This is a genomic window from Cypionkella sp., from assembly GCF_030652235.1.
Taxonomy (GTDB): domain Bacteria; phylum Pseudomonadota; class Alphaproteobacteria; order Rhodobacterales; family Rhodobacteraceae; genus Cypionkella.
This window is the reverse complement of sequence record NZ_JAUSBA010000025.1, coordinates 1-52,081: the sequence shown is the minus strand read 5'-3', so window position 1 is coordinate 52,081 and position 52,081 is coordinate 1. Positions and strand designations below refer to the sequence as shown.

Sequence of the window (52,081 nt, the reverse complement as noted above, 5' to 3'; positions counted from 1 at the left end):
GCCAACACCGTCTTCGACAGCTACGATAAAATCCTCGACCAATGCGCCGCAGCCTGGAACTTCTTCGCGAACGAACCGGCAGCGATAACCTCGATCATGTCCAGAGACTGGGCAACGGTCAATATCTAGGGCCGTTGGTATAACTCATAGGTTTTGATGCCCAAAGGCTCCAGCGTTTCAGGCGTCACCTCGCCGCCGACCTTCATGCCATAGTCCCAGCCAGCAAAGAAGAAATCGGCATCTGCGCCCGCCAGCACCTCTTTGGTCGGGTATTTAGCGGAAAGTTCTGGCAGTTCCGCCACGCCTTCGCGCATTTCGGGATCGAGGGTCTTCCAGCCGGAAATGCCCGTGTAGCCGACCATATGATCACGCAGGCCCAGCACCAGCATCATCTCGGTCAGGTTCACATCGTTGGAAATAGCAGCGGTGGGGGCGGCGTCGAAGGTCACCTCGCGGTTGCAGCTTTTCACCGTCACGGGAAAAGCGGCGACAGAGGTGGCCGAGAGCAGCAGGGCAATCAGGGCGAGTTTCATGGAGAAATCCTAAAGATGGAAGGAAAAGCGCGGCGAAGCACCGGAACGGTCGACGCGGGCGGTGACATTGAAGGCGGTGGCGATGTGATGCACTGACAGCGCTTGGTCTGGCGGGCCGTCGGACAGCACGCGGCCATTGGCCAGCACCAACACTCGGTCGGCGAATTGCGCCGCTAAGGTGAGGTCGTGCAGGGTGCAGATCACCGTGAGGCCAAGGCCGCGCAGAAGCGCCAGAAGTTCAAGCTGGTGACGGATGTCCAGATGGTTGGTCGGCTCGTCCAAGATCAACACGCGGGGTTCTTGCGCCAAGGCGCGGGCGACCATGACGCGCTGTTTCTCACCGCCCGAAAGCGTGCCGAAGGCATGGTCAGCGAAGCGGTCAAGGTCGAGGCGGCTGAGGGCGGCGCTGATCACCTCGGCATCGCGCAGGCTGGCGGCGGCAAATCCCGCACGATGCGGCAGGCGACCCAGCGCCACGATCTGCCGCGCGGTCAGAGCGAAATCCGTGGGCTGTTCTTGCAGCACAGCGGCGACCAAGCGGGCGGTTTCGCGGGCGGAGTGCAGCCAGATATCGCGCCCCATCAGGCTGACAGTGCCCTTTCGGGGCGCGACATAGCGGTAGAGCATTCGCAGCAGAGAGGATTTGCCCGCGCCATTCGCACCGCAAATCGCCATCACGTCGCCTTCAGCCAGCGCAAAGTTGATGTCGGTCAAAATGTCAGGCCTGCGCGGAGGGGCCCAGCACAGGCCGCGCGCTTCCAATATGGGGTGGATCATTGCTTAACCCCTCTGTACAAAGGAGTTGCTCTGACGGATGTCAGCGATTTGGGCCATCAGGGGCCCGTACATAGTCATCATAGCATCCTTCCCCAGGCGCCCCGCCCGGTCGGTTGTTTCGGCTATGATGGCAGGTCTCCTGACTCGCGGGTCGTGGCTTGCCTGCGCCTTCCCACCCCGTCGGGGCAGTGGACTTTGCAGGTTCGCTCACCGCTTACAGTTGCGGGGGCAGTCACGGATTTGGCGGCTAATGCCTACACCATACCGTATTCCCTTTTGATCCGACGCAGCTTTGCACCTGCCGGAACCATCGCCGCTAAAAGAGGGCGTTTGCCTGCCGCTGTCAATCCGATCAGCGACAGGGGACGGTGGTTTTGCGCCCTAGGCGATGTCGAGCCAGCTTTGCTGTTGCGACGAGGCTTGTATGGCCTCCACCAAGGTCTGAATCCGCAGGCCCTTGCGGAAGTTGAACGGCTCGGACGCTTTGCCGGCGATGGCATTGATGTAGCCCGCGACCTCGATCGCCTTCAGGTCGTTGAAGCCGATCTGATGACCCGCGGCAACGCAGAACAACCCGTAGGGGGCATGATCCGGGCCAGCCTCGATGCGGCGGAAACCTTGGCGGCCTTTCGCATCGGCGGTAGAGAAGTAATTGAGGACGTTGAAATGTTCCTGACTGAACGCCAGCGCGCCCTTGGTGCCATAGACCTCAAAATCATGCTGCATCTTCCGGCCAGTGGCGATCCAGTTGCCTTCAATGCTGCCCGTGGCACCATTTTCAAACCGCAGGAAAGCGCGGCCCACATCGTCCACCGTCACGGCTTTGCGACCGCCTTTGCCATCGGGACGCTCGGCAATCATTGTCACAACGTCGCCCATCACGCGGGTGATAGGGCCGCAGAGGAATTCCGCGGTGGCGAGGGCATGGCTGCCGACATCGGCCAAAGCCCCGCCGCCCGCCGGGTCGTGTCGGAAGCCATAGGGGCCGTTGGCATCCGCCATGTAATCTTCGGCGTGCAGGCCACGGTAGCCACGGATTTCGCCCAACTCGCCCGCCTGAATTATCTCCCGGGCCAAGGCCAGCATCGGGTTGCACAGGTAGTTGAAACCCACTTGGGTTTTCACCCCACGGGCCTCGGCGGCGAGGGTCATTTCCAAGGCGTCAGCCGCCATCGGGGCCAACGGTTTCTCGCAATACACATGCTTGCCAGCGGCAATCGCGGCCAGCGACATTTCCTTGTGCAGGGCGTTCGGCGCGGTGATCGACACCAAATCAATCGAAGGGTCTGCCATGATGGTGCGCCAGTCGGCGGTGGCATGGGCAAAGCCCAAAGTCTGCGCCGCGCGCGCTGCCGCCTCATCCGTGATATCGGCCACCGTGTGCAATTCAAGATCACAGGGAAGCTCGAACACCCGAGGGGCCGAGGTGAAGCCAAACACATGCGCCTTGCCCATAAAGCCCGTGCCAATCAGGCCGATGCGAAGTTTTGGTTTGCTCATCTTGGGGCATCCTTATGGGGGTAAACTGCGGTTTCGGGATGAAATCCGCGATAGGGTTGGGGCTTGGTTTGGTCAAGCGTGTGATCTTTGGCAGGGCCAAAGTCTCGTCAAAAGCCATCAGCGGGCGTGGCGGTAAATTCTGTTGCAGTCGCGCGGCTTTGTCATAGGAAACAGGGGAGAGGGTGATTTCCAGATGCAAGACGCCGATGTTCCGCACAGCCATGAAACCTGATCCGTCTGATCCATGACCGCTATGAGGCCCTGAGCAAGTCCTATCGATCATCGCGCGCTATCTGACGCAGAACCCAAACGATGTGGCGGTGCTGAGCGTCACGGCGCTGGCGGTGAAATGCGACGTGCATGCGTCGAGCTTCGTGCGGTTCGCGCAGGCCTTGGGCTATTGCGGGTTCAAGGAATTGCAGGTGTTGTTTCAGCGCAGGCTGTCCGCCGCAGCCCCCGGTTTTGATGCGCGTGTGCGGGCATTGGAGGCCGAACTGCGCGGGCGGGCAGATCATTCCGAGATCGGCTTTCTGCGCGATCTGGTGGTGCGGGATCTGACCTCGTTGCAGGATTTGCTGGCCTCGATTGACGCGGCGCAAATCGCCCGTGTGGTGGATCTGATGGAGGTGGCGGATACGATCTATCTGCTGGGGCAACTTCGATCCGCCCCGGTGGTGGATTTGCTGTGCTATGTGCTGGCTATGCTGGGCAAAAGGGTGGTTTTGCTGGATCCCGGCGGCGGCTTGGCGACGCATATGGCGCGGACGATGCAGCCGGGCGATCTGCGGTTTGCGGTCAGCTTCCGGCTCTACGCGGCCGAGGTGGTGAATATCGTCGAGGATGTCGCAGCGCGGGGGTGCCGATTGTGGCGATTAGTGACAACACTCTGTCGCCGCTGACGAAGAACGCGCAGGTGTTGTTCGCGGTGCCCTAGCATGAATATACTTTCCCGCGGTCTTTGTCGGCGCCGATCTGTCTGGCGCGGGCCCTGACGGTGGCCTTGACGGCGCGGCTGCAAAACACCGCAGGCGCGCCGCGCATTCCGATTGTGACAGCGCGCTGATTACAGGGTCATCGGGCCATCCGGCACTGGCATCCCGCCCGCAACTGCGCCCCAGACCGATTGATCGAAGTTGACCACAGCCCCGGTCATCAGGCCAGCGTCGTCCGAGACAAGGAAGTTGACCGCGCGCGCAGCCTCGGCGGGGTCAACCAAGCGGCCAAACGGCAGTTTGGCGGCGGCCTCAGCCTCCCAATCCGCGCCACCCGTTGCGGCTTGCAGTTCGCGTTCGTGGTCGGATGACATCCAGCCGATGTTCAACTGATTGACCCGGATGCGGTTGGCCATCACCGAAAACGCGGTGTTGGTGGTCAGGGTGGTCAGCGCGCCTTTGCTGGCGCAATAGGCGTTGATGAAGGGTTGCCCCGCCAGCGCCGAAATGGAACCGATGTTGTAGATCGCGCCTTGGATTCCATCACGGATCATCAGCTTGATCGTGTCTTGCATCAAGAAATACGGGCCACGGACGTTGACGGCAAACATGCGGTCAAAGAGCGCGGGGGAGGTATCCAGAATGGTGCCGCGATCGGTCAAAGCCCCTGCGTTGACCAGCACATCAAGGCGGCCAAACAGGCGGTCGGTGTGGGCTATGGCAGCCCGGCAATCCTCCACCGTGCCGAAATCGGCAACGATGAAATGCGTTTTGGTGCCGTGGGTTTGGTGAAGGGCTTGCGCCACAGCCTCACCGCGCGCAGCGTTGCGCCCGGTGACGATGATGCCCGCCGCCCCCGCTGCGGCCAAGCGGTGTGCGATGGCAGCACCAAGCCCCTGCGTCGCCCCGGTGACTACGCAGATTTTACCGTCCATGCGGTTGCCGGAAAATGTCATTGCACAACCTCATATCCTGCCGCTGCCATGACGCGCAGCAGTTCTCTATGGCCCTTTTGCGCCATCTCTAACGGCGGCGAGATATTGGGGTCTTGCTCGGCCTCAACCACAAACCAGCCTTCATAGCCGTAAGAAGCACAGCGCTTGACGATGGTTTCAAAGTCAAGCGAACCATCGTTCGGCACGGTAAGCGCGCCTTTCATCACCGCATCGAGAAAACTCTCACGCGAGCGATCCAAGCCGTTTATCACCTGCATCCGCACGTCCTTTGAGTGCACATGGCTGATGCGTTTGTGATGGTTGTCCAACACCCGCAGCACATCGCCACCGGCAAAAGCCATATGGCCTGCATCGAACAGCAGCGGGATGCCCGCGCCGGAGTGTTTCATGAACAGATCGAGTTCAGCCTCGGTCTCAATCACCGCCGCCATGTGGTGATGATAGGACAAAGGCATGCCCTGCTCGGCGCACCATTCACCAAAGGTGGTCATGTCATGGGCATAGGCGCGGATTTGATCTTCGGACAGCTTGGGTTTGCTGGCGAAGGGTTTAGAGCGGTCGCCTTGGATCGAGCGGGCAACTTCGCCGTAAACGATGCAGGGCGCGCCTGCGGCGATGAAGAAATCCATTTGGGCGCGGATACGGTCTTTGTTCAGCGCAATGCCATCGTCCAGCACGGTGCCAGAAAACCAACCACCACAGACCGAAATGCCGTAGCGGTTCAGGATCGGCCCCAACTCGGCCATATCCATCGGAAAGCGGCGGCCCGTCTCCATGCCGGTGAAGCCTGCCACGGACGCCTGCCGCAGACATTCCTCTAGCGTTACATCTTCGGACAGTTCCGCCAGATCGTCGTTCCACCACGCGATAGGGGCGATGCCGAGTTTGGCTTTCAGAGGGGATTTGGTGTTCATATCAAACTCCAATGCGCTGCTTGGCGCGGATTTGTTCCTGATGGGCGCGGGCTTGGCGCACGCCCTTGCGGGTGGATACCTGAGGCACGCCGACATCCCAATTGGCATCATCGGGCACCCAAGCAAAGGCGTCGGTGGTGATCGAGATGACGGTGGTGCGGTCGGTGGTCTTGGCCCATTCAAGCGCTGTGGCAAGGTCAGAGAGGCTTTCGACCTGGCGGCTGGCGGCCCCCATCGCCGCCGCATAGGACGCGAAATCGACATGTAGTGGGGCCGAGGGCTTCTGCACAGGGCAATCTTTCAGCAAATTATTGAACCCCGGCACACTTTTGGCCTGCTGCAGGCGGCTGATTTCTGCATGGCCGCCTTTGTCGCAGACCACGATGATCATTTTGTGACCCGACAGCACCGAAGAATAGATGTCAGAATTCATCATCATATAGGTGCTATCGCCGAGCATGACGATAGGCGTCCCTCCTACTGTTCCGGGGCCGCTTTGCGCCATCGCACAGCCCCAGCCTGCGGCAATCTCGTAGCCCATGCAGGAAAACCCAAACTCCAGATCACAAGTTTGCGGGGCTTTGACTCGCCAGCTTTTGGCAACTTCGCCGGGTAGGCCGCCAGCGGCAGAAATCAGCGTGTCATGTTCGCCGGCGGCGATGTTCACTTGGTCAACGACTTGCGCATAGGTCGGAACGGGCGTGTTGGTGGAGGCCTGGTGGCTATCGAGCAGCGCATCCCAATCGGCAACCAACGCCTTGGCGCGGGGCAGGTAGGCGGGGTCGGCGTGCCACTCGCCAAGGCCCACGTTCAACTCGATGACGGTTTCCAAGGCATCCCCCACCACCGCCAAAGCCCGGTGTTTGGTGGCGTCGCAGCGGGCCGCGTTGATGCTGATAAAGCGGGCGTCTTGCGCAAAGGCGGTCCATGATTCTGTGGTGAAATCCTGCAACCTTCTGCCTATCGCCACGATAACATCCGCCCCAGCAGTCAAAGCATTGGCAGAGGTCGATCCGATAATTCCAAGCGGGCCGCAATGCACCGGATGATAATGCGTCGGGCCGCCCTTGCCTGCATTCGTCTCAACCACCGGAATCCCGCGCGCAGCGGTAAATTCGGCGACCGCCGCCTCGGCTCCGGAATAGCGCACGCCGCCGCCTGCGATGATCAGCGGCGCTTTGGCGGATTTCAGCAGATCAACCGCTTGCGCCAAAGCGCTGCGGTCGGCGCGCGGGCGAGGAATCGTCCACAGACGCTCCTCAAAGAACACTTCGGGGCAATCAAACGTCAATTCCTGCATATCTTGTGGCAAGGCAATAAAGGCCGGGCCGCAATCGGCAGGGTCCAGCATCGCCGCCACAGCTTGCGGCAAGGATGAGATAATCTGCGCCGGATGGGTGATGGGATCCCAGTACCGGGTGACCGCCTTGAAGGTATCGTTCACCGTCAGCGTCGGGTCACTGTAATGCTCCACCTGTTGCAGCACCGGATCGGGCAGGCGGTCGCTGAACGTGTCGCCCGCGATCAACAGAACCGGTAGGCGGTTGGCGTGGGCAGTGCCCGCCGCCATCACCATGTTCAGCGCCCCGGCCCAATCGAAGAGGTGGCAATCATGACCTGACGCTGCCGCTTCGCCTTGGCAAAGCCAATCGCGGCCCATGCCATCGACTGTTCATTCTGCCCGCGCCATGTCGGCAGCCGGTCTTGCACGGCCGCCAAAGCTTCGGACAGACAGGTCACGTTGCCATGACCAAAGATGCAGAACACGCCCGCAAACAGCGGCACGCACTGGCCGTCAATTTCGGTCATCTGCGCGGTCAACCAGCGCACCAGCGCTTGGCTCATCGTCAGGCGCGTTGTGCCGGTAGACATGCGGGCTCCTCCCAATCTCTTGGGCAGATCGTAGCCATTGGGATGGATTATTGACAATGTAAAATCTTCGCAACGATTGCTGCAATGTCGATTGGAGGCAAGGACATGATCGCGAACACACTGAAAGCGCTCTGGGCACAGGGTAAACCTGCGATCAACGGGTGGTGCAGCATCGGCAATCCGTTCACCGCCGAGATCATGGCGGCTCAGGGCTTTGATTCTGTGACCATTGATATATTAATATGCAGCACGGCGCTTTGGATTATTCCAACCTGCTGCCGATGTTCCAAGCGATGCGGGCGAGTGGTGCTGTGCTGATGGCGCGTGTGCCGTGGAACGAGCCGGGGATCGTGATGAAGGCGCTGGATGCCGGAGCGTATGGCATCATCGGCCCGATGGTCAACACCGCCGAGGATGCCGTGCGTTTCGTTAGCTACCTGCGCTATCCCCTTTTGGGCCAGCGCAGCTTTGTGCCGACACGGGTCTCGTTTGCGGCGGGGGCGAATTACGCGGGCGAGGCGCATGACAATATCCTTGGCTTCGCGATGATCGAGACCGCCGAAGCAATGGCAAATTTGGACGCGATTGCTACCACGCCGGCCTTGGATGGGCTGTATATCGGGCCAGCCGGTCTGACCTTGTCGCTGACGGGGGGCAAGTTGGCTCCGGGGGGTTTTGACCGCAAGGAACCCGAGATGATCGCCGCCATTCAGCAGATTCTCGCCGCGTGCAAAGCGAATGGCCTGCGCGCGGGGTTGCATTGCGGCACGCCGAGTATGCGGCCCGTGCGATTGGCTGGGGGTTTCTGACCATAGTGGGGGGGCGTTTTCTGGCGGCGGCTCTGCCGGGGCGGCGGTGACCCGGTTTCGCGTTCTGACCAACAGCGAGGCCAAGGTCGAAAAGGGGGCCTATTGATGCCGCAAATCGTGGTGGCGGGGAAGTTGCATCCGGCAGGGTTGGCGCTGCTGGGCGCCGCAGAGGGCGTGACGTTTGACCATATTGAGGAGATTTCCGAGGCCTCGCATCAGCCCTATCTGGCCCGCGCCGATGCGCTGGTGATCCGCACCCAACCGCTGGACGCCGCCAGCATCTCCCGCGCGCGCGAGTTGCAAATCGTCTCACGTCATGGCGTTGGCTATGATGCGGTCGATCTGATGGCGCTGAACGCGCGGCGGATTCCGCTGTGCATCGTGGGCGATGTGAATTCGGTCTCGGTGGCCGAACACGCGATGATGCTGTTCTTGGCTTGTGCAAAGCGCTTGATCCGGGCGGATGCCAGCACCCGGCAGGGGCCATGGGGTTGGCGCAATCGGCTAAAGGCGAGCGAGATTTCTGGCAAGCGCCTGATGATCTTGGGCTATAGCCGGATCGGGCACCATCTGGCGCGGATGGCTTCGGGGTTCGGCATGGAGATCCATGCGCATGACCCTTACCTTGCGGCGCAGGGCTGGCCGAAGGGGACGGTTGCCTCGGTGGCTGCGCTGGCTGACGGGCTGGCTTGGGCGCGGTGGAGATGGCGCAGATGAAGCCGGGGAGCATCGTGATCAACGCGGCGCGCGGCGGCATTCTCGATGAACTCGCCTTGGTGCGGGCCTTGCGCTTGGGCCATAGCGGTGCTGCGGGGTTGGATGTGTTCGAGGCCGAACCACCCTTGCCAGATCACCCGCTTCTGGGGTTTGATCAGGTGATCCTGACGCCAAACATCGCCGGGCTGACCGCGGAAAGTGCCGAGCGGATGGCGGTGGCTTCGGTGCAGGATGTGTTGGATTTCCTCAACGGCAAACTTGACCCGGCACTGATCGTCAACCGGGCTGCGCTGGTCTAAGGCTGGGCCGTTTGGCGCGATCTTCCGCTACCAGCTCCACGAAGGCGCGCAATGGGGCGGGCATGAACCGACTGGAGAAATACAGCCGGGGGCCGTCAAATTCCGGCCACCACTCGGGCAGCACCGCCACCAGCGCGCCGCTGTCCAGATGCGGTTGTAGCCAGTTCTGAAAGGCAAAGATCAGACCGCGTCCGGCGATGGCAAGGTTGATCGCGGCGGCGGACGCGGCAGTGCCAAGCACCAGCTTGGCGGTTGGATCAAGGGCTATCACCTCGGCCCCACGCTGAAACGTCCAGTCGGTCAAGGCTCCGCTGGAAAAGCGGGTGCGGATGCAGCAATGCACGGTGAGATCATTCGGGTGCAGCGGTGTTCCGTGTGCGGCCAGATAGGCGGGCGCTGCGACCAGTGCAGCATGTTGCACGACGGGGCCAATCGGCACCGCGATCATATCCTGCGCCAGATGCTCGCCATAGCGGATGCCCGCGTCGCAATCGGCGGCGGTGACATCGACAAGGCGGTCATCCACCACCACCTCGACCCGAACCTCGGGGTAACGCGCCATATAGAGGTCGAGCAGTGGCGGTAAAATATCCACCATCACGGCTCCGGGCACGTTCAGCTTCAGCCTGCCGCGCACCTGCCCTTGCACGCTTTGGGCATCGTTCAGCGCCGCTCGCGTCTCGGACAGCAGCGGCGCGATCCGGGCGGCAAGGATGCGCCCGGCCTCAGTCGGCATCACGCTGCGGGTGGTGCGGGTCAGCAAGGGCGCGCCGATGCTGGTCTCCAGCCGGGTGATGGTTTCGCTGACAGTTGAGGCCGACAGACCCAAGCGGCGCGCGGCTGTGCGAAAACCGCCTGCCTCGGTCACGGCAAGAAATACCTGTAGATCGTCAAGCGAGGCGGCATTGTTCGACATGCCGATCAACCTATTCGGATTCTGGCGGATTATCAATTTCTACCGAACGGCTATTTTTGGCGTATCAACAGGAGCAACACCATGACCAAGACAGCCGCAGCCGCCGGGCGTTTCACCTTCCCCAGCACCGAACTTTCCGTCAATCGCATGGGCTATGGCGCGATGCAACTGGCCGGGCATCATGCCTTCGGCCCGCCCGCCGACCCAGATGAGGCTCGCGCCGTGCTGCGCGAGGCTTTGGCTTTGGGGGTCGATCATATCGACACCAGCGATTTCTACGGCCCGTTTGTGACCAACGCATTGATCCGCGAGGCGTTGTTTCCTTATACCGCCAATCTGGTGTTGGTGACCAAAATCGGCGCTTGGCGCGATGACAAGGGCGGCTGGATTCTGGACCGTAGCGCCGATTTTCTGCGCCAATCGGTTGAGGACAATCTGAAACGGCTGGGCCTTGACCAAATGGCGATTGTAAACCTGCGGATGGGTGGCCCCGCCGATGACATTGCCGCGCCGATGCAGGTGATGCGGCAGATGCAAGACGAAGGGATGATCGCACATATCGGCGTCAGCACGGTGGATGCAGCTCAGCTTGCCGTCGCCCGCGACATTGCGCCGATTGTCTGTGTGCAGAATCACTACAATCTGGTCCACCGCGCCGATGACGCGATGGTTGACGCCTTGGCGGCGGATGGCATCGCCTATGTACCGTATTTCCCGCTGGGTGGCTTCACGCCACTGCAAAGCGATGGGCTGAAGCAAGTGGCGGATGATCTGGGCCAAACCGCGCAAGCTGTGGCCCTCACGTGGCTGTTGCAGCGCAGCCCGAACATTCTGCTGATCCCCGGCACGTCGCGCCGCGCCCATCTGCGCGGCAATATCGCGGCGGCGAGCCTAAGGCTAGACGAAGGCCACTTGGCTCAACTCAACGCCATCGCTGCACGGGCTTAAAACCACTGCCCAGGCTCCATCAGCCCCAGATCCATCAACTGCTGGCTGTGCCAATCAAACGGCGTCGAGTTGTGCCATTTGAAATCAAGGATATCAAAGCGCGAGCCCGCGTTCGAGCGCAGGGCTTTCGCGGTGCGAAAGCTGACGATGGCGGTGGTGATGTTGTGGTGCCACGGGCAGGCGTAGGTGTTGTATTCTTCATCCGACAAAGTAAAATCCGATCGAAGGGTTAGCCCCGGTTTGGTACGGAACAAAGCAATCCGATCAATCTTGCGGCGCGGCACTGGGATATGTTCTTCAAACCGCCAGCGCAGCCCGCCAAAGAAATCCAACTGACGCTCTTTCGGGTAGTTGTGGTTCGCCAGATCAGGCCGACCCAAGGCGTAATAGCCGGATTTGTCCAGGTGCGCATGATCCAGTGACACCGCATTGGGATAGATGTTCAGGTCATTGGCGTACAGATCGACGACATAAGACAGCACTGCATCGCGGCGTTCTTCGCTGTGGAAGGACAGCATTTCGCGGATATTGCGGGTCTCGCAGAACGGGAAGAACAGATATTCGGTGTTGTAGCAGTAATAAAGCCAAATGCCGGGGGCGGCGGCGATCACCTTGTTCACCGCCTCGACCAAAGCCTCCACCGTCGGGGCCTCATAGGGGATGCGGTGGATTTTCGCCTCTAGTTCTGCCGATACTGGAATGGCATCGGGGGCAAACAGGGCAAGCTGCACGAAGCCAGCCTCAAGATGGTGGCGGACGGTGGTATCCACCTCAACCGCGTCTTCGGCAAAGATCAAGGCAAGCGGGCCTTTCGCCAAGGCACCCTTGGCCTCGGCCAGAAACTGATTAAGCGACGTATACTTCATGCCCTGCCCAACTGCCTTTGGCTTATTTGCGGCAGAATCCGTTAACAATCCCTGCAACGCAAGCCCCGGCGTTGCGAAGGGGCGCTGTTTGGCATAGATCAACAGCCCAGACAGGGGTGCGTCATGGCCGATCCGAAGAAATTGTTCATCAAGACATACGGCTGTCAGATGAACGTCTATGATTCCGAGCGTATGGCCGAGGCTATGGGCGCGGATGGCTATGTCACGACCGACACTGCCGAAGACGCCGATATGGTACTGCTGAACACTTGCCACATTCGCGAGAAGGCGGGTGAAAAGCTGTATTCCGATCTGGGGCGGCTGAAAAAGCTGAAACTGGCGCGGCCGGATGTGAAGATCGGCGTGGCGGGCTGCGTGGCGCAGGCCGAAGGTGCCGAGATCATGCGGCGGATGCCGATTGTTGATCTGGTAGTTGGGCCACAATCCTATCACCGCTTGCCGGAAATGGCGCGGGCAGGCACGCCGCAGGTCGATACCGATTTCCCGCTGGAAGATAAGTTCGATCTTTTGCCCGAGCGGAAGGCCAGCCGTGGCCCTATGGCGTTTCTGACCGTGCAGGAAGGCTGCGACAAGTTCTGCGCCTTCTGCGTGGTGCCCTATACCCGTGGTTCCGAGGTATCGCGTGACCCGCAGCGCATCCTGACCGAAGCGCGCGGCTTGGTCGAAAAAGGCGTGCGCGATCTGACCCTGCTGGGGCAGAATGTGAATGCGTATCACGGCGGCGGCTGGACGCTGTCTCGCCTGATCCGCGAACTCGCTGAAATCGACGGGTTGCAGCGCATCCGTTACACAACCAGTCACCCCAACGATATGGATGACGACCTGATCGCAGCACATGGCGATCTGCCGAAATTGATGCCCTATCTTCACCTGCCCGTGCAGTCGGGCTCGGATCGCATCCTGAAGGCGATGAATCGCAAGCACACCGCCGAAGCCTACCTGCGCCTGATCGAACGCATCCGTGCGGCGCGGCCAGATATTTTGCTGTCATCAGATTTTATCGTCGGGTTCCCCGGCGAAACCGATCAGGATTTTGAAGACACCCTGGCACTGATCCGCACGGTTAACTATGGCATGGCCTACAGCTTCAAATACTCCGCCCGCCCCGGCACTCCGGCTGCGGAAAAGCCCGAGATCGACAGCGCCGTCGCCGATGCCCGCCTGCAAACCCTGCAAGCCCTGCTCACCGAACAACAGCGCGGCGTGCAACATTCGATGGTCGGGCGCGAAGTGAGCGTGCTTTATGAGAAGGCCGGGCGTGAGGCTGGGCAGATGATTGGCAAGTCTGATCACCTGCATGCGGTGTTCGTCAATGATCCGAATGGCAAGGTGGGAGAGATGGTGCGGGTGAGAATCTTAGCTTCGTCGTCCAACTCTTTGGCAGGCGGGCGTATTTCCTGATTGCCATGCAACCGGCATCGTTTCCATTCCGCCAGCAGTGCGTTGCGCGGGCCAAATTTATAGTCAGACACGCAACAATTAGTCTTGAAAAAGCCATAAACCCATAGATTTTGCTTTACTTCACAAGACCGCCTCGGCAAACCTTCGCTCATATCTATGTGAATTCCGAATGGTTAAAGGGGAGCTGCCACAGTGGAGCGTTTTTCCAGAGCAGTGCGAATGGCAATCGGGGGCGCAGCAATGGCTGCGGGCCTGATGATGGCAAGTGGGGCGGTGGCGCAGACAGCGCCGCAAATCGCCGGCAAGATCCAGTGGGGCGTATGGGTTGATGACGACGGCTGTATGCACTGGTGGGCAGATGGCGGTGCCGAAGGCTATATGCTCGACCGTGTTAATCCCAAGACAGGCAAGCCTGTTTGTCTGAAGCGCAACACCTGTCTGGTGCAAAACACCGACACATTGTTTGCCACCGACAGCTCTAAGCTGACCGCTTATGGCCGCCGCTACCTGACCGATTTCTTCCAGAATTCGGGCGCGTTTGGTTATGCCGTTTATGGCCACACCGACAGCCGCGCCTCGGATGAGTACAACATCAAACTGTCGCAGCGCCGTGCTGCTTCGGTTGCTGCTGTTGCCCGCTCGGTCGGCGCCATGGTGGATCGTGAGATTGGCTATGGTGAGCGTCAGCCGCGCGCCACCAACGCAACCGCCGAAGGGATGCAGCAAAACCGCCGCGTCGAAGTCGTCTGCTACAAGTGGTGATGGTGATGAACATGTCAAAACTCAAAGCTTTTCCGCTTCTGGCACTTGCCGCAATCAGCCTCAGCGCCTGCGAGGGCACTGGCCTTGTTCCGTACACAGCAAGTCCGAATACTGTGATTGCAGCCGCGCATGACACGGGCCGGGATAGCTCTGCTTTGGTCGAAGGCGAAGCCGCCATCGCCTATGACCCTGATGGTTGTCAAGGCTGGATCATTGATGACGGTATCGAAGGCTATTCTGGTCGCCGTTACGATCCGGTGTCTGGCCTGCCGGTCTGCAACAACCACTATCCGCCGGGAACGGTTTTGGGCAATTACCAGACCTCGTCGGCACCGATCAAAGACTGGGTGCCGAACGTCCGCTAATCGTCGCGCACAGGCTAAAACATAGCACAGACCACGGGATGCTTCCGTGGTCTTTTTTTATTGCCCGGTTCTTGCGCAAAGATGTCGCTGTCATCACTTTGATATCAAGACCATGCAGGTTGTTCTTGCCAGAGTCTTTGGCAGGTCTACACTACATTTAGACGTCACCTGAACCGCAAGGAGATCCCTTTGGGCATCAGCGCGCTAACGCCCCCGACCCGTTCCGAGGATATTGTCGAGACTGTCCTCGAATTTCCCGATAACCGGCTTTTGATCAGCCTTTGCGGCGAGTTTGACCGCAATTTGGCGCAGATCGAGCACCAGATGGGGGTGCATGTGCTGCGACGGGGCAACCGCTTGTCCGTCATCGGCGACAAGGGCGCGCGCGAACAGGCGGCGGCGGTGCTGCGGTCTTTGTATGCGCGGCTTGAACAGGGCCGCAGCGTAGCGGCGGGCGACATTGACGGCGCGATGCGGATGGGGCGGCCAATGCCGGATACCAAACTGGAAGCCTCTGATCAGATTGAGATGTTTACCGGCGGTGGCATCGAACTCCGCACCCGTAAAAAGCCGATTGAACCGCGGACCGAGGCGCAGAAGGAGTATGTGAAAAACCTTTTCGCCAATGAGATGGGCTTTGGCATCGGGCCTGCGGGTACGGGGAAGACCTATCTCGCGGTCGCTGTTGGCGTCACCATGCTGATCTCGGGCGCGGTCGAAAAGATCATCCTGTCGCGTCCGGCGGTCGAAGCGGGCGAGCGGTTGGGCTTTCTGCCCGGCGATATGAAGGAAAAAATCGACCCCTATATGCAGCCTTTGTACGATGCGCTGAACGATTTCTTGCCCGCAAAGCAGATCCAAAAGCTGCTGGAGGAAAAACGCATCGAAATTGCACCGCTGGCCTTTATGCGGGGCCGCACTTTGTCCAATGCTTTCGTGGTGCTGGATGAGGCACAAAACTCCACCACCATGCAGATGAAGATGTTCCTGACCCGTCTTGGGGAGGGTTCGCGCATGGTGATCACCGGTGACCGCACGCAGGTCGATTTGCCGCGTGGCACCGCGTCCGGGTTGCAAGATGCCGAGCGGATTTTGAAAGGGGTGAAGGGCGTGACTTTCAACTATTTCACCTCGAAAGACGTGGTGCGGCACCCGCTGGTGGCGCGCGTGATCGAGGCTTACGAGCGCGACGAAGCGCAAGGCTGATACGCGCGGCTCATCAAGCCTGACGGTTTTGTTCGCGGCGTGGCACGGGTGCGCCATTTGAAGCGAACAAAGCCGATAGGCTTGATGAGCGCGCCCAGTCTCTATAGCTAGGCGAGATGGAACCACTTGTTGATATCGTCTTTGAAGATGCGCGTTGGGAAGCTTTGGGGCTGCAATCCCTCGCTGAACCCGCTGTGCGCGCAAGTTTTGCAGAACTTGGGCTGGCCGAGGGAGGCTTTACCCTGTGTCTGATGGGCTGCAATGATGCGCGGATTCTAGAGCTGAACGGCGATTTTCGCGGCAAGGCCAAGCCGACCAATGTGCTGAGTTGGCCATCGGAAGAACGTGGCGCGGATGCGGGCGAAGTGCCCGATCTGCCGCAACCGGGTTCGGCGGACGATCCCGAATCCCTGGGCGACATCGCGATCTCTTATGACACTTGCGCGCTTGAGGCGACCGAAGCGGGCAAGCCCTTGGCCGAACATGTGACACATTTGATCGTGCATGGGCTGTTACATCTGCTGGGTTATGATCACATCCGTGCCGCGGACGGCGATCTGATGGAAGCCACCGAGGTGCGGATACTTGCGCGTCTAGGGCTTTCTGACCCATACTAAGAGCATTGGCCCCTCGGGGCGTTTTGGAACAAGGACCAATGGGCAGTAGCAACGACGGGTTACCCGCAGCGCCAAAGTCGCGCGCGGATGCCGATGAGGCCGAGGCCTCGACACGCGGATTCTTCGGGCGGCTGTTGTCCGCCTTCAACTCCTCTGACAGCAGCGAGGGCGACGAGGAAGCGGCGGCGCTGACGCCCGCAAAAGGCGGCCTGCTGGGGTTAAGCAACCTGCGCAGATTGCGGGTCGATGATGTCGCCATCCCCAAGGTCGAAATTGCCGCCGTGCCGCTGGACATCGGCAAGGAGGATCTGGTTGAGGCGTTTCGCCAGCATGGCTTTAGTCGCTTGCCGGTCTACAAGGGCACGTTGGATCATCCGCAGGGCTTGGTTTTACTGAAGGATCTGGCCTTGCAGCATGGTTTTGGCGCGTCTGGGCGGTTCTCGCTGAAGAAACTGCTGCGTCCGGTGTTGTTCGCGCCGCCGTCGATGCCCGCCGCGACCTTGTTGCAGAAGATGCAGCGCGACCGAGTACATATGGCTTTGGTGATCGACGAATACGGCGGCGTTGACGGTTTGGTGACCATCGAAGACCTGATCGAGACGGTGATTGGCGAGATTGAGGACGAACACGACGAGATTGAAGGCGCGCTCTGGAGCGAGGAATCGCCGGGTGTGTTCGTGGCACAGTCCACCGTGTCGCTAGATGATTTCGAGGCTGCCATCGGCATGACCCTGCGCAATGGCGAAGATGACGAGGATATCGACACTTTGGGTGGGCTGGTGTTCCTGCGCACGGGTCGGGTTCCGGTGCGGGGTGAGATCGTGCCGCATGAATCCGGGGCGGAGTTTGAGGTGTTGGATGCTGACCCGCGCCGGATCAAACGCCTGCGGGTGCGGCTGCCGGGGGCGATAGCGCCGGTGGTGGCCCAGGCTGTGGTGCCCGAGGTGGAAGGCTAAGATGCTCCGCAAGATCAGGGCGGGCTGGCCCGGTCTGTCGGGCGTTGGCTTGGCGGCTGTACTGGGGGTGCTGGCAGCCTGTGGCCAGGCACCGCTAGGGGCATGGTATCTTAGCCTCCCCGCCTTGGCAGGGTTGTGCAGGCTGATCGGGCGCAGTCCTGCGCCGATCTGGCTGGCATGGTTCGCAGGCGCCGGGTATTTCGCCGCCGCCCTCAACTGGATCGTGCAGCCCTTCATGGTCGATGCCGCGCGCGATGGCTGGATGGCCCCGTTCGCGCTGGTGATCATGGCCTTCGGAATGGCGTTGTTTTGGGCTTTGGCAGGTTTTTTAAGCCGCTACTGTCGCAACCCCACGCTCGGCTTCGCGATCGCCCTCGCTGCCACCGACCTTTTGCGCGGCTATGTGCTGACCGGATTTCCGTGGACGCTGATCGGCCATATCTGGATCGACACCCCCGTCGCGCAACTGGCGGCATATCTCGGGCCAAGCGGGCTATCGCTGCTGACAGGATTGCTTGCTGCTGGCCTTGCCTTGTGCCGCCCGCTGTCAGTGGGCTTGGCACTAGCCAGCCTCGCCGCCGCTTGGGGCTTTGGCGCATGGGCCCTCGCGCAACCGATGCCCGCTGACCGCCTCGTCACCCTGCGCCTTGTGCAGCCAAATGCCGAACAGCAGGCGAAATGGGACCCAGCGCTTGCGCAGCAGTTCTTTGACCGCCTGCTTAGCCTGACTGCGGTGAAACCCACCCCCGATTTGGTGATCTGGCCAGAAACCGCATTGCCCTATCTGCTCGACCGTCACCCCGAAATCGGCGGCATGATCGCCAGTGCGGGCGGTGGCGCCCCGGTCGCTATCGGGATGCAGCGGGTGGAGGGTGACAAGGCGTGGAACTCGCTCGCGGTGATCGCCCCGGATGGCAAGACAAGCGCCACCTATGACAAGCACCATCTTGTGCCGTTCGGTGAATACATCCCGTTGGGTGACGCGTTGTTCCAATGGGCCAATATCTCGGCTTTTGCGTCACAGGTTGGCAATGGCTATATGGCCGGGCCCGGTCCGCAACTGCTTGATCTTGGCCCGAAACTGGGGCGCGCTCTGCCGCTGATCTGCTACGAGGCGGTGTTCCCACAAGACCTGCGGGGCACCGAGCGGCCCGATTGGCTGCTGCAAATCACCAATGACGCGTGGTTTGGCCGGTGGACCGGGCCGTATCAGCACGCCGCCCAAGCCCGCCTGCGCGCGATTGAACAGGGACTGCCGCTGGTCCGCGTCGGCAATACCGGCGTTACAGCGGTCTATGATGCACGCGGCCGTATCACCGCCAGCCTGCCATTTGAAATCGCCAGCTACCTTGACGCGCCCCTTCCCGCCGCCTTGCCTGCCACCCCCTACGCGCGATTCGGCGAGATCCCGCTTCTGGTGTTGCTGGCCGGACTCGCAGCCGCCCTGATCCGGCCACGCAAACGGTCCCACCCTTGACCTTTACGCTGGATTGGGTCTAAGGCAGACCGATAAAACCCGCACAACGGCTTCCTGGCGTGCGAGGATAACCCAACGGAGCACTTCCCCATGAGCCGCCAAAACTACATTTTCACCTCGGAATCCGTGTCCGAGGGCCATCCTGACAAACTCTGCGACCGGGTGTCAGATGCCATCCTCGATGCCTTCCTGACCGAAGAGCCGAACGCGCGTGTGGCGTGTGAGACGTTCGCCACCACCAACAGGGTGGTTGTCGGCGGTGAAGTTGGCCTTTCGACCGAGAAAAAGACCGCCGAGATGGTCGAGCGTGTCGAAGACATCGTGCGGGCTTGCGTCAAGGACATCGGCTACGAGCAGAAGAAATTCCATTGGGAAAAGATCAAGGTTCACAACTACCTGCACGAACAATCCGCTCATATCGCGCAGGGCGTGGATAAAGACGGTGCGGGCGATCAGGGCATCATGTTCGGTTATGCCTGCCGCGAGACGCCGGAACTGATGCCGGCCCCGATCCAATACGCCCATGCGATCCTGAAACGCTTGGCGGAAGCGCGCAAATCCGGCGCAGAGCCGACTTTGGGGCCCGATGCCAAAAGCCAGCTGTCACTGCGCTATGTTGATGGCAAGCCGGTAGAAGTGACCTCGATCGTTCTTTCGCATCAGCACACCGGCAAAAAACAATCCTCCGCCGATATCCGTGCGATCGTGGAGCCTTACATCCGCGAAATCCTTCCGGCAGAATGGCTGACCGATGCGACCGTGTGGCACGTTAACCCGACAGGGACGTTTGTGATTGGTGGGCCAGATGGTGACGCAGGTTTGACGGGCCGCAAGATCATCGTCGATACCTACGGCGGCGCTGCACCGCATGGTGGCGGTGCGTTCTCGGGCAAAGATCCGACCAAGGTCGACCGCTCGGCGGCCTATGCCGCGCGCTACCTGTCGAAGAACATCGTCGCCGCGGGCCTTGCGGATCGCTGCACCTTGCAGGTGTCCTATGCAATTGGCGTGGCCGAGCCACAGTCGATCTACGTCAATACCCACGGCACCGGCGTTGCGCCCGATGATGTGATCGAGCGCGCCGTCGCCGCCTGTATGGATCTGACCCCGCGCGGCATCCGCGAGCATCTGCACCTGACCAAACCGATCTATGCCCGCACTTCCGCCTACGGCCATTTCGGGCGCGCCCCGGAAGCCGACGGTGGTTTCTCGTGGGAGAAGACCGATTTGATTGACGCGTTGAAAGCGGCGGTTTAATTCCGAACTTGCGGGCGGCGATGGCTTGGTTTACCCACGTCGCCGCCCGCAAGGCAATGCATCTGGCGAAATCAACGGGTTTCAAGACCAAGGCGCATCCGCGCCAACCGGACGCCAGACATCACAGCCTTGGGAATCCGCCAAATGCATAGTGACACAACGCGGTACGCCCTGATCATGCTGCTGGCGGGCATCGGCATCCCGATCCTCGCGGCACTCAATTCCCAGCTGGGCGCACGGATTGGCGCACCGGTGGCGGCATCGGTGGTGCTGTTCACAGTTGCCTTACTGGCCTGCGTCCTCGTACTGGTGTTTTCCGGTCAGGCTTCAGCCTTCGCCGCCATGCCTGCGCAGCCGAAACATCTGTTTGCAGCGGGCCTGTTCGTCGCCTTCTATGTGTTGTCGATCACCTTTGTCGCGCCGCGCTTTGGCGTCGGCAATGCGGTGTTCTGCGTGCTGCTTGGCCAAATGATCGCAGCCACCCTGATCGACCAGTTCGGCCTGTTCGGCGCGGCGGTGCACACTGTCACCGTCACCCGTGCGGCGGGGCTTTTGGCGATGGTTGGGGGCCTTGCGCTGATTCAACGCGGCTGAGCCTTTGCTTGACGGCTTACTCCAGCGGTGCTCGGTCGCCCCCTTCGTCGCGAGGATAGCAGAATGACCAGCAAAGATGTATCCGGCCTCGCCCAGTTGGGTGCGGCCACGGCTTTGCCCGCAGGCCCCGATCAAGCTGTGCTCGAAAAAGTACCCGCAGGCCATGCCGGCACACTCTTTTGCGTGCGCTTGACCGCGCCTGATTTCACCTCGATCTACCCGATGACTGGCCAACCAGATTTTGCCCATATCGTCATCGACTATGTGCCGCGCGCTGACTGGTCGAGAGCAAATCGCTGAAACTTTACCTTGGCAGTTTCCGCAACCACGGCGCGTTCCACGAGGATTGCACCTTGGACATCGGCAAGAAACTGGTCGCCCTGATTGATCCGGTCTGGCTGAGCATCGGCGCATATTGGTTTCCACGCGGTGGCATCCCGATTGATGTGTTCTGGCAGACCGGAACCCCGCCCGAAGCCGTCTGACTCCCAACCAAGGCGTTGCCCCCTATCTATCGGGGCCGGGGTTGACGCAGACCGCAAACCAAGGCTAGAGGCGACAGTCCAACCACGAGGCCAAAGCCATGTATGATCCCGTTGAACGCCGCAATTTCTACGGTCGCGTGCATGGCAAAACCCTGCGCGCCAGCCAGAAGACCTATCTGGAGGAAGACCTCGACCGCCTCAGCCTGCCGGGTGTGGCGCGGGAAGATAACCCCGAACGCCTGCCCGTCGAACTTGCGCGCTTTGAAGACAAGCCGCTCTGGCTGGAAATCGGCTTCGGCGGTGGCGAGCATTTGGTCCACATGGCCGCCACCTATCCCGATATCGCCATTATCGGCTGCGAGCCCTTTGTGAATGGCATCGCCATGCTTCTGGGCAAAATCCGCGCCGCAAACGTCACCAACCTCGCCATCCACCCCGGCGATGTACGCGAACTGTTCGACGTGTTGCCCCCGGCATCCATCGCCAAAGCCTTTCTGAACTACCCCGACCCTTGGCCGAAAGCCCGCCACCACCGCCGCCGCTTCGTCACCCAAGGCTACCTGACCGCCCTTGCGCGCACCTTGCAACCCGGTGCCGAACTCCGCGTCGCCACCGACATCCCCGATTACGTCCGCCAAACGCTGGAAGAAGTCCCACAAGCGGGATTCACCTTGCTGGATCAGGGCGAGCAGCCGTGGTTAGATTGGCTCTCGACTCGTTACGAGCAAAAAGCCCTGCGCGAAGGCCGCCCACCGCATTACCTAACCTTCCAGCGTAACGCCTGAAACACCAGTCGGATGCGCTCCGCGCGGGAGTATTTCAGAAAGAGCAAATCCTTAAGTAGTTGCTCTTTTTGAAATACTCCCGCCGGAGGCTCTACGATGTCGCCCCAACCCCACGCAACAAACCCATCCTGCGGCAGCAGTGTGCGCGTGCCCCCTCGATGGGGGCCAAGCACGCAGCCCTTGTCAGGTCAACCGTGGACCCCGGCCCTTGCTTGCGCTATCAGGCTTGCAAATTCCGCGCAGGAGAGTGCCGATGTCCGCCTATGCCACCGCCCAACCGATGACCGCCTCGAAATCTGGGCCACTGAAAGGCACCGCTTCGGTGCCGGGGGACAAGTCGATCAGCCACCGTGCGCTGATTTTTGGCGCGATGGCGGTGGGCGAGACCAAGATCACCGGGCTGCTGGAAGGCCAAGACGTGCTGGATACCGCCAAAGCAATGCGGGCGTTTGGGGCGACAGTTCTGCAGCATGGGCCGGGGGCTTGGTCGGTGCTTGGCGTCGGCGTGGGTGGCTTTCAGGAACCCAGCGATGTGATTGATTGCGGCAACTCGGGCACTGGCGTGCGCTTGATCATGGGGACGATGGCGACGACGCCAATGACCGCGACCTTCACCGGCGATGCGTCTTTGCGCAAGCGGCCAATGGGGCGGGTGACCGATCCGCTCAGCCTGTTCGGCACGCAGGCTTACGGGCGTAAAGGTGGGCGCTTGCCGATGACTGTGGTGGGTGCCGCCAATCCGGTTCCGGTGCGCTATGCGCTTCCGGTGGCTTCGGCGCAGGTGAAATCGGCGGTGCTGTTGGCGGGACTGAACGCGCCGGGGCAGACGGTGGTGATTGAACGCGAACCGACGCGGGATCATTCCGAGCGGATGCTGCTGGGCTTTGGCGCGCAACTGACCGTCGAGAAAACCACCGAGGGCAATGTCATCACTTTGACCGGACAGCCCGAACTGCGCCCGCAAACCGTGGCGGTGCCGCGTGATCCCTCTTCGGCGGCGTTTCCGGTGTGCGCGGCGTTGATCGTCGAAGGTTCGGACATTTTCGTGCCTGGCGTCAGCCAGAACCTGACCCGCAACGGCCTCTATCTGACGTTGGTCGAGATGGGTGCGCAGATTGAGTTTCAAAACCCGCGCACCGAGGGGGGCGAGCCTGTCGCTGATCTGCGGGTGCGCTTCAGTGACAACATGAAGGGCATCGAGGTGCCGCCCGAGCGCGCGCCGTCGATGATTGATGAATATCCGATCCTGTCGGTGGTGGCGGCCTGTTCGACGGGCAAAACGATCATGCGCGGGGTGAAGGAGCTTCGGGTCAAGGAATCCGACCGCATCGACGCGATGGCGCGGGGACTTGAGGCTTGCGGCGTGAAGATCGAGGAAGATGAGGATACTCTCATCGTCTACGGTTTGGGGGCTGGCGGCGTTCCGGGTGGGGCGACCTGTGCGACCCATATTGATCACAGGATTGCGATGTCTTTTCTGGTGCTGGGGATGGCTGCGAAGAACCCGGTTTCGGTTGATGATGCCTCACCCATCGTGACGTCGTTCCCGATCTTTGAGGGCTTGATGACCGGCTTGGGCGCAACTTTGAGCCAGGGCGGGCAGTAGGATTTGGGGGGTCCCAACTCGGGACCTTTTTACATCCCATAAAATCAATAGGTTAGGGTAGTCGATTTAAGGCTTTCTTAACCTTTGATGCAGCATGCTTGACCGAACCGACAGAGCATGATCGCCTTGCCGCAACAATGGCGGGGGGTGGGATGAAATATCTGTATTGGGTTCTGCCGATAGCCACCGCGCTTGCTTACGGCGTTTGGCGATCCTACGCGGCGCAGGTTTATGTCGGGGATCTGCCGCCGTTCGATCTGCATCTTTACAGCCTGGAGCAGGCGCAGACCTATCTTGCCGACCTGCCCCCGGCTGCCAAAGCCACCTACCTTGGCCGACTTCATACCGCCGACTCTGCCTTGATGATCTGCCTTGCGGCGACCTTGATCGCGGCGGTTTGGCGGCGGGGTTGGGTCTGGGCTGTACCCGCCGTGTGCTTTATTGGCTTCGATGTGATCGAGAACAGGGCCGTTGCAAGCTTGCTGGAATTTGGCATCAAAGGCGCGGGCGGCGAAACGGCGCGGCTGATGGTGGTGACGGGGCTGAAATTTGTCTGTCTGGGGCTGGCAGTGGCTTTGGCGCTGTGGAGTCTGTGGCGAAAACAGGACGTGCACGGCTGATGCACGGTGCGGTGGGGTGAAACCCCACCCTACGCCAACGATGGCCTTAGGTCTGGTGGCGCTTGGTTTCGCGGCGGAGTATAGAGGCGCAAAGGCGCGCAGGTGCGGCCTGTTCTTACGCCATAGGAAGGGCATCAGATGGGAACTTTTTATGCAGCCGTCGAGGTGTTCGACCCGGAAGGCCCGGCCAATATGCCAGATGGCGCGGATTATGGCGGCGAGGCGCGGTTTTTTGTGCTGACGGCAGAGGATCTGTCGGAAGCCTTGGCAACCTTGGCAAATTCGATTTCTGTCAATGGCTTGCGGCTGGACCGCGTGCTGCACGCCGGTGCGGTTGAGGCGTTTGAAGATGACATTCTGCCGTTTGAGGTCGACATTGATGACATGGCGGAAACCGCCCAAGGCTCGGGCGAGATTTGTGTCTCGGAAGCGCATCCGTTCGAGCCGGACGAGTCGGATGGCGTGGCCTCGGGCTGTTATGCTGTCTGCATCGACGCGTTTGATATGGAATGGGCCGATGAGGATGAAGGCGAATACGGCGGGCATTATCAGCTGGCGGTGATCAAGGCCGAAACCGCTGCCGCAGCCTTGCAGCAGTTGGTCGAGGATTTTGAGGCCGAGGGCATTGTGATTATCTCGCTGGAAGGCTTGGTGGATGCCAAGGCGTTTCCGTTTGACGCCTATGAATTCCAGTTCGAGGAAGATGATGCGGTGTCGGAAGTGTTGGAGCAGGGCGGCATGATCGTGTCGAACGCCTATGCCTATCCCCCGGAAGCGCCGCGTAAGCTGGACAGCTAGGTTAGGGCGACTTGGGGGCTAGCCCCCCGCTACGAAGTTTCTTCGCTACTTCGTAGCAAACTTCTACGCACCCTCAGGATATTTGAGCACAGAGGATGACCATGCGCTTTACAGTGGCCATTGATGGGCCTGCGGCGGCGGGCAAGGGCACGATTGGGCGGGCCCTGGCGGCGCGGTTTGGCTTTGCGCATCTGGATACCGGGCTGTTGTATCGGGCGGTTGGCGCGTTGGGCGGTGATCCGGTGGTGGCGGCGCGAGGTTTGACGGCGGCAGATTTGGCGCGGGATGATCTGCGCTCGCTTGCGGCGGGGCAGGCGGCGAGTGTGGTGGCGGTGATCCCAGAGGTGCGGGCGGCTTTGGTCGATTTTCAGCGGCGGTTTGCACGGGCGCAGGGTGGTGCCGTGCTGGATGGCCGCGACATTGGCACGGTGATTTGTCCGCAGGCCGAGGTGAAGCTGTATGTCACCGCCAGCGCGGAAGTGCGGGCGCATCGGCGCTGGCTGGAGGTCGGCGGCGATGCGGCGCGGGTGCTGGCGGAAGTGATGGAACGCGATGCGCGGGATATGGGGCGGGCGGAGGCTCCGTTACGGCCAGCCTCTGATGCAGTGGTGATTGATACGTCAGAGTTGCCGATAGAGGCCGCGATCGCGGCGGCGGTGGCGGTGGTCGAGGCGCGGCTGTGACAGCCCAGGTTGTGCTGCATCTCCCTGGCTACATGCTGGCGCGGCTAGAGGCAGGCAACGCACTGCTTTATAGCCGGATTCGCGACAGCATTGTGGCGCGGGGCGGGGTGGTTGATCTGATTGAGGGCTTCGATGGCAAGCGCTATCGCCCGGACGGCAATCTGCATATCGTCGAGAACGGCAGCGGCGAGCGCCTTGGAGTTCTGAACGCAGCGACGGCCTATCTGGAGGGGTTTTTCCACGTCGATCCGGTGGGGATTCAAGCGGCGAGCCGGATTGGCAGCTTGCACTATGATCCGGCGGCGGTTGATGGGGTGGCGGCGGTGGCCCATCTGGGCGCGTTGCAGCAGCGCTTCGCGGTGCCACGACGCTCGCGCTATAAGCAGGTGCGTGCGGTCAGCGATCTGCCGCAGGGCGCGATTGCGGTTTTCCTGCAAGGGCCAGCGCCGCAAAGGAATGGGCAGGCCTATTGCAGCTTTGCGGCGATGGTCGAGGCGGTTTGCGTGGGCGCTGGGGGCCGTCCGGTGCTGGTCAAGCCGCATCCGTTGAAGCCAGAGTTGGGCGCGGAGATCATCGCAGCGGTGCGGACGAAAGGCCATGCGCCGATCGCCACAGATGCCAATGTGCATGACATTCTGGCCGCTTGTGTCGCTACGGTGTCGATCAATTCGGCAACGGCGTTAGAGGGGTTTTTGCACGGCAAACCGGCGGTGCTGTTCGGACGATCTGATTTTGCGGCGTTTGTGCAGACCGCGCAGGCTCCTGCCGGGTTTGAGGCGGCTTTGGCGCGGGCTTTGGCCGATCCGCCCGATTATGCGCGGGCGTTGTATTGGTATTTCGGGCTGAACTGTCTGGATATGACGGCGGACAGTTTCGATGCGCGCCTGTTGGCGATCTTTGCCGAGGCTGGCTTTGATGCGGCGCGGTTGGGGTTGCGTTAGCGACGCGGCGGCGGGCCGACCGAATTGCGTACCACCAGATCAGGGCGCAGCAGGATTTCGGTTTTATCCGGTTGGGTGTCGGACAACAGTTGCAACAGCAATGTCATCGCGTGTTTGCCAATCAGTCCGCGTGGTTGGCGGATCGTGGTCAATGAGGGCTGGATGAACGAGGCCTGCGGCACATCGTCAAACCCGGTCACCGAGAAATCGCGCGGCACGTCGTAGCCGCGCGCGGTCAGGCCGAGCATCACGCCGATGGCGGTCTGGTCGTTGACGCACATGAAGGCGGTGGGCAGGGTGTCACGCAGAAACAATTGATCCACCGCCAGCCGCCCGCTTTCGATGGTGCCATCGCCTTCGATCACCATCCGGGACGCCGCCGGAATCCCTGCGGCGTCCAGACCCGCCTCGCATCCCAGGCGGCGGCGGGAATAGGCGAGGCGGCTGCGATTCTCGCCGATGAAGGCAATTTTGCGGTGGCCTTCCGAGATCAGCAATTCGACCGCCTTGCGCGCGCCTTCCAGATCATCGACGCCAACGTAAGGGATGCCGCCGTTGAACACGGGTTCAAACACGCCCACGGTGGGCGGCAGGCGGGCGGTCATTGACTGGTGGCCAAAAGGTAGAATCCCGGTGAACAGGATCATCCCAGCGGCTTGGTTCGAGCTGAAGAATTTCAGATATTCCATACCGCGCTGGGCGTCATTCTGGGTATGGCCGATCAGCACACCGTAGCCATGCGCGCGGGCTTCGTTTTCTAACCCCACGAGGATGCTGGAAAAGTTGGGATCACCGATGTCGGGGGCCACCACAAGGATCATGTTGGATTTGCCCAAGCGCAGGCTGCGCGCCATGGCGTTCGGGGTGTATCCGGTCAGCGCAATCGCTTGGTTGACCTTCAGCCGGGTCGACACCGCGACCTTTTCGGGCAGATGAATCGCGCGGGACACTGTGGCGATCGACACCTCCGCAATGCGGGCAACGTCTTCGATGGTGGCGGGGGAGTTCGACAAGGGGCGGGCCTTTGATTGCTTGCCCGGATGCTACAGGGTGGCGGGGCAAGGTGCAAAGCGGACGTGGGATTATCAAAATGTAAACCTTTACATGAAAAATGCAAAGGTTTACACCTAAGCGGCGGAGAGGAGCCGCGAGGGGGGAAGTCATGGAGTCAGAGCCTGTCGGCGGTGGCGACATTGTGCTGTCTGCACGCGATCAAAGCGTGTCAGGGGCGCAGGGCGACGTGGTTTTATCCGCGCAGCGGGTCAGCAAATCCTTTGGCGGCGTGCAGGTGCTGTTCAGCGTCGATTTCGACCTGCGGCGGGGGGAGATTCACGCACTGATGGGCGAGAATGGCGCGGGTAAGTCGACTCTGGTGAAAGTGCTATCCGGGTTTGAGCAACCCACCTCGGGCGAAATTCTCTTGGATGGCAAGCCGGTCAAGCTACCGCCGAATGGCGCGGCTGAGGCTTTGGGCATCGTGGTGATCCATCAGGAATTTAACCTTGCGGAACATCTGACTGTCACCGAAAGCCTGTTCTTGGCCCGTGAAGTTGCGCATTTTGGCTTGCTGGACCGCAAATACATGCGGCGCGAGACGCGGCGCGTGCTGGACATGCTCGGCTCGCATATCAGCGAAAACGCAGTGATCGGCTCGCTGACCGTGGCCGACAAGCAGATGGTCGAGATTGCCAAGGCGATCAGCCGCGACGCCCGCATCGTGTTCATGGACGAGCCGACCGCCGTGCTGTCGCGGGGTGAAACCGAGGCTTTGTTCAAGCAGGTGCGCAAGCTGCGTGATCTGGGCACCAGCTTTGTGTTCGTCTCGCACAAGCTGGATGAGGTGACGGAATTGTCCGACCGGGTGACGGTGCTGCGCGACGGCCAATGGGTGAAAACCGCACCGACCGCGCTGCTGGATGGCGAGTCGATTGCCCAGCTGATGGTCGGGCGGGAACTTTCCAGCCTGTATCCGCAGAAGTCAGAGCCAAACGTTGATGAGGCCCGCGTGCTGTCTGTGGTGGGTCTGAACACCGCGCATGTCCGCGATGCACATTTCGATCTGCGTAGGGGCGAGATTTTGGGGTTTTCCGGCATGATCGGCTCGGGTCGCAGCGAGTTGATGGAGGCGATTGCTGGGCTTTATCCACGGGTCTCGGGAGAGGTGCGGATTGGTGATCAACTGATGCCTCCGGGGGATATTCAGGCGACCAAGGCGGCGGGTCTGGCCTATATGACCAAGGATCGCAAATCCAAGGGTCTGCTGCTGGGGTCGGATATGACCAGCAATCTGACGCTGCAATCCTTGGATCAGCATGGCCGCTTTGGCTATCTCAGCCCTGCGAGCGAGCGTAAGGCGCTGGCCCGCGCGCGGCGGCGGTTTGACATTCGGGTGCGCGATGCTTCTGTGGTGGCGGGGCGGATGTCGGGCGGCAACCAGCAAAAGCTGCTGCTGGCCAAGGTGATGGAAATCACCCCAAAAATCCTGATCATCGACGAGCCGACGCGCGGCATCGACGTGGGCACCAAGCAACAGATTTACCATTTCATCGCGGCTTTGGCGCGCGAGGGCTGTTCGATCATCGTGGTGTCGTCGGAAATGCCTGAAATCATTGGCCTTTGCACCCGGATTGTCGTGATGCGGGCGGGGCGGATCGTTGGCGTGCTGGAAGGCGATGAGATTAATGAGCAGGAAATCATGCGCTATTCGGCAGGGTTGAAGCAGAAGGCTGTGGCTTGAGATGGGGGCGAATGTGACAACCGAAGATCAGGCAGAACCGAAGCGGCGCTGGCAGGATGTGGACCTGCGCGCGGTGGCCCCGTTTGTGGCGCTGGCCTTGCTGCTGCTGCTGGGGGCGATGGTAAACTCTAACTTCATCAGCCTGAACAACCTTGCCAATGTCGCCACCCGCAGCGCCTTTATCGCGCTGATCGCGGTGGGGGCGACCTTTGTGATTTCCTCGGGCGATCTGGATTTGTCGGTGGGCTCGATGGTGGCCTTTGTCGCCAGCCTGATGATCTTGTTCATGAATTCTAACGCCATCGCTGATCCCGGCATGATGATCGCCGCCGCGATGCTGCTCGCGCTTGTGGTGGGGGCTTTGTGCGGGCTGGCGAACGGATTGATCACCACAGTCGGCAAGATAGAACCCTTCATCGCCACGCTGGGCACCATGGGCATCTATCGCGGTTTGACCACATGGCTTTCCCAAGGCGGGGCAATCACCCTGCAATCGGCCGAGCAGCAAGACCTGTACCGCCCGGCCTATTTCGGCGTGATCTTGGGCGTGCCAGTGCCGATCATTGTCGTGCTGGCGGTGACTTCAGTGGCCGCCTTTGTGCTCTATCGGATGCGCTATGGCCGTCATGTTGTGGCGGTTGGCTCTAACCCCAATGTCGCGCGCTATTCCGGCATCAAGGTCGACCGCGTCCGCACCACGGCGTTCGTGATCCAAGGCGTCTGCGTTGCCATCGCGGTGATGCTCTATGTGCCGCGCTTGGGCTCAACCTCGGCCACCACAGGGATATTGTGGGAGTTGCAGGCGATCACCGCTGTCGTCATCGGCGGCACCGCTTTGAAAGGTGGCGCAAGCCGGGTCTGGGGCACGATCTGCGGCGCGTTCATTCTGGAACTGGTCGGCAACATCATGCTGCTGTCGAATTTCATTTCCGAATACCTGATCGGCGCGATCCAAGGCGCGATCATCATCATTGCGATGTTGGTGCAACGCTCACTGGTGCGGAAATCCTGAAATTTCGGCCGGGGTTTGGGTCGCCCGGCCGCTTACTGCCAGACCCAACCAAAGGGAGGACTAAAATGCGTAAAGGACTATTGAGCCTTGTGACCGTTGCCGCACTGGCAATGGGCAGCACGGCGGGCTTTGCCGAGGACAAAGCCTATACGATTGGCGTCTCGATCCCCGCAGCCGATCACGGCTGGACTTCGGGCGTGGTGTTCCATGCCAACCGTGTGGCCGAAGTGTTGATGGCGCAGCATCCGGGGCTGACCATCATCGTCAAAACCTCGCCCGATCCGGCATCTCAGGCCAACGCGCTGCAAGATCTTGAAACCCAAGGCATTGACGCGCTGGTCATCCTGCCAAGCGACCCTGATCCGCTGGTCAACTCGATCAAAGAGATCAAATCCTAGGGCACCTTTGTGACCATCGTTGACCGTGCGCCGTCGGTGAATGACGACTCGGTGCGCGATCTGTATATCGCCGGCAACAACTTCTCGCTTGGGGAGACCGCTGGCAACTACATCAAAGCCACCACCCCGGAGGCCGAAGTTGTGGTGATTCGTGGCCTGCCTATTCCGATTGACCAAACCCGTCAGGACGGTTTTGACAAGGCGATTGAAGGTTCGGGCGTGAAAGTGCTGGACCGTCAGTTCGGCAACTGGAACCGCGATGACGCCTTCAAAGTCATGCAGGATTACCTGACCAAATTCCCGAAAATCGACGTGGTTTGGTGCCAGGATGATGACATGGCCGTCGGCGTGTTGCAGGCGATCGAGCAATCGGGCCGCACCGATATTCAATATGTCGTGGCAGGGGCTGGGTCGAAAGACATGATCAAGAAGGTCATGGACGGCGACAAGATGATCCCGGTTGACGTGTTGTATCCGCCAGCGATGGTCGGCACCGCGTTGGAGATGACGGTGGCCAACCTCTACGGCCAAGTGCCGATGCGCGGCACCTTCACCTTGGACGCGACGCTGATCACCAAAGACAACGCCGCCGCTTACTACTTCCCCGACTCGCCGTTCTAAGGCTTGGGTTAACGATGTGCGCCTGCCCATTCGCTTGGGCAGGCGTTTTCCATTTGCACCGCATCCCCGTTCACACCTGCCAAGCAAACCACCCACCGCCCGGAATCAAGGGCGAAGCCCGCCGGGCAGCGCCTGCCGCCCCATCGGGCAGGCGCTTTTGCAGCGTCCCGCGCCGAACTTCTGGAGGGGGAGGCTGATGCATAAAGCGCCTAGAACGGATGTTGCAGCGCCCACCCGGCGGTCAGGCGCTGCCCTCATGTTGGTTCCGTTGCCGTGCATTTGTCGCAGCGCCTACTCCCGAAACTCGAAGTGCTGCGCCACGTTTTGGGGAGGGCGACACGAAAGTGTCACACACACATACTTTTATGCGTACAAGCTCAAACGCCAAAATCAACCGTCGCAAGTTTGGGGTCCCTCCAACGATCTTTTTCAGGGACTTTGGAAAGAGCGGCCTGATAGCTTTTCCAAACCTTTTTCAGATCACCCCGAATTACCTCCCTAGTGGCCTGTTTTTTTCCAGCTTTGATACATTCGACCTTTGTCTGGAGATGCGTCTCGGCCGTGCGAGCGCAAACCAACCTCCCCAACCCTTAACACCTCCCTAACGCCCATCCCTAACCTGTTGAAATCCTCAACACATCCACCCTGTCCTCACGTGGATACTCACCCTCCCTTCCGGGGATCCCGCGCCAGAAGCCGCATCGCGTTCAGGGTGACCAGCACGGTGGCCCCAGTATCGGCCAGCACCGCGATCCAAAGGCCAGTCAGGCCCAGAACCGAGGTCACCAGAAACACGGCTTTCAATCCCAAAGCCACCGCCACATTCTGCCGGATATTGGCCATCGCGGCGCGCGACAGCCGGATCATCGCGGGCAGGTCGGTCAGTTTGTTGCGCAGGATCGCGGCATCGGCGGTCTCCAGCGCCACATCGGTGCCCGCCCCCATTGCCACGCCCACGCTGGCCTGCCGCAAGGCGGGGGCGTCGTTGATGCCGTCACCGACCATCATCACGCCGCCCTCTGCCGCGAGCTTCTGAATGGCGGCGATCTTACCTTCAGGCAGCAGCCCCGCCCGCGCTTGGATGCCCAACCGGGTCGCGACTGCCGTGGCAGAGCCAAGATTATCTCCGGTCAGCATCACCACCTGCAACCCCAGCGCCTTCAACTGCTGCAACGCCTCGGCGGCTTCAGCACGCGGCTCGTCCCGCAGGGCAAGCAGTCCAAGGGCCACGCCGTCCCGGGTGACCTTGACCACCGTTTTGCCGTCCGCCTGAAGCTGGGCGACCGCCGGGTCAGCGGCATCAGCCACGCCGACATGCACCAGCGCGCCGGCGATCATCGCTTCCACCCCCTTACCGGGAAAAGCGCGGGCGTCTTGGTTGGCCAGCAGCGCCAACCCGTCAACCTTGGCTTGCGCGAGGATCGCTTTGGCGAGCGGATGGGTGGAGCCTGCCTCGACCGTGGCGGCCAATTGCAACAATGTGGCCGCAGGGATTCCCTCGGCGGGCAGGGTGTCGGTCAGTACCGGGCGGCCTTCGGTCAGGGTGCCGGTTTTGTCCAGCGCGATGGTGTGCAGATTTGCCATCGCTTCGATCACCGCACCGCCTTTGATCAGCAGGCCGTGCCGCGCCCCGGTGGACAGGGCTGCGGCGACGGCGGCGGGGACCGAGATCACCATCGCGCAGGGGCAGCCGATCAGCAACAGCGCCAGCGCGCGGTAGGTCCAAGTGCCCCAATCCGCGCCGATGGTCAGGGGCGGCAGCAAGGCGACCAACAGCGCCACGCCGACAATGGCGGGCATATACCAGCGGCTGAAACGGTCGATGAAGCGTTCGGTCGGCGCGCGGGCGGCTTCGGCATCGGCGACCATCTGGGCGATGCGGGCGAGGGTGCTGTCGGCGCTGGCCTTCGCCACGCGCACACGCAGCACGGCTTCGGTGTTGATCGTGCCCGCCAGCACGGCGGCCCCCGGCCCTTTGGTCACAGGGATGCTTTCGCCGGTTACCGCACTTTCGTCGATGCTCGAGGTGCCCTCGATGATTTCGCCATCGACCGCCATCCGGTCGCCGGGGCGCACTTGGATGATCTGGCCGGGCCTCAGGGTTTCGGCGGCAACTTCGTGGCTGTGGCCGTCATGCTCCAACAAAGCCGTGGCGGGCACCAGTTTGGCCAAGGCGCGGATGCCGTCGCGGGCCATATTGGTGGCCACACCCTCCAGCAATTCGCCCACCGCGAACAGGAAGACCACCAAGGCGGCTTCCTCGGCGGCGCCGATCAGCAAAGCCCCGGTTGCGGCGATGGTCATCAGCATTTCGATGGTAAACGGCATCCCGGCCCGCAGCGCCGCCAGCGCTTTGCGCGCCACGGACAGCAGGCCGATCAGGCAGGCCAGCGTGAACGCCCAGATGGCATGGTCTGCAAGAAAAGTCCATTTCGCGATCTGACTGGCGGCCAGCAGGATGCCGGTGAAAAACACCAAGCGCGCCTTGGCGGTGTGATACCAGCGTACATCCGTTGCCAGGTCGGCATGGTTGTGGGCGGTATGATCGGCGTGGATATCGGTGCAGTGGGCATCGGTCGGGGCTTCGGGTGCCGCTGCGGCGGGCGCGGTGATGCCATAGCCGAGTGCTTGCACGGCGCGTTCGATCTGATCGGGCGCGGTGGTTTCCGGCGCGAGATTCAGCCGCAGGCGTTCATTCATCAGGGTGATTTCAACGCCGCTGACGCCCGGCAAACGTTCAACCGCGGTCTGGATTTTGCGGGTACAGGCGGCGCAATCCATGCCAGAGATGCGCCACTCGTGTGAGTCGTTGCCGGATAGGTCAGTCATTTCAGCCTCTTGCGTTCTTGCGACATGCCACTTGCCGTCTTTGAACCCTAAAGCTAATGTCTCTAGTAACTATAGCTTCAAGAGGTTTCTTTTGCTGACCATCGGGAAATTGGCCGCGGAGACCGGGGTGAAGGTGCCGACTGTGCGGTATTATGAGCAGATTGGCCTGCTGCCGCCGCCCGAACGCAGCCGCGGCAATCAGCGGCTGTATGGCCCGCTGGCACGGCAGCGCTTGGCCTTCATCCGTCATGCCCGCGCGCTGGGCTTTCCGCTGGAGGCGATCCGCGATCTGCTCAGCCTGTCGGACCGACCTGAGCTGCCCTGTTCTGCCGCCGATGCGATTGCCAAAGCCCAGCTTGCCGCCGTGCAGGCGCGGATCACGCAGTTGAAAGCACTGGAGCAAGAGTTGCAGCGCATGGTCGTGCAATGCGCCCATGGCACCATCGCCGATTGTCGGGTGATTGAGGTTTTGGGCGATCACGGCCAATGCGCGCAGGATCATCACACCGCGCCGATTGACTAAACCTATCCCCCGCCGCCCATCGCCACCGACATAAAGGCACGAAACACGGCGGCAGTGGCGGTCAGACCCTGCGATTTGCGCCACGCGAGCCCCACATCCATGCTGGGGATCGTATCAGCCAGGGCGCGTATTTCGATCCGCTGGCCTTCCAGCGACCATGGCCGATACACCATATCGGACAGAATCGTCACCCCGACCCCATTGGCGACCATCGAGCGCACCGCCTCAACCGAACTGGTGGTAAAGCAAACCGAAGGCGCAAACCCGGTCTTCGCCCAATAGCGGCTGGCGGTATCCTTCGCCTCATCCACCGTCAGCATCACATAGGGCTGGTCCGCGACATCGCACAGGGTGATCCGCTCTTGCGACAACAACGGATGCTCGGTCGGCAACCACAGCCGCCTGCGCGAGCGCATCAGAATTTCCTGTTCAAGCCCGGCAGAGTTGGCAAGGTTCGACACCAGCATCACCGCCATATCGAGACTGCCGGTTGCCAGACCTTCCTCAACCGCAAGCCGCGGCATTTCCATCATTTCAAGCTGGATATCAGGATGGGCGCGGCGGAAGCGGGCGTAGTGGCGCGACATGAAATAGCCCGCAACGGTATAGGTGGTGCCCAAGCGCAGCCGCCCCGACACCTGCCGATCCTGCCCCAGCGGCAAACGCTCGGCATCTTCCACCGCCGCCAAGATGTTGCGCGCGTGGTTGAGGAATCGCGCGCCTTCGATCGTCGGCACGACGCCCTGTGCGGAGCGGTCAAACAGCCGTACGCCCAGTTGCGATTCCAGCCCCTGCACGGCGGTGGTGATCGCGGATTGTGAGATGTTTAGCTCCATCGCGGCATGGCTGATCTGCCCGGTTTCCGCCGCCGCCATGAAATAGCGTAACTGTTTCAAGGTTAAAGCCATCGCGTCACCTGTGCATCTGAATTTTAGATAACGAACCACAAAAAACGATATTTTACAATATAACTAACCCGTCGCAGGCTACCTTACGTCAACGCCTTGGGGGAACTATGGCTGTAACCATCAACTGCGACATGGGCGAAAGCTTTGGGCTGTATCGGATGGGCGATGATGCCGGAATGATGCCGTTTATCGACATCGCCAACGTCGCTTGCGGCTTTCACGCCAGCGATTTCGATCACATGCGCGCCACGGTGCGCTTGGCGAAACAGCATGGCGTCAAGGTTGGCGCGCATCCGTCTTTGCCCGATCTGCAAGGCTTTGGGCGGCGTGAGATGAAAATGGGCCGCGTGGAAATGGCCAACTGCATGATCTACCAGATCGGCGCGCTCTGCGGGTTTCTGCGCGCCGAAGGGGTCGAGTTGAACCATATCAAGCCGCATGGCAGCCTCTACGGTATGGCGGCGCGGCAGGAAGATATTGCCCACGCGGTCTGTGACGCCGCCGATGTGTATGGCGTGCCGCTGCTGGGCATGACGGGCACGTTGCACGAAACCATCTACCCCGCGCGCGGTCACGCTTTCATTGCCGAATTCTATGGCGATCTGGAATATCGCCCCGATGGCAGCCTGATCGTCACCCGCGAGCATGATGCCAAAGACCCCGCTTTGATGGCCGCCCGCGTGCGCCGGGCCATGCAAGAAAACCTCGGCACCGCGATAGATGGCAGCGACATATCCGTGCGTTGCGATACGGTGTGCATCCATTCTGATACGCCCAATGCCATCGACATTGCCCGCGCCGTGCGCGCTATCCTTTCTTAACGGAGGCCAAAATGCCCGTCATCCAATCCCCGCTTCCCGGCACCTTCTACCGCTCATCCTCCCCCGACACCCCACCGTTTAAGGCCGAGGGCGATGCGGTGGCGGTGGGCGATGTGATTGGACTGATCGAGGTGATGAAAAGCTTCCACGAGGTGAAATCCGAAGTCGCGGGCAGCGCCATTCATTTCGTGACCGACAACGAAGACCCGGTGATGGCGGGCACGGTTCTGGCGGAACTGTCCTGATGCTGAAAAAGCTGCTGATTGCCAACCGGGGCGAGATTGCGGTGCGGATCATCCGCGCCGCCCGCGATCTGGGGATTGCCACGGTGGCGGTGTATTCCGATGCCGACGCCACCGCTTTGCATGTGCAACTGGCGGATGAGGCGGTGAACATCGGCCCGCCAGCGGCGAAGAAAAGCTATCTGAACATCGCGGCGATTCTGAAGGCGGCAGCGGAGACGGGCTGCGATTCCGTGCATCCGGGCTATGGCTTTCTGGCCGAAAATGCGGGCTTTTCCGATGCGGTGACGGCGGCGGGTCTGATCTTTGTTGGGCCCTCCGGTGATGCAATCCGGCTGATGGGCGACAAGGTTGCCGCGCGGGGTGCGGCCCATGCGGCGGGGGTGCCGATTGTGCCCGGATCGCTCGGGCGGGTGGACAGTATCGACGCGGGGCGCGCGATTTTGGCCGATACTGGCTTTCCGGTGATGATCAAAGCCGCAGCGGGCGGTGGCGGGCGCGGCATCCGCATCGCGCAGGACTTGGCTGCGTTTGAACAAGCCTTCCCGCAAGCGCAGGCCGAGGCTTTGGCGGCCTTTGGTGACGGTGGCCTTTATATGGAAAAGGTCATCACCAAGGCGCGGCATATCGAGGTGCAGGTGCTTGCCGATGGCACCGACGCCATCCATTGCTACGAGCGCGAATGTAGCCTGCAACGTCGCCGCCAGAAGGTGTGGGAGGAAGCGCCCTCGCGCGCGCTGTCGCCGCAGTTGCGCGATGAGCTGTGCAGCAGTGCTGTGCGTCTGGCGCTTGCGGTGAACTACTCCGGCGCGGGGACAGTGGAATATCTTTATGACGAAGACGCCGACCGCTTCTATTTCATCGAGATGAACACACGGATTCAGGTCGAACATCCGGTGACCGAGATGATCACCGGCATTGATCTGGTCGCTGAAATGCTGCGCATCGCGGGGGGCGAGCCTTTGCGGCTGACCCAAGCGGATGTCACCGTCAAAGGCCATGCCATCGAAGTGCGCCTGAACGCCGAAGACCCCGCCCGCGATTTCGCACCCTTCCCCGGCACGGTGGACAGCTTGCGCATCCCCGGTGGCCCCGGCGTCCGCTTCGATTCGATGCTGTACCCCGGCTACACTGTACCGCCGTTCTACGACTCGCTTCTGGCCAAGCTGATCGTTCATGCCGAAACCCGCGAGGCGGCGATCACCCGCATGGCCCGCGCACTGTCGGAATTGCAAATCGTCGGGTTGAAAACCACCAAGCCGCTGTTTCAGGCGCTGGCCGCCGACCCTTCGGTGCAGGCAGGCGATTTTCACACCCGTTGGCTGGAAGGCTGGTTGGAACACCATGCCGCCCGCCTGACCCCCAATCTTGAACCGTAGGAGAAGCCCATGTCGATCCGTTTCAGCTTTGGTGGCGACGAACACATCTTCGCGGAGGTTTCGGAAGAAATGTCGCTTGAGGCTTTTTTTACCAGCCTGTCGATGACCAATGCGGTCAAGCAAGCAGGGATACGCGGCGTGACCGAGATTTGCCCAGCCAACGCCAGCTTTCAGGTCAAATACGACCCCGACCAGATCAAGCCCGCCGACCTGCTGCGCGAATTGCAGTCGATGGAGGGGGCGGCGAGCAAATCCGACGCCACGCTGAAAACCCGCATCATGGAAATTCCGGTCTATTATCAAGACCCGTGGACGCATGAGACTTTGATGCGGTTTCGCGAGCGTCACCAAGACCCCAAAGCCACCGATCTGGAATATGCCGCAGCGGTGAACGGTCTGGGCAGCGTTGAGGATTTCGTGCAGGCGCATTCCAGCCAGCCGTGGTTTGTCTCGATGGTGGGTTTCGTCGCTGGCCTGCCGTTCCTGTATCAGATGGTGGAGCGTAAACGGCAGTTGCAGGTGCCGAAATACCTGCGCCCGCGCACCGACACGCCAAAGCTGACCATCGGTCACGGCGGTTGCTTTAGCTGCATCTATTCGGTGCGGGGCGCGGGCGGTTATCAGATGTTCGGCGTCACGCCGATGCCGATTTATGATCCGAACCAGCAGGTGAGCTATCTGCAAGAGGAGATGTGCCTGTTCCGACCTGGTGACATCGTGAAGTGGAAGCCGATCAACCGCGATCAATATGACGCGGATATTGAGGCGGTGAATGAGAATAAATTCCTGCCCACCATCCGCGAGGCCAGCTTTTCGCTGACCGAGTTCAACAAAGACATCGATGCCACCAATGCCAAGCTGATGGAGGTTCTTCATGGCCGTTAAGATCCTTACCCCCGGCCTGTCGACCACCGTGCAAGACCTTGGCCGTCCCGGTTATTATCACCTCGGCATCCCGATTTCCGGCGGGATGGACCGCTTTGCGTTGCGCGCCGCCAATATGCTGGTCGGCAATGATGAAGGCGCCGCCGTGCTGGAAGCGGTGTTCATGGGGCCAGAGATTGAGTTCACCACAGCCGCGACGGTGGCGGTGACGGGCGGTGACCTGCCGCCCAAAGTCAACGGCGATGAACGCGCGACATGGGAGGCTTTCCCGGTGAAAGCCGGTGACAAGCTGTCGTTTGGTTTCCTGAAATCCGGCGCGCGGGCCTATATTGCCGTCTCAGGCGGCATTGATGTGCCGCTGAAACTTGGCTCACGCTCCACCTACACTTTGGGCGCGCTGGGCGGGCATGACGGCCGTGCGCTCAAGGCGGGCGATAGGTTGCCGCTGGGACAGGGCGGCTCGGGCAAAGGCTCGGTTCCCGCAAACCTGCGCCGTGGTCCGGGTAATCCGGCAGAGTTGCGGATGCTGCCGGGGCTATATTGGCACCGCGTCACGGCCGAGGCGGGCAAACAGTTCTTCGCCGACACCTGGAAAGTCGCCCCCGAGGCTGATCGCATCGGCTACCGCTTCAAAGGCGGCAAAGCGCTGGATTTCGTGCCCCGCACACCGCCGTTCGGGGCGGGGTCGGACCCGTCGAATATCGTCGATGCCTGCTATCCCTACGGCTCGGTGCAAGTGCCATCCGGCACCGAACCCATCGTGCTGCACCGCGATGCGGTGTCGGGCGGCGGCTATATGATGCTGGGCACGATCATTTCGGCGGATATGGACCTGATCGGCCAGTTGCAGCCGCACAGCCCGGCGCGGTTTGTCGAGGTGACGTTGGATCAGGCCCTTACCGCGCGCCATGATCGCCAAGCCGCGATTGCCCGCGTCCGCGCCCATCTCCAGCGCTAAGGAAAGGGGGGGACGATGCGCATCACCGTTTCCCCTTCACCCCTGCGCCCGCGCTTCCTTCGGGGTGATGCCATAGCGCTGCCGAAATGCGCGGCTGAACTGCGCCTGATCAGCAAAGCCGCGGGCATAGGCGATCTCGCCAATCGCACGCTTATCCCGCGGGTTGCCCAGATCTTCGCGCGCCGCAGCCAGACGCTGATCGCGGATCCAACTGCCCAAGGTCTGATTGGTGTCGCGCAGCAATTCGTGCAGATAGCGCACCGAGACCCCACAGCCTGCCGCCACCTCATCCGGCCCCAGATCGGGGTTGTCGATATGGCGGCGCACAAAGCTTTCGATCCGCGCCAAATGCGCCATCCGCACGGTCGATCCGCCCGAACTCAGCACGCGTTCATCCGACTGCAAAGCCATCGCCAGCAAATCCGCCAACTGCCGCCCGACCATGCTGCGGGCTTCCTCGCTCATCGCGTCATAGCGCTGCGGGATCAGATGCACCATGTCCACGAACAGCCCGTTGGCACCGTTGGTGGCATCAAACTGCAAGCTGCAAAACCGATCCGGCGCGCGCACCCGGCCGCCCAGCATGGCCAGCGACAGCTTCATCACCCACAGATCGGCGGGTTCGGCATGGCTGAACTCATAGGGTTCATGGCTGCGCTCGATGAAAAACGCGCCGGGATTGGCGCGCACCTCGCGCCCGCCTTGGGCAAACAGCAGTTCAGATTTCGCGGGCAGAGTAACCAGAAATTCCTCGGGGCCTTGGATCTGCAAATGCTTCGGCAGGCGGCGGTACATCAGGGCGTCAGAGGTCAGCCGCGACAGCGACACCTCACCCAATTGCCACATGCTCAATTCGCCATCAAACGCCTCGGGGCGGCGGAAGCTAAGGTCCAGCGGGAAATAGGCCTGCCCAATCGCCTCGTGCCAATGACGGCTGCGCGCGGCCAGATCAATGCCTTTGGTAGTGATGGTGGTCTTCATCGCAGCCTCCGCAGTTTCCACAATCTGGCCACGCAATATTCTTTCTGTAAAGCGCCGCTTTCGCGCAATTTGTCAAAATGCGCTCTGCGACAAAAACCCGTGCACTTGGGGCAAAGACGCCTGCCCCCCGCGCCGCCTAGCCTGACCGCTGCAACGGTGCAGAAGACGCCGCGCAACGGGGAGTTTTTGCGGAAGTCTCGGGCAATTTGCCCGAAAGCCCCCCTTTTGCGCCGCGCATTTGAAGGGGAATAGGCATGGCCAGCGCCACACCATCCGCCACGAAGGTTGATCCGATCACGCTATCGGTGGTTCGCGGCATTCTGGAAACCACGCAGCGCGAAATGACGCTGAGCCTTGAGAAAACCGCGCGCTCGTCGGTGTTCAATTTGGCGCATGATTATTCCACCGCGCTGTTCAATGCGCGGCCCGAGATGATCTTGCAGGGGCAGGATATTCCGATCCACCTTGGCAGTCTGATCCCGGCGATGAAGGTGGTGGCGGGCTATTTTGAGGGCGACATCTTTGAGGGCGATCTGCTGATCCACAACGATCCGGCTTGGGGTGGCAGCCACGCGATTGATACCTGCTTTTACAAGCCGGTGTTTTACAAGGGAAAGCTGAAGTATTGGACCGTCTGCAAAGGCCATCTGACTGACATTGGCGGCCCGGTGCCTGCGGGCTATAACCCCAATGCCAAGGACATTTACGCCGAATGTCTGCGCATCCCGCCGGTGAAAATCTGGGACCGTGGCGTGCCGCGTAAGGATGTGCTGAACTTCATCTTCACCAACATGCGGGCGCGGCGCGACCAAGAGGGCGACTTTAATGCGCTGATCGGGGCCTGTCAGGTCGGCGAGCGCGCCTTGATCGCGATGCTGGATAAGTATGGCGAAGACGTGGTGGATGCCTGCATCGACACGCTTTTGGACATGGCCGAAAAGCAAATGCGCAGCCTGATTTCCACCGTGCCCGACGGCACCTATGAAGGCTCGGCGATTGTTGAAGATGCGGGCCATGGCTTTGGCGATCTGACCATCACCGCGACGGTGACGATCAAGGCCGATACCTGCCACATCGCAATCTCTAGCCCGCCGCAAATCCCTTATTTCATCAACAGTTATGAGGGAAATTCCTACTCCGGCGTTTACCTTGGCTTGATGATGTTTGCGCAACTGCCGCCACCGTACAACGAAGGCCTGTATCGCTGCATCTCGGTTGATATGGGGCCGAAGGGGACGCTGTGTAACGCCCGCGAACCCGCGCCGCATATGAACTGTACCACCACGCCGATGGAGACGCTGACCGATGCGGTGCGGCTGGCGTTTGAGAAAGCCGTGCCGTCGAAGGTTTCGGCCAGCTGGGGCCATGCCAACGGGCTGAACATCGCCGGATGGGACAAGCGCCACGACGAGGAATATGTGACGATGGTGCTGGCCACCATCATCTCAGGCGCGGGGGCGACGCCTGCGCAAGACGGCTGGCACGCCTGTGGCCCGGAATGCTGCTTTGGCGCGCTGACTTCGGGTGACGTGGAGTTGCTGGAATACAGCTATCCGATCATCATCCACCGCTATTCTTTGATGACCGATAGCGGCGGTGCGGGCAAATTCCGTGGCGGTTCCGGCACCGCGTGGGAGGTGGAGCCGCTGAGCGATGACATGACCTTCATCACCTTCGGCGAAGGCCGCCGCATTCCGGCTGTGGGCGCGGCGGGGGCAGCCTCGACCATGATTGATGAGAAGGTCGGGCGGCTGGAACTGGTGGAAGGCGACCACTCTGAGACCATCCGCGAGAACGTGATCAAGGTGATCAAACCCGGTGATCGGATCACCAACATGAACCCCGGCGGTGGCGGCTATGGCAACCCGATGGATCGGGCGGTGGAAAAGGTGGTGTGGGATATCAAGAACGGCCTTGTCTCGGTGAAGGGGGCGGAAGCCGATTACGGCGTGATCGTCACCGATGCCGAAAGCCTGACCGTCGATATGGCGGCAACCGAAACCCTGCGTGCGCGTCGCCGCGCCGTGGCCGCGAACTAGGAGGGCGCTACGATGAAGACCGATTACCGTTTGGGCATTGATGCCGGTGGCACCTTCACCGATTTCGTCCTCGCCGACCAAACCGGACAAGTCCGGCTGTTCAAGGCGCTGTCCACCCCGCAAGACCCGACCTTGGCGATCAAGAACGGCCTTGCTTTGATGACCGAGGAGTTGGGGGTTTCCGCCACCGAGATCATCTCGAATTGCGATCTCTGCATCAACGGCACCACCGTGGGCCTGAATGCGCTGATCCAGCACAAGGGCGCGAAAACCGGGCTGATCTGCACGGCGGGGCATGAGGACAGCTTGGAAATCCGCCTTGGTCACAAGGAAGACGGCTACCGCTACGACCCCGATTACCCGCCCGCCACCATGTTGGTGCCGCGCTACCTGCGCCGGGGCGTGCGCGAGCGTATCCTATCCAATGGCGAAATCCGCACGCCCTTGACCGAAGCCGACGTGCGCGCCGCCTGCGAGATTTTCCTTGCAGAAGGCGTCGAAACCGTGGCGATCAGTTTCGTCTGGTCGGTACTGGACCCCAGCCATGAACGCCGCGCGGGCGAGATCGTGCGCGAGATGATGCCGGGGGTGATCCTGACGATGGGGTCCGAGCTTTACCCACAGGTCCGCGAATACACCCGCACCTCGACAGCGGTGGTCAACGCCTACCTCGCGCCCATTATGAAGCGCTATGTCACGGCGGTGGATGCCTATTTCCAACAGCTCGGCGCGAAACAACCTGTGCGCTATTACCAATCCAACGGCGGGCTTGCGATTGGGCAGGCAATGACGGATCGGTCGGTTTACGCCATCAACTCCGGCCCCGCCTCGGCCCCTGCGGCGGGCCTTTATGTCTGCGCGCCGTTCGGCAAAACTGATGTGATCACGGTGGATATGGGCGGCACCTCGTTTGACATCACGCTGACTAAAGACGGCTCGACCAATATCAACAAGAACATCGACTTCCTGCGCTACCGCATCGGTGTGCCGATGATTCAGGTCGAAACTCTTGGCGCAGGCGGCGGCTCGATCGGCTGGATCGACGAGATGGGTCTGCTGCAAATGGGTCCGCAATCGGCGGGGTCCGATCCGGGGCCTGCCTGCTACGGCCAGGGCGGGCAACTGCCGACGGTGTCGGACGCCAATATCGTGCTGGGCTATCTGAACCCGGATGGCCTTGTCGGCGGCCGTCTGCCGCTGGATGCGCAAAAGGCCTATGATGCGGTGAAAAGCATCGCTGATCCTTTGGGCCTGTCGGTGGAACGCGCCGCCTATGGCATGTTCACCATCGTCAACGCCAACATGGTCAATGGCATCCGCCGGGTTACGATTGAACGCGGCTATGACCCGCGTGATTTCGTGCTGGTGGGCGCAGGTGGAGCGACGGCGGCGCATATCACGGCCCTTGCCGCCGATATGGGCATCGACACGATTGTCTTGCCGAAACTCGCCTCGGGCTTGTGCGCCTTTGGTCAGATCATCTCGGATGTGAAGTATAACTACATGGCGACCGCCGTGCTGCGGCTGGACAATGATGCCGCCTACACCCGCATCGACCAGTTGTTCACCGAGATTGAAGCCCAAGGTATCGCCCATCTGACATCCGATGGCTTTGCCGCAGGCAACACCCTGATCAAGCGCAGTCTTGATATGCGGTATGTCGGCCAAGTCCATGAATGTACGGTGGAAATTGGCAACTTCCCGGTGAACGCGCAGACCATCGACCAGATCAAAGCCGCCTTCCACGCCCGCCACGAACAGCTTTACACTTATTCGGAACCGCATTCGACGGTCGAGGTGGTGAACATCGAAAGCACGGTTTACGGGCTGGTCGATAAACCCAAGCGGATGCACATCGCCGCCGGAAAAGCCACTGATCAGGCGATCAAGGCCTACCGCGATGCGGTGTTCTCCGCCGATGGCAGCCGCACCCGCACGCCGATATACGAGGGCGGCGCCTTGGGCGCGGGGGCCGAGATCAACGGCCCTGCGGTGATCGAAGAAGTCACCACCACCATCGTTATCGAGCCGGGGTGGAGCGCGACTTTAGACGCCTCCGGCTCTTATCTGATCACCCGCAAGGAGAAAAAATGAGCCAACTCAGCGCAGACAAGCTGTCGGTTGCCTTCGCGGGGCTGAAGGCCCTGTCGGATGTTGATCTGACGATCACGCCCGGACTGATCACCGGGCTGATCGGCCCGAATGGTGCGGGCAAAACCACGCTTGTCAACGTGCTGACCGGGTTTCAAACCCCCACGGGCGGGGCGGTGTCGCTGGACACTGCCTCGGCCAAACTGAACCTGTCTGGCCTGAAGCCGTATGAGATCAGACGCCGTGGCATCGCGCGCACCTTTCAAGGCGGGCGGTTGTTTCGCGATCTGGCGGTGATCGACAATCTGGAAGTGACGGGCGTGGGTCTGGGCCAATCGCGCAGTAAAGCGCGGGCAGAGGCCGCCGCGATGCTGGACTGGATCGGCATCGGCGCGCTGCAAAACCGCATCGCCGGAACCCTGCCCTATACCGATGAACGTCGCGTCGCCATTGGCCGCGCTTTGATCGGCAAGCCTGACTATATCCTTCTGGATGAACCCGCCGCTGGCATGTCTGGGCCAGAGGCCGCCGACCTTGCCGCCCTGATCCGGCGCATCGCTGCCGAGATCGGCTGTGGTGTGCTGCTGATCGAGCATAACGTCGGGCTGGTCCTTAGCCTGTGCGATCATATCGTTGTGCTGGACTCCGGTGTGGTGATTGAAACGGGCGTTCCCGCCAGCATCCGCGTCAGCGAGAAAGTCCGCCACGCCTATATGGGCACCGCCGCTGAGACCAACCTTCCGGTATTGGAGGTGCTGGCATGAGCCTGCTTGCGCTATCGAACCTGACCATCCGTTATGGCCGCTTATCGGCGGTGCGCAACGTCACCTTCACCCTGACCGAAGGCGAGATTCTGTTCATCACCGGGCCAAATGGTGCGGGCAAATCCAGCCTTTTGCGCGCCATCGCGGGGGTGACGCCGCCCGCGGGGGGCCGGATTGATTTCGCAGGCCAAGACATCACAGGCCGCGCGCCCGAGGATATCGCCCGCATGGGCCTGTCGATGGTGCCCGAGGGGCGCGAGGTGTTCGGCAGCCTGACTATTGAGGAAAACCTGCTGGTCGGCACGGGGATCCACGCCGCCACCCGCAACTGGCGCAGCCGTGCCGCGACCGAGTTGGAAGCGGTTTACGCCACTTTCCCGATCCTGAAAGACCGTCGCCATTCACAGGCGGGCCTGCTGTCGGGGGGCCAACAGCAAATGCTGGTGATCGGGCGGGCGCTGATGACCAACCCGCGCCTGATCGCGATTGACGAACCCAGCCTCGGCCTTGCCCCCAACATCACCGATCAGGTTTATGAACGCTTGATCGCATTGCGCAGCCATCGTGCGCTGACCTTGCTGATTGTCGAGCAATCTTCAACCCGCGCGCAACTGGTTGGCGGTCGGATGATCCTGATGCGGGGTGGTGAAATCCTGCTGGACGGCGACGCCCGTGCCATGGGCCAATCCGAAGCCATGCAAGCCGCCTATTTTGGATATGGAGAGCATTGATGCAAACCTTGTTTGACGCGCTCAGCCTTGGTTCGCTTTATGCCCTTGGGGCGCTGGGCATCGCGCTGATTTTCGGTGTGATGCGGTTGGTGAACTTCGCGCATGGCGATGTGATTTCGTTTTCCATCTTCGGGCTGCTTTGGCCTTCCGTTGATGCCGTCGCCATCGTGTTCGCGGGCGAATTGCCGTGGTTCCTGCTGATCCCGTTTGTGCTGGCGATGGGGGCGGGCCTGTCGGTGCTGTCGGAAATCATCGTGTTCCGCCGCTTTCGCCGCGCCAATCCGGCGACGATGATGATCGCCTCTTTCGCGCTGGGCTTCGTGATCCGCTATTTCCTGCTGATGCTGTTTTCCAGCCGCCCGAAGTCGATCTCGCTGCTGCCTGCCCTCAGCCAACCCGTTGAAATCCTTGGCGCGCGGATTCCGTTGCTTCAAGTCATCACCATCGCAGCCACCATCGCCATCCTGTTCGCCCTCACCGCCTTCCTGAAACGCACCCGCTTCGGGTTAGAGATGCGAGCAGCAGCGGAGAATTTCACCATGGCCCGGATGCTCGGCGTCCGCGCCAATCGGGTGATCATGGGAGCCTTCGCGCTGTCCGGCGCACTCGCCGCCGCCATCGGCCTGATCCTTGCCGCGCAAACTGGCACCGTCGACATCCAGATGGGCGCGTCGGTGATGCTGATGGCCTTCATCGCAACGGTGATCGGCGGCCTCGGCTCGCTGCCCGGAGCCGTCCTCGCGGGTTTCCTCCTCGGCGCGGCCTCGGTCGTCATGCAAACCGTTCTCCCCATAGACGCCCGCCCGTTCCGTGATGCCTTCGTCTACGGCGCGGTGATCCTCGTGTTGATTTTCCGCCCGCAAGGCCTGATCGCCGCGCGTGGCACGAAAGAGAGGGTCTGACATGTCGGTGATCCGCCGCACCATTTCCACCCCGATCCTGCTGACGCTGATCCTGATCGCCATCGCATTGATCGCGGTCGCCGCAGGCTCGCGCCCGTTTAACCAGACCGTGATCGACATCTTCCTGCGCGTTACCCTTGTCGTCGGCCTCTATATCTTCATCGGCAATTCCGGCGTGATGTCGTTCGGCCATATCGGCTTCACCTGCCTTGGCGCCTACGCCGCCGCATGGCTGACCATGCCGCCGATGATGAAGCAAACCCTGCTGCCGGGCCTGCCCGATTGGCTGATGAACACGCAATTGCCCTACTGGGCCGGGGCAATCTTTGCCGCGATCTGGGCCGCGATCTGGGCGGCGCTGTTCGGTAAAATCCTGATGCGGCTGTCCGGCATCGCGGCATCCATCGCGACCTTTGCCATGCTGGCGATGATCAACACGATCTATTCCAACTGGGAGAGCGTCACTGCCGCCACCTCCTCCGTTGTCGGTATCCCGATCATCCGCTCGATCTGGCCCTATCTGATCGCCGCCATCATCGCGGTGATCGTTGCTTGGGCACACGCGATTTCCCGCGCGGGCCTCGCCCTGCGCGCGGCCCGGGATGAACCCACCGCCGCAGCCGCCTCGGGCATCGATATTCCGAAGCAACGCCTGATCGCCTTCATCCTGTCGGGTGCCGTCATGGGCATGGGCGGCGCGCTGTTCGCCCATTCGATCGGTGTCGTCACCCCCGACACCTTCTACCTCACCCTGACCTTCACCACCCTGTCGATGTTGGTCGTCGGCGGCATCGGCAGCCTGTCGGGCGCGGTGCTGGGCGTGGTGATCTTGTCCAGCCTGATCCAAGCCCTGCGCTGGCTAGAGGCAGGCGTCACCATCGGCACCACCACCCTCGCCATCCCGAACGGGCTGCAAGAGATCGCCTTGGGCATCGTGATGATCCTGATCTTGATCCGCCGCCCCGCTGGCATCATGGCCAATTCCGAACTGCGCTGGCCGCGCTTCCGATCCGAAGCGGCCAACCTACAGAATCCGGGCGAACACCCCGGCAATAAGCCCACCCAACAAGGAGTATCCAAATGAAGACCCTTACCAAACTCAGCCTCGCGCTGCTGGGCGCAACTGCCCTTGTCACCCCGGCGCTTGCGCAAGATGACGACAAGATCATCGTCGGCTTTGCCACCGCCGAATCCGGCTTCATGCAGGGCTATGACAAGCCCGCGCAAGACGCCGCGATGATCCGCATCAAGGAGATTAACGAAGCGGGTGGTCTGCTCGGCAAGCAGATCGAAGTCGTCAATGCCGACACCAAGACCGACCGCGCTGAAGGGGCCAAAGCGGGCCTGTCGGTGATCGACGCGGGCGCTGATATGGTCGTGGTATCCTGCGATTATGACTTTGGTGCCCCGGCGGCATTGGCGGCCGAAGGCGCGGGCCTGCCCTCGTTCTTCCTCTGTGCCGAGTCGATCAAGGCCGGGATTCAGGGCGTTGGCCCGAACTCGTTCTCGGCCTCGGTGTTGGCTGCCGTGCAGGGGGCCACGATGGCCGAATGGTCCTATACCAAGAAAGAAGCCCGCACCTATTACCGCCTGCTGGATACCTGGACCGAGTATAACAAAGGCATCTGCGACGGCTTTGATTACATGCTGCCCAAACTGGAGGGCGCAACACTGGTCGGCGAAGACACCTTCAAGAACGAAGATGCCTCGATTGCCGCGCAGATCACCCGGATCAAATCTCTGCCAGAAGAACCCGATGCGATCATGCTGTGCACCATGATGCCGGGCGCTGTGTCGGCGATCAAACAGATCCGCGCCGCTGGGATCAATACGATGATCCTGAACGGCTCGGGCGTCGATGGGTCTTATTGGCAGTCGGCGGTTCCGGATCTGTCGAACTTCTACGTGCCGGTGCAAGGCTCGGTCTATGGCGACGATCCGAACCCGGAAGTCACCAAATTCAACGCCAAGTATAAAGAAGCAACCGGCGCAGACCCGTCCACCCAATACGTCTATCCCGGCTATGTGATGATCGACGTATGGGCCAAAGCGGTGGAGCGTGCCGGTACCACCGAAACCGCCGCTGTGGTGGCCGAGTTGGAGAAGATGAAGGACGAGCCGACCCTGTTCGGCCCGCGCACCTTCACGTCTGAACTGCACCACCAGAATTCGGCGAAATATCTGATTGTCGATACTGAAAAGGGCAAACCTGCTGTGGTGGATAGCTGGACGATCTCGGCCCCGATCCCGGTCGCGGACCTGATGAAGTAAGAAGTGCGGGCAGCCTTGTTGACGTTGGGCAAGGCTGCCTGTTTCCGCAAACCGTTCCAACCAAGGATCGCTGCGCAAGACCGCCGCTATGCGGCCTAAAGAACCGCAGGGTTAGTAACAATCCGTGGCAAAGCTGCTAAATCCGGCTTTAGCAGATGTCGTAGCGCCTTCTATGGCCATTCATCGGGCAGTTTGTCGGTGAAACTCGGCACAGGATCACGGGTCAAACCTTAACAGATACTTACCGCCTTCCCGTAACAAATTGAAATCGTTACATATCTCAAATGGTCCCAACTCGGGACCACACTCAACCCATATGTTTCAACGCCCTGTCACAGATGTGAGATCAGATGATTTTATCTTTTCCCAATCCTGCGTCATCTTAATCCTCAAGCTTCAGAGGAGACCCGCCATGCCCTACCGCCCCGAATACACCCCCGCCGACATCACGCCGCAGCACCTGTTCCTGAACCGCCGCGCCCTGATTGCCGGAGCCGCCGCGCTTTCCATCGCCAGCCCCGCCCTCGCCCAGATCAGCCCCTATTCCACCGATGAAGCGCCGAACACTTTCGAAGACATCACCACCTACAACAACTACTACGAATTCGGCTACGACAAAGCCGACCCCGCCGCCTACGCAGGCAAGCTGAAAACCGACCCTTGGTCTGTCACGGTGGACGGCCTCGTCGATAACCCCGGCATCTATTCGCTTGCCGACCTGATCGCAGGCCAACCCACCGAGGAACGCATCTATCGATTCCGCTGTGTGGAAGCATGGTCGATGATCGTGCCGTGGCAGGGCTTTCAACTGTCCGGCCTGCTGCAAAAGCTGGGGGTGAAACCGGAAGCGAAATATGTGTCATTCGAAACCGTGGTCCGCCCTGATGAGATGCCCGGCATCAACGGCGGCATGATCGACTGGCCGTATCGCGAGGGGCTGCGGCTGGACGAGGCGATGCACCCGCTGACCCTGATGGCGACGGGCCTGTATGGCAAGCCGATGCCCAACCAGAACGGCGCGCCGATCCGATTGGTGGTGCCATGGAAATATGGCTTCAAGTCGATCAAGTCGATTGTACGGATTAGCCTAGTGGCCGAGCAGCCGGTGACGACTTGGAACACCCTCGCCGCCAACGAATACGGCTTCTATGCTAACGTGAACCCCGAAGTCGATCACCCGCGTTGGAGCCAAGCCTCGGAACGTCGTATCGGCGGCGGCCTGTTTGCAGGCCGCGTCGATACGGTGAAGTTCAACGGCTACGGCGATCAAGTGGCGAGCCTTTATGCAGATCAAGATCTGACGCGGGATTACTGATGCTCAACGTCCTCAACCAAACGGCCCGCCGCATCCCGGCCTATACTATATATATAGCTGGCATAGCGCTGGCGGCTTGGGTGATCTATTCATCGCTCTCCACCCCCGACCCCGCCAAGGTGCTGGAGCGCGATCTGGGCACCAAGGGTCTGCAAATTCTGGTCGCCACGCTCTGCATCACGCCGCTGCGCTGGTATGGCATCAACCTGCTGAAATTCCGCCGCGCTCTGGGGCTGATGGGTTTCATGTTCATCGCCCTGCATCTGATGACATGGGTGGTGCTGGATCTCGCGCTGCGCTGGTCGGAGATTTTGACCGAGTTGACCAAGCGGCCTTTTATCATTGTGGGGATGCTGGCTTTCGTGGCGCTGATTCCTCTGGCCATGACGTCCAACAACGCGATGGTGAAACGACTCGGCGCGTTGCGCTGGAAACGCCTGCATTGGCTGGCCTATCCGGCGACTTTGGCGGGCGCGGTGCATTTTGTGATGATCGGGAAGGTCTACACGCTGGAATCAGCACTTTATTTTGCCGCTGTGGCGGGACTTTTGATCGCCCGCCGCCTCAAAGCCCGGAAAAAGGCACTGCAAACCGCCTGAGTCGCGCCGCAGCGCGGCGATCCGGGGTAAGATTGTTGCGCGAAAGGGGGTGTTCGCGGATGAAGCTTCCGCCAACCCACCGAATTTACGGATAAATTCACAAATCTGTAAAAAAGTAAGTTGAGAGGTGTTTTTTGCTATTGCGGCTTCCGGCGGCTTTCCCTAAACACCGCCTTACCGAAGCGAAATAGTGACGGTGACGAAACGAAACGAAGCGTAAGCGGTTGTTAAGGTTCGGAAAATCTGAAGATAAGGCCTTCGACGAAGCGCTAAGAGTTTAGCGCCCGTTGGAATTTTTGTCAGAGGATAGCTCTTTGAAACTGATAGTAGTTGAAGGGATATGTGGGCGGTTTGGGCGCATCGGCGTCGAAATTGTTAGCATATCTGGGCTAGTAGGGAATTTGCAGCAATGCGAGCTACCGATGATCTAGTTAAAAGCTTCACGGTTTGTGGGTTCTGGTT

Annotated in this window: 51 protein-coding genes, 2 pseudogenes and 2 riboswitches; of the genes and pseudogenes, 40 read left to right on the top strand and 13 right to left on the bottom strand. The window is 60.9% G+C overall.

The window, feature by feature from the left end; genetic code table 11:
- Nucleotides 1–140: 140 nt before the first annotated feature.
- From Q7V03_RS07770 to Q7V03_RS07760, 3 genes and pseudogenes are all read right to left on the bottom strand, one after another.
- Nucleotides 141–533 (bottom strand): annotated as a pseudogene (locus Q7V03_RS07770) (iron ABC transporter substrate-binding protein); the annotation flags it as partial.
- Nucleotides 534–542: 9 nt separating this feature from the next.
- Nucleotides 543–1,310: an ABC transporter ATP-binding protein gene (locus Q7V03_RS07765; protein WP_304925033.1), complete on the bottom strand. Its 768-nt coding sequence runs from the start codon at nt 1,308–1,310 to the stop codon at nt 543–545.
- A 111-nt stretch (nt 1,311–1,421) separates the two neighbouring features.
- A riboswitch (cobalamin riboswitch) is annotated at nt 1,422–1,637 on the bottom strand.
- A 54-nt stretch (nt 1,638–1,691) separates the two neighbouring features.
- The gene (locus Q7V03_RS07760; RefSeq protein WP_304925032.1) at nt 1,692–2,810 is read right to left on the bottom strand and encodes a Gfo/Idh/MocA family protein; all 1,119 of its coding nucleotides are present in this window, start codon (nt 2,808–2,810) and stop codon (nt 1,692–1,694) included.
- A 320-nt stretch (nt 2,811–3,130) separates the two neighbouring features.
- On the opposite strand from Q7V03_RS07760, the gene Q7V03_RS07755 reads away from it, so the two are divergent.
- Nucleotides 3,131–3,709 (top strand): MurR/RpiR family transcriptional regulator, encoded by a 579-nt coding sequence (locus tag Q7V03_RS07755; protein WP_304925031.1) that lies wholly within the window; start codon nt 3,131–3,133, stop codon nt 3,707–3,709.
- A gap of 164 nt (nt 3,710–3,873) precedes the next feature.
- Here Q7V03_RS07755 and Q7V03_RS07750 read toward each other — a convergent pair whose 3' ends face one another.
- From Q7V03_RS07750 to Q7V03_RS23825, 4 genes are read right to left on the bottom strand one after another with little or no spacing between them, the layout of a single operon-like run.
- The gene (locus Q7V03_RS07750; RefSeq protein ID WP_304925030.1) at nt 3,874–4,698 is read right to left on the bottom strand and encodes an SDR family oxidoreductase; all 825 of its coding nucleotides are present in this window, start codon (nt 4,696–4,698) and stop codon (nt 3,874–3,876) included.
- A complete protein-coding gene (gene iolE / locus Q7V03_RS07745; protein ID WP_304925029.1) occupies nt 4,695–5,612 on the bottom strand; it encodes a myo-inosose-2 dehydratase in 918 nt (305 codons plus the stop codon). The genes Q7V03_RS07750 and iolE overlap by 4 nt, the downstream gene beginning before the upstream one ends.
- Before the next feature lies 1 nt (nt 5,613).
- Complete coding sequence (locus Q7V03_RS07740; RefSeq protein WP_370651089.1) at nt 5,614–7,272, bottom strand: thiamine pyrophosphate-dependent enzyme; 1,659 nt, start codon at nt 7,270–7,272, stop codon at nt 5,614–5,616.
- Nucleotides 7,191–7,484 (bottom strand): hypothetical protein, encoded by a 294-nt coding sequence (locus tag Q7V03_RS23825; RefSeq protein WP_370651088.1) that lies wholly within the window; start codon nt 7,482–7,484, stop codon nt 7,191–7,193. The genes Q7V03_RS07740 and Q7V03_RS23825 overlap by 82 nt, the downstream gene beginning before the upstream one ends.
- A gap of 242 nt (nt 7,485–7,726) precedes the next feature.
- On the opposite strand from Q7V03_RS23825, the gene Q7V03_RS07735 reads away from it, so the two are divergent.
- The 3 genes from Q7V03_RS07735 (at nt 7,727) to Q7V03_RS07725 (ending at nt 9,309) form a co-directional block, all read left to right on the top strand.
- Complete coding sequence (locus Q7V03_RS07735) at nt 7,727–8,293, top strand: HpcH/HpaI aldolase/citrate lyase family protein (protein ID WP_304925028.1); 567 nt, start codon at nt 7,727–7,729, stop codon at nt 8,291–8,293.
- A 105-nt stretch (nt 8,294–8,398) separates the two neighbouring features.
- The gene (locus Q7V03_RS07730) at nt 8,399–9,010 is read left to right on the top strand and encodes an NAD(P)-dependent oxidoreductase (protein ID WP_304925027.1); all 612 of its coding nucleotides are present in this window, start codon (nt 8,399–8,401) and stop codon (nt 9,008–9,010) included.
- Nucleotides 9,007–9,309 carry an NAD(P)-dependent oxidoreductase gene (locus Q7V03_RS07725; protein WP_304925026.1) on the top strand — a complete coding sequence of 101 codons (303 nt, stop codon included), beginning with the start codon at nt 9,007–9,009 and terminating at the stop codon, nt 9,307–9,309. Before Q7V03_RS07730 ends, Q7V03_RS07725 begins: the two co-directional genes overlap by 4 nt.
- Here Q7V03_RS07725 and Q7V03_RS07720 read toward each other — a convergent pair.
- The gene (locus Q7V03_RS07720) at nt 9,287–10,225 is read right to left on the bottom strand and encodes a LysR family transcriptional regulator (protein ID WP_304925025.1); all 939 of its coding nucleotides are present in this window, start codon (nt 10,223–10,225) and stop codon (nt 9,287–9,289) included. The genes Q7V03_RS07725 and Q7V03_RS07720 overlap by 23 nt on opposite strands.
- A gap of 81 nt (nt 10,226–10,306) precedes the next feature.
- Between Q7V03_RS07720 and Q7V03_RS07715 the strand changes: the two genes are divergently transcribed.
- The gene (locus tag Q7V03_RS07715) at nt 10,307–11,173 is read left to right on the top strand and encodes an oxidoreductase (RefSeq protein ID WP_304925024.1); all 867 of its coding nucleotides are present in this window, start codon (nt 10,307–10,309) and stop codon (nt 11,171–11,173) included.
- On the opposite strand, the gene Q7V03_RS07710 is transcribed toward Q7V03_RS07715, so the two are convergent.
- Nucleotides 11,170–12,039 (bottom strand): hypothetical protein, encoded by an 870-nt coding sequence (locus Q7V03_RS07710; protein WP_304925023.1) that lies wholly within the window; start codon nt 12,037–12,039, stop codon nt 11,170–11,172. The genes Q7V03_RS07715 and Q7V03_RS07710 overlap by 4 nt on opposite strands.
- A gap of 123 nt (nt 12,040–12,162) precedes the next feature.
- Between Q7V03_RS07710 and miaB the strand changes: the two genes are divergently transcribed.
- The 16 genes and pseudogenes from miaB (at nt 12,163) to Q7V03_RS07630 (ending at nt 26,613) form a co-directional block, all read left to right on the top strand.
- Complete coding sequence (gene miaB / locus Q7V03_RS07705) at nt 12,163–13,461, top strand: tRNA (N6-isopentenyl adenosine(37)-C2)-methylthiotransferase MiaB (RefSeq protein WP_304925022.1); 1,299 nt, start codon at nt 12,163–12,165, stop codon at nt 13,459–13,461.
- Nucleotides 13,462–13,680: 219 nt separating this feature from the next.
- Nucleotides 13,681–14,223: an OmpA family protein gene (locus tag Q7V03_RS07700; protein WP_304925021.1), complete on the top strand. Its 543-nt coding sequence runs from the start codon at nt 13,681–13,683 to the stop codon at nt 14,221–14,223.
- Between the two features lie 11 nt (nt 14,224–14,234).
- On the top strand, nt 14,235–14,588 hold the full coding sequence (locus tag Q7V03_RS07695) for a hypothetical protein (protein ID WP_304925020.1): 354 nt from the start codon (nt 14,235–14,237) through the stop codon (nt 14,586–14,588).
- A 189-nt stretch (nt 14,589–14,777) separates the two neighbouring features.
- Nucleotides 14,778–15,794 carry a PhoH family protein gene (locus tag Q7V03_RS07690; RefSeq protein ID WP_304925019.1) on the top strand — a complete coding sequence of 339 codons (1,017 nt, stop codon included), beginning with the start codon at nt 14,778–14,780 and terminating at the stop codon, nt 15,792–15,794.
- A gap of 116 nt (nt 15,795–15,910) precedes the next feature.
- Nucleotides 15,911–16,411, top strand: coding sequence for an rRNA maturation RNase YbeY (gene ybeY / locus Q7V03_RS07685; RefSeq protein ID WP_304925018.1), 501 nt, complete (start codon nt 15,911–15,913; stop codon nt 16,409–16,411).
- Between the two features lie 38 nt (nt 16,412–16,449).
- Nucleotides 16,450–17,367, top strand: a complete 918-nt coding sequence (locus tag Q7V03_RS07680) for a transporter associated domain-containing protein (RefSeq protein ID WP_304925017.1) — start codon at nt 16,450–16,452, stop codon at nt 17,365–17,367.
- A gap of 1 nt (nt 17,368) precedes the next feature.
- Nucleotides 17,369–18,844 carry an apolipoprotein N-acyltransferase gene (gene lnt / locus Q7V03_RS07675; protein WP_304925016.1) on the top strand — a complete coding sequence of 492 codons (1,476 nt, stop codon included), beginning with the start codon at nt 17,369–17,371 and terminating at the stop codon, nt 18,842–18,844.
- A 35-nt stretch (nt 18,845–18,879) separates the two neighbouring features.
- A riboswitch (SAM-SAH riboswitch) is annotated at nt 18,880–18,927 on the top strand.
- Between the two features lie 7 nt (nt 18,928–18,934).
- Nucleotides 18,935–20,101, top strand: a complete 1,167-nt coding sequence (metK, locus tag Q7V03_RS07670; RefSeq protein ID WP_304925015.1) for a methionine adenosyltransferase — start codon at nt 18,935–18,937, stop codon at nt 20,099–20,101.
- 144 nt (nt 20,102–20,245) lie between these two features.
- Complete coding sequence (locus tag Q7V03_RS07665; protein WP_304925014.1) at nt 20,246–20,695, top strand: DMT family transporter; 450 nt, start codon at nt 20,246–20,248, stop codon at nt 20,693–20,695.
- 63 nt (nt 20,696–20,758) lie between these two features.
- A pseudogene (gene queF / locus Q7V03_RS07660) lies at nt 20,759–21,180 on the top strand (preQ(1) synthase).
- Nucleotides 21,181–21,278: 98 nt separating this feature from the next.
- Nucleotides 21,279–21,965, top strand: coding sequence for a tRNA (guanosine(46)-N(7))-methyltransferase TrmB (locus Q7V03_RS07655; protein ID WP_304925013.1), 687 nt, complete (start codon nt 21,279–21,281; stop codon nt 21,963–21,965).
- A 253-nt stretch (nt 21,966–22,218) separates the two neighbouring features.
- Entirely contained in the window at nt 22,219–23,571 is a 1,353-nt protein-coding gene (gene aroA / locus Q7V03_RS07650) for a 3-phosphoshikimate 1-carboxyvinyltransferase (protein ID WP_304925012.1), read from the top strand.
- A 98-nt stretch (nt 23,572–23,669) separates the two neighbouring features.
- Entirely contained in the window at nt 23,670–24,191 is a 522-nt protein-coding gene (locus tag Q7V03_RS07645) for a hypothetical protein (RefSeq protein WP_304925011.1), read from the top strand.
- Between the two features lie 138 nt (nt 24,192–24,329).
- Nucleotides 24,330–24,989 (top strand): hypothetical protein, encoded by a 660-nt coding sequence (locus tag Q7V03_RS07640; RefSeq protein ID WP_304925010.1) that lies wholly within the window; start codon nt 24,330–24,332, stop codon nt 24,987–24,989.
- A gap of 101 nt (nt 24,990–25,090) precedes the next feature.
- Nucleotides 25,091–25,672: a d(CMP) kinase gene (locus Q7V03_RS07635; protein ID WP_304925009.1), complete on the top strand. Its 582-nt coding sequence runs from the start codon at nt 25,091–25,093 to the stop codon at nt 25,670–25,672.
- On the top strand, nt 25,669–26,613 hold the full coding sequence (locus Q7V03_RS07630) for a hypothetical protein (RefSeq protein WP_304925008.1): 945 nt from the start codon (nt 25,669–25,671) through the stop codon (nt 26,611–26,613). Before Q7V03_RS07635 ends, Q7V03_RS07630 begins: the two co-directional genes overlap by 4 nt.
- Here Q7V03_RS07630 and Q7V03_RS07625 read toward each other — a convergent pair.
- The gene (locus Q7V03_RS07625) at nt 26,610–27,626 is read right to left on the bottom strand and encodes a LacI family DNA-binding transcriptional regulator (RefSeq protein WP_304925007.1); all 1,017 of its coding nucleotides are present in this window, start codon (nt 27,624–27,626) and stop codon (nt 26,610–26,612) included. The genes Q7V03_RS07630 and Q7V03_RS07625 overlap by 4 nt on opposite strands.
- A gap of 149 nt (nt 27,627–27,775) precedes the next feature.
- Between Q7V03_RS07625 and Q7V03_RS07620 the strand changes: the two genes are divergently transcribed.
- The 4 genes from Q7V03_RS07620 to Q7V03_RS07605 all read left to right on the top strand — a co-directional run bounded on the left by Q7V03_RS07620 (nt 27,776) and on the right by Q7V03_RS07605 (nt 31,381).
- Entirely contained in the window at nt 27,776–29,350 is a 1,575-nt protein-coding gene (locus Q7V03_RS07620; protein ID WP_304925006.1) for a sugar ABC transporter ATP-binding protein, read from the top strand.
- Between the two features lie 13 nt (nt 29,351–29,363).
- Nucleotides 29,364–30,362, top strand: coding sequence for an ABC transporter permease (locus Q7V03_RS07615; RefSeq protein ID WP_304925005.1), 999 nt, complete (start codon nt 29,364–29,366; stop codon nt 30,360–30,362).
- A gap of 65 nt (nt 30,363–30,427) precedes the next feature.
- Nucleotides 30,428–30,760 carry a hypothetical protein gene (locus Q7V03_RS07610; RefSeq protein ID WP_304925004.1) on the top strand — a complete coding sequence of 111 codons (333 nt, stop codon included), beginning with the start codon at nt 30,428–30,430 and terminating at the stop codon, nt 30,758–30,760.
- A gap of 9 nt (nt 30,761–30,769) precedes the next feature.
- Nucleotides 30,770–31,381: a substrate-binding domain-containing protein gene (locus Q7V03_RS07605; protein WP_304925003.1), complete on the top strand. Its 612-nt coding sequence runs from the start codon at nt 30,770–30,772 to the stop codon at nt 31,379–31,381.
- Between the two features lie 663 nt (nt 31,382–32,044).
- Here Q7V03_RS07605 and Q7V03_RS07600 read toward each other — a convergent pair.
- Nucleotides 32,045–34,210, bottom strand: a complete 2,166-nt coding sequence (locus tag Q7V03_RS07600; RefSeq protein ID WP_304925002.1) for a heavy metal translocating P-type ATPase — start codon at nt 34,208–34,210, stop codon at nt 32,045–32,047.
- A gap of 91 nt (nt 34,211–34,301) precedes the next feature.
- Here Q7V03_RS07600 and Q7V03_RS07595 point away from each other — a divergent pair, with 91 nt between their 5' ends.
- Nucleotides 34,302–34,733, top strand: a complete 432-nt coding sequence (locus Q7V03_RS07595) for a helix-turn-helix domain-containing protein (RefSeq protein WP_304925001.1) — start codon at nt 34,302–34,304, stop codon at nt 34,731–34,733.
- Nucleotides 34,734–34,735: 2 nt separating this feature from the next.
- Here the strand turns inward: Q7V03_RS07595 and Q7V03_RS07590 are convergent, their stop codons facing one another.
- Nucleotides 34,736–35,641, bottom strand: a complete 906-nt coding sequence (locus Q7V03_RS07590) for a LysR family transcriptional regulator (protein WP_304925000.1) — start codon at nt 35,639–35,641, stop codon at nt 34,736–34,738.
- A 107-nt stretch (nt 35,642–35,748) separates the two neighbouring features.
- Here Q7V03_RS07590 and Q7V03_RS07585 point away from each other — a divergent pair, with 107 nt between their 5' ends.
- Genes Q7V03_RS07585 through Q7V03_RS07565 form a run of 5 tightly spaced genes read left to right on the top strand, consistent with a single transcriptional unit; the run spans nt 35,749 to nt 39,926 of the window.
- A complete protein-coding gene (locus Q7V03_RS07585; protein ID WP_304924999.1) occupies nt 35,749–36,462 on the top strand; it encodes a LamB/YcsF family protein in 714 nt (237 codons plus the stop codon).
- Between the two features lie 11 nt (nt 36,463–36,473).
- On the top strand, nt 36,474–36,707 hold the full coding sequence (locus tag Q7V03_RS07580; protein ID WP_304924998.1) for an acetyl-CoA carboxylase: 234 nt from the start codon (nt 36,474–36,476) through the stop codon (nt 36,705–36,707).
- On the top strand, nt 36,704–38,083 hold the full coding sequence (locus Q7V03_RS07575) for an acetyl-CoA carboxylase biotin carboxylase subunit (RefSeq protein WP_304925034.1): 1,380 nt from the start codon (nt 36,704–36,706) through the stop codon (nt 38,081–38,083). Before Q7V03_RS07580 ends, Q7V03_RS07575 begins: the two co-directional genes overlap by 4 nt.
- A 9-nt stretch (nt 38,084–38,092) precedes the next feature.
- Entirely contained in the window at nt 38,093–38,968 is an 876-nt protein-coding gene (locus tag Q7V03_RS07570) for an allophanate hydrolase subunit 1 (RefSeq protein ID WP_304924997.1), read from the top strand.
- Nucleotides 38,958–39,926 carry a biotin-dependent carboxyltransferase family protein gene (locus Q7V03_RS07565; RefSeq protein WP_304924996.1) on the top strand — a complete coding sequence of 323 codons (969 nt, stop codon included), beginning with the start codon at nt 38,958–38,960 and terminating at the stop codon, nt 39,924–39,926. The genes Q7V03_RS07570 and Q7V03_RS07565 overlap by 11 nt, the downstream gene beginning before the upstream one ends.
- A 36-nt stretch (nt 39,927–39,962) precedes the next feature.
- On the opposite strand, the gene Q7V03_RS07560 is transcribed toward Q7V03_RS07565, so the two are convergent.
- Nucleotides 39,963–40,907, bottom strand: coding sequence for an AraC family transcriptional regulator (locus Q7V03_RS07560; RefSeq protein WP_304924995.1), 945 nt, complete (start codon nt 40,905–40,907; stop codon nt 39,963–39,965).
- 254 nt (nt 40,908–41,161) lie between these two features.
- Here Q7V03_RS07560 and Q7V03_RS07555 point away from each other — a divergent pair, with 254 nt between their 5' ends.
- From Q7V03_RS07555 to Q7V03_RS07515, 9 genes are all read left to right on the top strand, one after another.
- The gene (locus Q7V03_RS07555; RefSeq protein WP_304924994.1) at nt 41,162–42,946 is read left to right on the top strand and encodes a hydantoinase B/oxoprolinase family protein; all 1,785 of its coding nucleotides are present in this window, start codon (nt 41,162–41,164) and stop codon (nt 42,944–42,946) included.
- Between the two features lie 12 nt (nt 42,947–42,958).
- A complete protein-coding gene (locus Q7V03_RS07550; RefSeq protein ID WP_304924993.1) occupies nt 42,959–45,040 on the top strand; it encodes a hydantoinase/oxoprolinase family protein in 2,082 nt (693 codons plus the stop codon).
- Nucleotides 45,037–45,801: an ABC transporter ATP-binding protein gene (locus tag Q7V03_RS07545; RefSeq protein ID WP_304924992.1), complete on the top strand. Its 765-nt coding sequence runs from the start codon at nt 45,037–45,039 to the stop codon at nt 45,799–45,801. The genes Q7V03_RS07550 and Q7V03_RS07545 overlap by 4 nt, the downstream gene beginning before the upstream one ends.
- Entirely contained in the window at nt 45,798–46,532 is a 735-nt protein-coding gene (locus Q7V03_RS07540; protein WP_304924991.1) for an ABC transporter ATP-binding protein, read from the top strand. Before Q7V03_RS07545 ends, Q7V03_RS07540 begins: the two co-directional genes overlap by 4 nt.
- Nucleotides 46,532–47,434, top strand: coding sequence for a branched-chain amino acid ABC transporter permease (locus tag Q7V03_RS07535; protein ID WP_304924990.1), 903 nt, complete (start codon nt 46,532–46,534; stop codon nt 47,432–47,434). Before Q7V03_RS07540 ends, Q7V03_RS07535 begins: the two co-directional genes overlap by 1 nt.
- 1 nt (nt 47,435) lies before the next feature.
- Entirely contained in the window at nt 47,436–48,518 is a 1,083-nt protein-coding gene (locus Q7V03_RS07530; RefSeq protein ID WP_304924989.1) for a branched-chain amino acid ABC transporter permease, read from the top strand.
- Entirely contained in the window at nt 48,515–49,705 is a 1,191-nt protein-coding gene (locus tag Q7V03_RS07525) for an ABC transporter substrate-binding protein (protein WP_304924988.1), read from the top strand. The genes Q7V03_RS07530 and Q7V03_RS07525 overlap by 4 nt, the downstream gene beginning before the upstream one ends.
- 412 nt (nt 49,706–50,117) lie before the next feature.
- Nucleotides 50,118–51,020: a protein-methionine-sulfoxide reductase catalytic subunit MsrP gene (gene msrP / locus Q7V03_RS07520; RefSeq protein WP_304924987.1), complete on the top strand. Its 903-nt coding sequence runs from the start codon at nt 50,118–50,120 to the stop codon at nt 51,018–51,020.
- Complete coding sequence (locus Q7V03_RS07515) at nt 51,020–51,619, top strand: sulfite oxidase heme-binding subunit YedZ (protein ID WP_304924986.1); 600 nt, start codon at nt 51,020–51,022, stop codon at nt 51,617–51,619. The genes msrP and Q7V03_RS07515 overlap by 1 nt, the downstream gene beginning before the upstream one ends.
- Nucleotides 51,620–52,081: the final 462 nt, after the last annotated feature.

Excerpts from the sequence above, each read along its gene's own strand:
- Q7V03_RS07765 (WP_304925033.1), bottom strand. The coding sequence starts at position 1,310 with ATGATCCACCCCATATTGGAAGCGCGCGGCCTGTGCTGGGCCCCTCCG.
- Q7V03_RS07760 (WP_304925032.1), bottom strand. The coding sequence starts at position 2,810 with ATGAGCAAACCAAAACTTCGCATCGGCCTGATTGGCACGGGCTTTATG.
- Q7V03_RS07750 (WP_304925030.1), bottom strand. The coding sequence starts at position 4,698 with ATGACATTTTCCGGCAACCGCATGGACGGTAAAATCTGCGTAGTCACC.
- iolE (WP_304925029.1), bottom strand. The coding sequence starts at position 5,612 with ATGAACACCAAATCCCCTCTGAAAGCCAAACTCGGCATCGCCCCTATC.
- Q7V03_RS07740 (WP_370651089.1), bottom strand. The coding sequence starts at position 7,272 with ATGGGCCGCGATTGGCTTTGCCAAGGCGAAGCGGCAGCGTCAGGTCAT.
- Q7V03_RS23825 (WP_370651088.1), bottom strand. The coding sequence starts at position 7,484 with ATGTCTACCGGCACAACGCGCCTGACGATGAGCCAAGCGCTGGTGCGC.
- Q7V03_RS07735 (WP_304925028.1), top strand. The coding sequence starts at position 7,727 with ATGCAGCACGGCGCTTTGGATTATTCCAACCTGCTGCCGATGTTCCAA.
- Q7V03_RS07730 (WP_304925027.1), top strand. The coding sequence starts at position 8,399 with ATGCCGCAAATCGTGGTGGCGGGGAAGTTGCATCCGGCAGGGTTGGCG.
- Q7V03_RS07725 (WP_304925026.1), top strand. The coding sequence starts at position 9,007 with ATGAAGCCGGGGAGCATCGTGATCAACGCGGCGCGCGGCGGCATTCTC.
- Q7V03_RS07720 (WP_304925025.1), bottom strand. The coding sequence starts at position 10,225 with ATGTCGAACAATGCCGCCTCGCTTGACGATCTACAGGTATTTCTTGCC.
- Q7V03_RS07715 (WP_304925024.1), top strand. The coding sequence starts at position 10,307 with ATGACCAAGACAGCCGCAGCCGCCGGGCGTTTCACCTTCCCCAGCACC.
- Q7V03_RS07710 (WP_304925023.1), bottom strand. The coding sequence starts at position 12,039 with ATGAAGTATACGTCGCTTAATCAGTTTCTGGCCGAGGCCAAGGGTGCC.
- miaB (WP_304925022.1), top strand. The coding sequence starts at position 12,163 with ATGGCCGATCCGAAGAAATTGTTCATCAAGACATACGGCTGTCAGATG.
- Q7V03_RS07700 (WP_304925021.1), top strand. The coding sequence starts at position 13,681 with ATGGCAATCGGGGGCGCAGCAATGGCTGCGGGCCTGATGATGGCAAGT.
- Q7V03_RS07695 (WP_304925020.1), top strand. The coding sequence starts at position 14,235 with ATGTCAAAACTCAAAGCTTTTCCGCTTCTGGCACTTGCCGCAATCAGC.
- ybeY (WP_304925018.1), top strand. The coding sequence starts at position 15,911 with ATGGAACCACTTGTTGATATCGTCTTTGAAGATGCGCGTTGGGAAGCT.
- Q7V03_RS07680 (WP_304925017.1), top strand. The coding sequence starts at position 16,450 with ATGGGCAGTAGCAACGACGGGTTACCCGCAGCGCCAAAGTCGCGCGCG.
- lnt (WP_304925016.1), top strand. The coding sequence starts at position 17,369 with ATGCTCCGCAAGATCAGGGCGGGCTGGCCCGGTCTGTCGGGCGTTGGC.
- metK (WP_304925015.1), top strand. The coding sequence starts at position 18,935 with ATGAGCCGCCAAAACTACATTTTCACCTCGGAATCCGTGTCCGAGGGC.
- Q7V03_RS07665 (WP_304925014.1), top strand. The coding sequence starts at position 20,246 with ATGCATAGTGACACAACGCGGTACGCCCTGATCATGCTGCTGGCGGGC.
- Q7V03_RS07655 (WP_304925013.1), top strand. The coding sequence starts at position 21,279 with ATGTATGATCCCGTTGAACGCCGCAATTTCTACGGTCGCGTGCATGGC.
- aroA (WP_304925012.1), top strand. The coding sequence starts at position 22,219 with ATGTCCGCCTATGCCACCGCCCAACCGATGACCGCCTCGAAATCTGGG.
- Q7V03_RS07640 (WP_304925010.1), top strand. The coding sequence starts at position 24,330 with ATGGGAACTTTTTATGCAGCCGTCGAGGTGTTCGACCCGGAAGGCCCG.
- Q7V03_RS07635 (WP_304925009.1), top strand. The coding sequence starts at position 25,091 with ATGCGCTTTACAGTGGCCATTGATGGGCCTGCGGCGGCGGGCAAGGGC.
- Q7V03_RS07620 (WP_304925006.1), top strand. The coding sequence starts at position 27,776 with ATGGAGTCAGAGCCTGTCGGCGGTGGCGACATTGTGCTGTCTGCACGC.
- Q7V03_RS07610 (WP_304925004.1), top strand. The coding sequence starts at position 30,428 with ATGCGTAAAGGACTATTGAGCCTTGTGACCGTTGCCGCACTGGCAATG.
- Q7V03_RS07600 (WP_304925002.1), bottom strand. The coding sequence starts at position 34,210 with ATGACTGACCTATCCGGCAACGACTCACACGAGTGGCGCATCTCTGGC.
- Q7V03_RS07590 (WP_304925000.1), bottom strand. The coding sequence starts at position 35,641 with ATGGCTTTAACCTTGAAACAGTTACGCTATTTCATGGCGGCGGCGGAA.
- Q7V03_RS07585 (WP_304924999.1), top strand. The coding sequence starts at position 35,749 with ATGGCTGTAACCATCAACTGCGACATGGGCGAAAGCTTTGGGCTGTAT.
- Q7V03_RS07580 (WP_304924998.1), top strand. The coding sequence starts at position 36,474 with ATGCCCGTCATCCAATCCCCGCTTCCCGGCACCTTCTACCGCTCATCC.
- Q7V03_RS07570 (WP_304924997.1), top strand. The coding sequence starts at position 38,093 with ATGTCGATCCGTTTCAGCTTTGGTGGCGACGAACACATCTTCGCGGAG.
- Q7V03_RS07565 (WP_304924996.1), top strand. The coding sequence starts at position 38,958 with ATGGCCGTTAAGATCCTTACCCCCGGCCTGTCGACCACCGTGCAAGAC.
- Q7V03_RS07560 (WP_304924995.1), bottom strand. The coding sequence starts at position 40,907 with ATGAAGACCACCATCACTACCAAAGGCATTGATCTGGCCGCGCGCAGC.
- Q7V03_RS07555 (WP_304924994.1), top strand. The coding sequence starts at position 41,162 with ATGGCCAGCGCCACACCATCCGCCACGAAGGTTGATCCGATCACGCTA.
- Q7V03_RS07550 (WP_304924993.1), top strand. The coding sequence starts at position 42,959 with ATGAAGACCGATTACCGTTTGGGCATTGATGCCGGTGGCACCTTCACC.
- Q7V03_RS07545 (WP_304924992.1), top strand. The coding sequence starts at position 45,037 with ATGAGCCAACTCAGCGCAGACAAGCTGTCGGTTGCCTTCGCGGGGCTG.
- Q7V03_RS07540 (WP_304924991.1), top strand. The coding sequence starts at position 45,798 with ATGAGCCTGCTTGCGCTATCGAACCTGACCATCCGTTATGGCCGCTTA.
- Q7V03_RS07535 (WP_304924990.1), top strand. The coding sequence starts at position 46,532 with ATGCAAACCTTGTTTGACGCGCTCAGCCTTGGTTCGCTTTATGCCCTT.
- Q7V03_RS07530 (WP_304924989.1), top strand. The coding sequence starts at position 47,436 with ATGTCGGTGATCCGCCGCACCATTTCCACCCCGATCCTGCTGACGCTG.
- Q7V03_RS07525 (WP_304924988.1), top strand. The coding sequence starts at position 48,515 with ATGAAGACCCTTACCAAACTCAGCCTCGCGCTGCTGGGCGCAACTGCC.
- msrP (WP_304924987.1), top strand. The coding sequence starts at position 50,118 with ATGCCCTACCGCCCCGAATACACCCCCGCCGACATCACGCCGCAGCAC.
- Q7V03_RS07515 (WP_304924986.1), top strand. The coding sequence starts at position 51,020 with ATGCTCAACGTCCTCAACCAAACGGCCCGCCGCATCCCGGCCTATACT.